The organism is Peribacillus sp. NPDC096622 (genome assembly GCF_044762665.1).
GTDB classification, from domain to species: domain Bacteria; phylum Bacillota; class Bacilli; order Bacillales; family DSM-1321; genus Peribacillus; species Peribacillus frigoritolerans_B.
Genome location: NZ_JBIWES010000005.1, coordinates 1 through 53,962, shown reverse-complemented (window position 1 = coordinate 53,962; position 53,962 = coordinate 1). Strand labels below are relative to the sequence as shown.

Here is a 53,962-nt window from a genome sequence, read left to right as displayed (position 1 = left end):
GTAGGCTGGACTCATTCCAAACCATGTTTAAGACAAGGCTTGATGTTTTTTTACTGTAATCCTTAATGGATTGAAGAAATATGCGACACTCCTGCCGAAAACCGGGCTAGCCGAGACACCACAGACGCTTGCTTTGATGAGGCTCGGCAGGCAGTCGGCGGAAAGGGAGCGGATTTCTGAAATCAACTGGAACGTTTGTTAAGAAGAAACTGTAGGCTGGACTCATTCCAAACCATGTTTAAGACAAGGCTTGATGTTTTTTTACTGTAATCCTTAATGGATTGAAGAAATATGCGACACTCCTGCCGAAAAACTGGCTAGCCGAGACACCACAGACGCTTGCGTCGAGGAGGCTCGGCAGGCAGTCGGCGGAAAGGGAGCGGATTTCTGAAATCAGCTGGAACGCTTTTAAAGAAAAAACTGTGCAAACTCGATTTATATGGTTTTTTTATTGTTTTAGGAAACCCTTATTGGTTTTCTGAAATCAACTGGCACTTTTTTAAAACTTCAGGCAAACTGACTTTTCTTCAAGTTTGCCTGAAGTCTGAACCGAAATCCATTTTTGATTTCGGTTTTTTCTTTTGGGGCTGTTATTTAATGCTGTTGTTTTCCATATTCAACAAACAATGAAGTTAGTTGAAGAAGGAGGTATTTTCCGGTTGGTTGCCGAATAAAAATCCTTTAGGTACAACTTAGGGGGAGTGCAAATTGAAAAATGTAATAGATGGAATCAATCATTGGATAGGTTTTATACCTGAAGAGTTCAACCGGATGACAGAAAAAGAATTAAATCATCGACCAATGCCACACAAATGGTCCCCAAAAGAGATTTTAGGACATCTATGCGATTCTGCATTGAACAATATGAGCAGGTTTATCAAGATTCAGTACGAAGAACAGCCATATGTTATACAAACATACAATCAAGACCAATGGGTATTAGCTCAGAATTACCAAGAGCGACCATTGGATGAGATCGTTAACCTTTTTTGTGCTTTAAATAAGCAAATCATTCATATAATAACGAATACACCAAATGATAGATTATCTAATCTTTGTGATATAGGGAATAATCAACTAAAATCATTGGAGTGGCTAATAAAAGATTATCTAGAACATATGGAACATCATATTAACAATCAAATCCTAATTAAAAAATAGTGACCTATATAGGTCACTATTTTTTAATTCAATTTTTCACTTTTCGTAACAGCTTGTCATGAAGTTTGGACAAGGTGAACAATACAAGGATAGAGCCGATTAATGTTAACGCCATATCCCATTGTGCATCCCAAATATCACCCTGTATTCCTAAAAAGTCCTTTGAAGCTTTTCCGCCTTTTGAAATGAGGGGACCTATCCATTCGATGATTTCATATAAGGCTCCAATCGCAAGCGCAAAACTTAATGTGACAGCAAATAACCACGGTCCTTTTGTTAGAGGGGTTTTACGTATTAGTATTTCTCTAATCACAATCGCAAATAAACCTTTTAGGAAATGTCCAAACCGATCATAGTGGTTCCGGTTTAGATCGTAATGATCTTTTAGCCAATCAAATAGAGGAACTTTTGAGTACGTATAATGGGCACCGATGAACATGGTAATGGAAAGAACGGCAATAATGAAATAGGATAATGTAGTGAGGCGGAATTTATTATATACAGCCATTACAAAAATCAGAAATACAACGGCAGGAAGTACTTCCATTGTCCATATCAAGTATCCTTCAGGCTTAATAACTGACCAAATAAAAACTGCAGTAACTAGCAATAGTAATATTAAATGAATCAGTTTACTTTTATCTCTTCCCAATTTTTTCACTCCAATAAATTTATCAGTCGATAGAATCAAACAGTTTGTGTATGGATAAAATGCTTAATGCTTTCATTTAAATCAGTAGCCGCTTTTGTAGGGATCTGATGCTTTACATGATCAATGAACTTTAATTCCGTACATGGCAACTTTTCATGCAATAAATTGGCATAGCGATACAATGGTTTATCTTGTTTGCCATAGATCAGTAAAGTTGGAAGATTGATTTTCTCAAGCTGATGGGTACAGTTATAATGCAAACTATAATGGTAATACTGCTCGATATTTCGGGCATCTCCTTTTAGGGCTTCATTAAACATTTTGTTGAACAGCTTTATGGTATTTGAATTGCTCCATGAGATGGAAAGCGCAAGAATTGGAACTGCGTCTTATTGGCAAGGGATATGCCTAAAGAAATCTTTTGCTTTAAAGGTGTATCCCTCACTTCAGACATTCCGCCTATTACAATGCCACCTAGAGCCCTATTGGCACAACTCAGCAAATATTCCAATACGATAGAGCCGCCGGTCGAGTATCCGCATATGATTGCTTTTTTAATTTTCAAATGATCCAGCAGTTGTTTGATATCTTCTATAATCAGGGGATAAGTTACTGGCTGTCTTGAATACTGACTTCTTCCGTGACCCCTAATATCAAAAGTTATAACTTTGAATTCTTCGGATAATTCCTCCATTTGGTATTCGAAATTCACACTAGTCAGTACAGGGGGATGAATAAAAACAATGGGAACCCCTTTTCCTCTAACAGAATAATACAAACTAGTACCGTCCACATCTAATACTGGCATGAATATTCACCTCATTCGAAGAGTGCTTGCATAATATCCTCCTAAAGAATTTTCCCTATATAACATGTTTTTATTACTAATTGTTTTGGTAACAAACTAATTGAATTTTTAGGTTTTTTTTGAACAAGATATAAGAGTTCAGGAAATGAACAAAAATATATAATATAAGGTGATGTAAATGAGAGCAAACATGGATAAAATTTTACCAGTGGTCGCTTCGGTCGGAGTAGGTATTGCCACTTATCAAATGTTGAGTGGAAATGGCGGGAAAATGAAGAATATGGTGCCGCTTGCCACTAACTTGATGGGAATGGGATCAGGGATGCAAGGGCAGAATCAACAGCCAGAAAATCAATAAAAACAAAATCATCCCCTTTAGGGGATGATTTTGTTTTTATTCAAGTGTTATATGTAATTCTAAAGTATTTGGGGTACGCCAACATTACGAAATCATGACGTTATCCAATCTGATTGAACTTTAACTCTGATTCAAATGTACACTTATGAATTTCTGCTATTTATTTTTCATCTAGTTAGGCTGGGAGAATGATTCGAACGGTTGTACCTTTTTGCGGTGAACTTTTTACATTGATGGATCCTCCATGAAGGTGAACCAATTGTTTCGTTATGGCCAGCCCAAGACCAGTTCCACGCCCGGAATCACTTGTATTGGTACCACGGTAATAGCGCTGGAAGAGCCTATCTAGAGTTTCATTATCCATACCTATGCCGTCATCTTCAATCGTAATAATCAGAAGGTGCTGCTCAATAGGTGAAATAGATACTGTGATCGTAGTGCCAGCAGGATTATAATGGATAGCATTCGCAATTAGGTTATCAATAATCCGTTGAAACCATTTGGTATCGATGGATGCTATTGCTGTTTCGTTTTTCGGCTGGAAGACGAATTTCATATGGTTGTTAGCCGGATCATTTATGAAATGGATCATGGTTCTGCGTATGAATTCAATGATATCCACTTCTTCTTTCACAATGGGCAGAGCATGATTTCTTAAACGGTACGTTAATGTTAGGTCTTCAAGTAATTCCATCATATATCCTGACTTTTCGGCAATGATTAAGGCGAATTCTCTTGTCTCTCTTTCTGTCCACGAGTAATTTTCAGATTCAAGCATTTGAGCATAACCTGATATGGAAGCAAGAGGCGTTTTTAAATCATGCGAAAGACCGCTTATCCATTCATCCCTGGTTTGAGTCATTTTCCTTCGTTGGGTTTCGTTTTGATGTAGGGTCTCGGTTAACTGTAAAAGTGTTGTAATCAGATCCTTATATAACCGATATTTCCTTTTTAACTTTCCTTTTTTATTTAACAAGATAGGGCGTTGATGAAGATCGAGTGGCTGTTCATATAAACCACTTCCAAGATTTTGAATCCATTTCATCATCGTAATCAAAGGAACCCCGAATTTACGTGCATACCAGAAAGTACCCGTTAACAATAGAAGAAATAACACTATAAAAATGATTAAAATACTTTTACTGATCTTTTTGAACAAGTTTTCTTCTAGAGAGGTCGAACTTGAATGGTTTATGCCCACAATTATTGTCTGTTCTGTCTCTGCATCAAAGAAAGCATCAACTGAATCGTGTGCACTCTCTGATAAGGTTTGAAGATCGTGATTCGTGTATGAGATCCCTTCCTTTTCACTTCCATATCCATCCAATACCTTGCCGCTCGAATTGATTAATTGAACCCAGCCCTCATCCTCATCTATTTGCTTAAGAGTAGCAGCGGAAAGATTAAGATGATGATTTTTCCAATCGACACTTGTCTTAACCTCGTTTAACAGACCAGTCTCAGAACTTTTTCTACCGAATATAAGCAATTGGGGCTGCGGATACGTTTCATCTAATTTCCAATGGAAGTAATCCACAGGGTCAGAACTATTTTGTAGCATTAAAGCGGCAAGTTCGCTCTCATTAAAATGTGAAGGTACATTTTCCGGAGTATTATAAGCTCCAATGACATCGCCGTTTGTTGTCAGGACTAGGAGCCAGCCATTCTGTTTCTTTGCCAGCTGTTTTAATTCGTCATCGAATGTCACTTTTTTACCTTGTATCGAAATCTTATCAGAAAAGAAAGTGCTATCTGCCTTTGATAAGTCTTGTGTAACCTCGTCATTCATGATGGAAAAGCCAATAATCGCCCAAATGGACAATAGAATAAAGAAAAATATGATGAAAACAAGAATTAATTGGATAAAAAACTGTACAATAAAGCGTTTATGAATGTTCATGTTTACTACCATCAGAAATGAATTTATAGCCAAGTCCTCTTACAGTAATAAGATGACGTGGTTTACTTGGATTGTCTTCGATCTTTTCCCGAAGTTTACTAATATGGACCATAACGGTATTATCCTCACCTAAAAATTCTTCGCCCCACACTTTTTCATAAAGCTGGCTTTTACTAAAAAGCTGATTTGGATATTTACAGAAGAATAGCAGTAGCAGGTAAACCTGCGCAGGCAATTCTACTTTCCTGCCATTCACGGTCACTTCTCCAGATAGAGTGTTTACTTGGATTTGTCCGTATTGGTAAAACGTTTGCGAAGTGTGTGAAATCTTTCCTGAATGACGCCGTAAATGTGCTTTTACCCTTGCAACAACTTCTAGTGGATTAAAAGGTTTGGTAATATAATCGTCTGCGCCTAATGCAAATCCAGAAAGTTTATCCAAATCTGTTGAACGCGCCGTAAGAAAGAAAATGGGGGCATCGGTCGTTTCTCTAATGAGCGGACAAATCTCAAAACCACTGCGATCCGGGAGCATAACATCCAAAAGGATTAAGTCATATCGTTTTGTTTGACATAAGGTCAAAGCATCCGCAGCCGTAGATGCTGTATCTATATAGTTGAATTCTTCTCTTTTTAGAATCGTTGTTAACATATGTAATATTGCTTTTTCATCATCTACAATTAATATTTGTGTCTCTTGCATTTGGATACTCCCATTCTATTATGTTATATAAATTATCATATCATTCGTTTACCAATTATTTAATAATTAAGGAAAAATTAAGGTGGAGTTTCTGGTAGGTTAAGAAAGAACACCTATAATAGTCCTTAAGTGATGAAAAGGAAGGAAGAGACTTAGTATGTATATTATTGGAAAAAGGGAATTTATCAATCTATTTAAAGGAATTAAATCAGTTATTATTGTAATGATGTTATTGGTTACCTCCTATTATTCAGCCAAGTTTTCTAATGTATTAGAATCTGGGATGGAACTTACAGCGAAGGAAGCTGAAAATATTCACACTGTTGGTCTTTTGACTCTTATCGTATTATTTGGTCAATTATTTGTAATGGGCCTTTCACACGATAGCCTAAACAGGGAAACACACGAACGGACTATACGATTTTTAGTGACAAGAACGTCAAGAACCTCCATTATTCTGGGGAAGTTTTTAGGTATTTGGCTATTTTGGCTTATTTGCCTAATGATCTCCTTCTTGCTTATTAGCATCTTTTCGCAGAAGATTGATGTGTTTATCTTTTCTCAGATAATGAGTTTATTAACCTACCAAATAGGCTTAACAATCTTACTTTCCGTTCTCATTCCTAAGCCTGGAATTACCATGTTCCTTGGAATCATGGTTGGGTTAGCTTTTCCTATTATTGGATTTTGGGTTTCTTTTACGTCTAATGTATGGGTGAGTTGGATGAAATTCATAAACCCCTATTATTATTTGATTAGGGAAGACTATACCTTTTTGGTGATTGTTTTATTTGCAGGTATCATGCTCGTTATCGCCAATCTGATTTTCAAAAGGAGGGAATGCTGATGAACGCCATAGAAACAACTCAGTTAAAGAAATCGTATGGAGCGGTACCGATCGTAAAAGGAATTGATCTTATCGTGGAAAAAGGAGAAATCTTTGGTTTTCTAGGCCGTAACGGAGCTGGTAAATCAACCTTCATCAATATGTTAACCGGCATTATTCAACCCAACTCTGGAACCTACTCGCTTCTAGGTGTAAAAGGTTCAAATGATCAAGTAAAGAAGAGGATTGGGGTAATGCCTGATTACTCCACATTATATGGCTCGTTAACGGCAGTGGAGCATTTGAAATTTTTATCGGCTCTTTCAGGAAATCCAGCAGGAAAAGAACGGTGTATGGAAGTCCTGCAGTTAGTTGGTCTTGAATCTCATGCTCATAAAAAAGCCGCTAAATTTTCATTCGGTATGAAAAAGAAGCTTGGAATTGCACAAGCAATCATCCATGAACCTGAGCTAATCTTTCTTGATGAACCAACTTCCGGTATGGATGCGGAATCCGCAATCCATATCCACAAGCTGATCAAGGATCTGCAAAAGAGAGGGGCGACTATTTTCATGACATCCCACAATCTTTATGAAGTAGAGAAAATATGCACCAGAATAGCGATTATGAAAGAAGGTCAGATTGTTAATATTGGCACAATGGAAGAACTCAGGAAAATATATAGGTCGACGATAACGGTCAAGCTTAAGCATTCTTCGGTGCCGAAATCAGAACAAGTGAAATTACATCAGTGGCTGGAGTCAGTAGGTACAGGACTGGAAATGAAAGATCCTTACATGACTATCAATATTGATGATGAGAAAAAGATTGCTGATATGATCAGAGCTTTCAATCAGTGTAAGGTTGATGTCTTGCGTGTAAATGTAAAAGAACCATCACTAGAAGAAATCTTTTTGGCCGAATAGGTTAAATGAATATAAGTTTATAAGGCACATTGATTTAAAAATTCAGGCGGTGATTTTATTAATTCTATAATGAGCTTACCTCAAAACAGATTATCCAAGGATGCGATAAAAGTGTGGATGTTAAGTGAAACGATTACGAATCTAATCGCGTTCATCATTCTGGGAGTCTTACTATACCTAGATTATCGTTTTTCTTGGAAAGAGTGGATAGGTTGGATTCTGATTGGGATTACAGCTATCTCTGTGCTAGGTGCAGTCTGGTCATTGATCAGCCCTTTTCTAATTTATAAAAACTGGCGCTTTGATGTAGATGAAGAGTTTTTACAATTGAAATCAGGTGTACTGAATGAAGTGCATGAACTTGTCCCAATGACAAAAATTCAATCGGTTGCAACCAAACAAGGACCGTTACTTAAAAAGTATGGACTCTGTTCAGTTTCAATTGAAACGATGGGTTCCTCTCACTCGATACCAGCTCTACCAAAAGAGGTTGCTATCAAGTTAAGGAATCAGATTGCTCAATATGCAAAAATTAAGGAAGTGGGGCAATGACGACAGCAAAACAATACAATCCACTTCTTATGCTATTTAATTTCTGTAAATTAGTCAGGAATTCCATTTTCTTTGTCATTTATTTCTTTGTGATCAAAGCTGGTTCTGAATCCAGCTTCATCACATATGGCAGGGTTGTTTTTTTGATAGCTTTCGGATTAACACTTATTTCAATTATTTTAAAATGGTTCACCCATAAATACGAACTTGATTATCGTTCCTTTCATCTATACAAAGGAATTTTCAGAAAATCCGAACGAACCATTCCTTTTTCTAAAATTCAAAACGTCAACCGTCATACGTCTTTATTCCATCGGATTTTTAAAGTGACTTCCGTCAATTTTGAAACAGGAATAGCAGGTGAGGATGCTGCTGTTAGATTCGAAGTCATTTCCCAAAAGGAAGCAGATCGAATGGAATCGCGTATGAAAAGTACTGTCCAGGAAGAATTGGCGACAATTCATGCTAGCGAATATAAAGATATTCTTTCTGTTGAAGATGGAGTTAAAAAAGAAATCTCAAATCGGACCAATCATTATAAGCCGGCAAAAAAGGATATTATAAAAGCTTCCTTTACATCTCTTAGTTTTCTGGTCCTTATTCCTTTTTTTAGTTCTTTATATTTCAAAATCAATGAAATCTTTCATGTGGAAAATAAAGCAGAGGGAATTTTTGAAAAGCTAATAGGCTCTTGGTGGATGATGACGATCATCATCATTGTTTTCGTCATTGCTTCTATCACTTTCGGAATATTGAGGACATTTTTAAAATATGGCAATTATCAAATTTCCTCAGACCATGATCGAATTTACATTACGAAAGGTCTAATCGATGAAACTGCCTTTTCTATAGCCAAAGAAAAAGTGCAGGCAATTGAAATTAAACAGTCCTTCATGAAACGGTTGCTCGGACTTGCCGAAGTGAAACTGACAAGTGCAGGTGGTTTGAGTACGGACGAAGATACGCTTGAAATTAACTCACTCTATCCCTATCTACCTGTTAAACGGGCATATGAAATAGTCTCGGAAATTTTGCCATTTTATGAAATATCACATAAGATGACTCCCCTTCCGATAAAATCCTTTTGGGTGCGCATACTGTGGCCAAGCTGGCTTTGGATCATAGCAACAATTTTCTTATTTTATTTCAAGCCAACTGTTCTGGAAGTGGAGGAAGCTTGGTGGATTCTATCTGCTATCCTGTTAATTATTATTGTTGTTTTAAGGTTATTAGATTTCTTCAATACCTTCTGCATTTTAAATAATGACTTCATTCAATTCAAAACAGGGAGTTTCAACACTTCTTTATTCGTGTCAAAACGGGATAAGATCATTGAAGTGAACGTAACCCGAAATATCATTCAAAAAATGCTCGGCCTTGCCTCCATTGGGACAATCAACCGGGCTAAACCGGTGCATCATGCTGGTATTGACCATGTATCTTTCGAGATGGCTGATTCTTTTTACAAATGGTATATGGAACGTAGAAATGAAATCAAAGTTGACTGAAAGGGTATAACATAAACATAGGACCAACATCAGGATAAGTGTTCGATCAGATCATGATTACTGTCAATATATATAAATAAATCCTGTATGAGGACGCTGCATTGTCAATAATGGGATTCCTTTTCGGCGATATACTTCCTGTGGATAATATTTACCATTTTTTATAATTAAAGTAATAAAACACCAATAAAATAACTCCTTGCGTTATAATGAATGGGCTCCAAGGAAAGTGTCAGAAACCTGCAGGAGTGATCATATGAATGGAGGTTATATGTGTTGAAGAAAAAATTATTGGTCATGATTCCAACAGTTGCCTTGATGTTGGCCCCTTTAGGAACGGGTACTTCAATTACCCACGCAGCATCAAAGGGCAGTCAAACCCAGAAAATCGAAACGAAGGCGGAAACACGCCCGACCCTCAAGAAAGGCTCACGTTCGAGTTATGTAAGAGATTTACAGCAAAGCCTTAAAGATGTTAAATATCATGTAGGCGTTGATGGGATTTTCGGTACCCAAACACAAAATGTGGTAAGGGAGTTTCAAGTGGACCATAACTTAGCTTCGGATGGTATCGTCGGACCGCTGACATGGGCTGCTTTAGATGAAAATAAGGTGGAAAGAAGACAGTTCACGGAGAAAGACGCAATCGCGATAGGGAAGAAGAAGCTGGGTAACAACATCGTATTCAGCGGAGATGGCAGATTGGTGAAAGATGGCAAAGGAAAATCATATTACAACTATAAAGCAGCTAATAAAGATTGGATGGACGAAGGCGGCACAGGAACGATTGGGTGGTTCCACATTTATAAAGATGGCCGTGTAGTGGAACAATAAAGGGATATACATGCAAGAATGTTCTCACTTTAATTGGGATTTTTTTTTGTAAAGCATGGATATAATAAAAAGACTAAATACATCCGTTTTTGGCTATAAATAACAAGTAAATATAGATATAATAGTAAATGGACAGCAATTTGGTATAGTGGGCAGCGGTCACTCCTTTTCAGAAAGGGGGTGTCGCTGGTGATTTCTATTATGGACGGACTGATGCTAATGATTTCATTCGCCTCTTTAATCGTCGCAGTAATCGCGGTTACATTAAAAAAGTAACCCCCTCCATACCATCCGGCCAGATGTATGTAGGAAAAGGGTTACTTTCATGATCGAGTAGCAACTGACTTACCACAGAAAGCCGCTGCTCTTTATGCAGTTTGCTGTTCATTGAGACGCTGGTTTAACCAGTGTCTTTTTTTTATATTTATTATTATATCCTCATTTTACCTATACATTCAACTAAAAGAACTGGTTGGAATCTTGAATTAACGAAGCATTTAGTAAATCAATTAGATTTTCGTTAAATTCCTGCCGGTTTCCAGTTTGAATAATTTCATTCCTTTATAAGAAATAATCGAAGGAATCATGCAAAGCAAGGCCATCGGTAAACAATATAGAAGATAGAAATGCCCTCCGTTATCCAGCAAGGGAATGAAGGCTAAAGCAACAAAAAGTAAAGTGAAAAAAATGATCGTGAAAATCCCGAAAGATTGATGATAAAATGCATGAATTTCCCTTCTTCGTTCATCTTGGTTGGGTAAGGTCTTTGCGGCTTTGTGCGTTCGAAGGAATAGGTACAAGGAGAACATTAGAAATACAGCGGAAAATGGTAAAGCGACAGCAAATAATGAAACGTCAAGAATGGAAAGATAAAAGCTGGATAAAAAGAAAACCTCTGATACCCCTAATGCAAAACAATAATTGAAGATACTAATTCTATCAGGTTGTTTAAGCATGAAATCCCTCCTTCTATATCATATTATGCAACTGCTTTCATGTTCACCACTTTGTCACATTTAAAAGGAAAATAAATCCTCCGAGTTCCGCTCGGGATCAAGCAGATTGGCAAATGGCACCGCTCACTACCCATTCGGATGTATCAAGACTGCAGATGTTGAATAGAGTCTTTGCATATTACGAATAGTAATAAAATATCGCTTAATGGGGGGAGTGCTCATGACTGTAAAAACGGCAATTAAAGGATTTTTGCTTGTTCTTCTATTATATTTTCTTTATGTAGTCGTGACGGCGGTTGTTCTTTTCCCAAAAGCAGAAAAAGAAGAAAATAGGCCGATTAAACAGGTAAGTGAATATATGGGAGAGAAGGAAGCCACCGTGGATCGTGTCCTGCTTTTCGAAGACGGTTATGAGTCGGGACTCGCCAGAATGCGAATGATCCAGGAAGCCCAGCATTCAATCGATATCGCCTACTATGCTTTTGGAAAAGGTGAATCAACCGAGCTTTTTCTTGGAGCCTTGATCGATGCGGCTGACCGAGGTGTCAAAGTCCGAATCCTTCTGGATGGAATATCTCATGGACTCAGAGGTCAATTAAGCAGTGCCCGTTATGCATTGGCTTCGCATGAAAACATTGAATTAAGATATTACGAAACCTTTAAGCCATTTAAGCCGTGGACCTGGCATAATCGCCTTCATGACAAGATCATCACTGTAGATGGAAAGTTAGGCATCATCGGAGGGAGAAATATTGCCGATAAGTACCTAGCAAGCAAGCCGCCGAGGAATTTTGTCTATGACAGGGATGTACTCATTTTCAATGCTAAAGAGGAGAAAGATAGTGTAATCGTTGAAATGAAGGACTATTTGAATGAATTATGGACCCATCCGTATACGAGCGATGTATTTTCCGACCTGTCGAAAAGGCAAATGGAAAAAGGAAAACGTGAAAGAGAGACATTAGCGAAAAAATACAGCAAAGCTTTGCGCACTGAAACCGATTTCGTGAACCCAGTCGTCGATTGGAATAAGGCTACAACACCTACTAAAAAAGTGTCCTTCATACATAATCCACTCGAACGGTTCAACAAATACCCTATTGTGTGGAGATCTTTATTGGATATTGCCGCGAACGCCAATCAATCGGTATACATCCAAAGCCCCTATATTGTCCCTGCGGATGCCTTGAAGGAATATGTACCGAAGCAATTGGATTCAAAGGCTGATTGGACCATACTTACCAACTCGGCGGCATCAACCCCGAATATGATCGCTTTTTCCGGTTACTTGGCTCTTAGGGATAGCGTCGTTGAGACAGGGGCAAGGCTTTATGAATATTCAAAGCCTTATTCCTTGCATGGTAAATCGGTTGTCTATGATCAACGATTAAGTGCAGTGGGTTCCTACAATTTGGATTCTCGATCTGCCTTTTTAAATACAGAATCGATGGTGGTCATCGATAGTGAAAGATTTGCAGCGCAGTTGATAGGTGCCATCGATTCAAAAATCACAAATAGTACACTCATTGCGGACAATAAAAAATATATACAACCGCCTGAAGATCGGAAAAGGGAAGAGTCTTTTTTTAAAGCCACCTTTTTAAATGCCCTCTCGAAAATTACGGTATATTGGAATAGGTTCATTTGAAACATGACTAAAAAGACAGCAATCTCAGTGATTGTTGTCTTTTTAGCCTTTTGCGGAGATTACCTTATGAATACATGTGTAATTTGCTATACTTGAACAAAGGAGACAGAAACATGCAAACATTACAGCACCTATCGAAACATATTGTCTACCTGCCGCCAGTTCAGGAAACGGATCGCCCGGTTCTTGCCGCCGTGACGGGAAACAAGAAAACGCTCATCATCGATGCCGGTAACTCTGTCAGGCATGCACAGCTCTTTAAGGACGAATTGCTTCGGAATGATATAAGCGGGAATTTCCTCGTTCTTACCCATTCGCACTGGGACCATGTATTCGGACTGGAGAATATCGGGATTCCGGTGATTTGTCAGGAAAAAACATACACGAACATTAAAGATATGCAGCAGCTTTCATGGGAAGATCAGGAACTTGATCAACGGGTCGAAGAAGGGACGGAGATTGCCTTTTGTGCCGATGCAATCAAATTGGAACATGGGACGAATAGAGAGATTTCCTTCCCCCTGCCCGATATCATCTTTGAAAAAACGATGACGATCGATCTTGGCAATATAACATGTGTCATCGAACATGTTGGCGGCGACCATGCCAAAGATTCCTGCATCATTTATATACAGGAGGAAAAGACCTTATTTCTGGGAGACTGCCTTTATGCCAATCTTTATGCTGAAAAATGGAATTATACGGCTGACCAGGCTTTGCTGCTTCTTAAGAAAATTGAAGCCTATGATGCCGAAACATATATACTCTCCCATCATGATCAGCCTCGCACGAGACTGGAGATGGAGGCGGAGCTTAAGCTAATGAAAGAATGTGCCAGAGCGGTGGTCGAATATCGGGGAGACCGAGCTTTAATGGAGCAGGAATTGGCTAAAGAATTAAAGCGGGATTTAACTGAGGAAGAACTCGAAACGATTGGATTTTTCGTGAATGGGTATGTTGAGTGATCTTGAACTCTAATGAGCACAAATATAAAAGTTTGGGTGGGGTATGAGTTTGGTATTATAGGGCTCATCCCCAGTCCTATACAAAATCGATAATAAGCGTTAATGGTGCTGAAACTATAAGAACGTTATCGGGATATTTATGACCAATAATAAAGGAGGGGATGAAAAATATTTTCTCCTTGTATAAAAATCCAAATTATGGTTTTTTATTATAACGTACTTAAATCACTATAGCTGTACCAAAACCCCTATATACTACATAAAAACTGCACCTCCAATTGTTAGGAGTTTTTTAACAATCTGGGTGCATTTCAAATTAATTATGAGCTTTTTCCAAAGCTAGCTTTATCCCGAAACCAATCAAGACCGTCCCGGTTATCCCCTCGAATATCGCTTGGGTTCTAGGCTTTTTCATAAAAGCACTGATCTGGTTCAGCAGATAGATATAAAATACAAACCACAACGCAGTTAAAACGGTATACGTCATGCCCATGATCAGGAACGGTAAAAACGTATCATTTCCCGGATTCACGAACTGTGGCAGAAACGTTAAAAAGAAGACGGCCACTTTAGGGTTCAGCAGATTGGTAAGGAATCCTTGCTTAAAGCATGACTGGTTTTCATACTTACTTTTGACTGACGTTTCCGCCGCTGCGGCCACTTGCTTATTCCTTAATCCCCATAGGGTCTTGAAGCCTAGGTATACCAAGTAAACGGCACCGACATATTTGAAGATGGAAAATAATAAAGCGGATTTCACAATGATTGCTGAAAGTCCGAACACGGCAGCTGATGTATGAATAAGCAGGGCACAGCACGTGCCGAACATCGTTTTAAAACCTCCCGAAGTCCCCACGGTAACGGTGTTCCTTGTGGCTATTGCTGTATCTGGACCAGGTAAGATGATGAGAAGGATGCACATGATGATGAACACGTAAAAGTTTTCCATATTCGGACCTCCACTCTTAATGATGAATTCTGAAAATTATAACATAGATGCACTTGGATTAGGGAGATAAATTTGATAGTTAATGTTTCAACAAAAAAACAAGCCAAATCAGTTTTTGATCTGGCTCGTTTTTTTGAAAAAATTTCGTTAGGGCAACTTTTTCAACACAGCACGTACCGGACTTCCATCTGCTTCAACTAAAGGAAGAGGGAGGGCTGCCAACTCATAATTACCCGGTACGATGCCGTCTAATACAAGTCCTTCCAAAATGTGAATGCCATGATCGGCAAGTTCATGGTGGGCGGACAGCTCTTTACTATCCAGTGGATCTACTGAAGGTAAATCAAGTCCAATAAGACGGACGCCGTGTTCTGTAAGATATGCCGCTAATTCTGGCTGGATATGAGGAATGGTTTGTGGAAACACACTTCGATCCTTCCATGCATCCGTGCGAATTAACAGACGGGTAACGCCTTGTAGATCTATATTGGAAAATTCATCAACTCCGATGCTTGTCTTGTTTGGTAAATGGATAACCCGGGCATTTCCCATATATAAATTGAGATCCAAATCAATCACTCTTTTTCCATCATCATCAAAATGAAAAGGTGCATCAATATGGGTACCGGTATGGATACTCATATTGATTTGACCTACATTGACAGATCCGCTTTCTTCTTTACTCCAATTGACTTTATAAGAGAAAGGTGTATCTCCAGGCCAGACTGCAACGTTATCATCCAGACGTTGTGAAATATCAATCCATGTCCCCATACATTTTACCTCCGTCTCTACTGGCTATTTCTTGAATATCTTAAAGCTTCGTTCTTAGACTCCATAGTTCTGGGAAAAAGTGTTGATCCAGTGCCCTTTTTAAATACGTTACACCTGATGATCCGCCAGTACCTTGCTTATTACCAATAATCCTTTCCACTGTGGTCATATGATTAAAACGCCATAATTGCTGTTGGTGGCCAATGTCCACTAACTTTTCGCCCAGCTCATATAAGTCCCAATATTGCTCAACATCGCGGTAAACTGTCAGCCATGCTTCTTCTACACTGGCATTTGGTTCATATCTTTGTGACCAATCCCTGCTGATGGCTTCTTGATCAATAGGTAATCCGCGCGCCACAAGAGCTTTGATCGCCGCGTCATAAATACTTGGCTCATGAAGGGCCTGCTGCATTTGCTCGTATAAATCCGTTTGGTGCTGATAGACCGAGAGCGTATGGACATTTTTGTTTCCTAATGCAAATTCAATCAAACGATTCTGATAAGATTGGAATCCGGAAGATTGTCCCAGTTTATCCCTGAACTCCATGTATTCAGCCGGCGTTAAAGTTGAAAGGACATTCCATGACTGGATCAATTGCTGCTGGATCCTCGAAACGCGAGACAGCATTTTAAACGAAGGTTCCAACTTGTTTTGGCGGATGGACTCAGTTGCTGCTGTCAACTCATGTAAAATGAGCTTCATCCATAGCTCACTTGCTTGATGGATAATGATAAATAGCATTTCATCATGATGATCGGAACATCTATGCTGACTGGTTAAAATCTTATCAAGGTGGAGGTAATCTCCGTAGGACATCGATTTTTGAAAGTCGGTTTGAATTTCTTTCTCTAGACCCGTTATCGTTTGTTCATTGTTATCCATATTCTTCATTCCGCAATCTCCTCACTTTTCGCAAAAAACTATTTATTCCGTCATTCTATTCTATCTTTTTTTCCAGAGATTCTTCCATTACATTATGGTTAATATTTCTTCTTTTCGAAACAAAATAAGTAACAGCTAAAAATAGTAACCAAGGAATCCCGAATTGAAGCATGATTTTGAAATCCGTAAACCATGACGTAATCATCAAACTGAATAGAAGAACGGCTCCTAGTATCGTTAAATAGGGGAAACCGATCATTCTTACCGGTAACTTGCGTCCGCCTGTTTTATCCCATTTCACCCTGAAGAACAAATGGGAAATGAAGATCATGAGCCATGTGAACATAGCACCGAACATGGAAATCCCCATCATGAATGCATAGGATGAACCGGGAAGTAACGCATGAACGCCTGCAGCGATGAAAATCCCCGTTGAAGAGACAGCAAGTGCTTTTGTAGGAACACCCCTTTTGTTTAACTTTCCTAAAAAGGTGGGTGCATGTTTTCCGCGTGCCAATGAAAACATCATCCGTGTTGAAGCATAGAGCTGAGCATTCATGGCAGATATGGCAGCCGTTAAAATAATAAAGTTCATGATCCCGGATGCACCTGGAATGTTCAAGATTTCCATCACTTTTACGAATGGACTTACCTCGATCCCAGCCGTTTTCCAAGGAACGATCATCAGCATGATGCCGATTGTCAGCACATAGAAAGTGGATAAACGGAACACGGTCGCTTTTAATGCTTTTGGGACAGCTGCATCCGGATCTTTTGCTTCCCCAGATGTAACCGCTATCAATTCAGTTCCAAGAAAGCTGAATAAAGAAATGAATACGGCTATCCACATCCCCTTCAAACCGAATGGGAAAAAACCGCCTTCATTCACGAAGTTTTCCGGTCCTATATGCGGCTGTTCGGATGAACCGAATAGTACATAGGCTCCAAGAAGGATAAAACCAACAATGGCACTTATTTTAATAAAGGAGAACCAATACTCAAATGTCGCGAATGTATTCACGCTGGTAGCATTTACATAAATCAGGACACCTGCAAACAACAAAATCCATACGATTCCCGGCACGGTCGGAAACCAATAATTCATATATACGCTGACTGCACTTACTTCAACCCCAACTGCCAAAACATTGCCAATCCAATAAGAATAGCGGACAAGATAGCCTGCCATAGGAGTCATGTACTTTTCCGCAATGGCCCCAAAAGATCCGGAAGTAGGGTGGGCAACCGTCATTTCGGCTAAACAGCCCATCAACAGTAAGACAATGAACGCCCCAAGAGCATAACTGAGCAATACACTTGGTCCTGCCGCTTGAATCGCAAGTCCGCTGCCAAGGAATAGCCCCGTCCCGATGGCACAGCCCATCGCGATCATGGAAAGCTGACTTGTTTTCAGCTCACGTTTTAATCCTTTTTCTGGCTCATCTTTAAAGTTCAATTGAGTATTGTTTTTCTCCATAGTTCATCTCCTTTTTATCAAATAAGATTTTATCCTGCCCTAAATAACTAACCATTCGAGGGGTGAACCCCATCTGGCGGAATTCCAGGTTATGCCACCACTTCACGCTCATTCTTGTATTTTTCATATTGTTTTTCTGACATGATCTTCTTGAGTATTTGTACAACTTCCCAAACTTCTGCGTAGGAAGTATATAGTGCAACCGGGGCGAGACGAATGATGTTAGGTGCTCGGAAATCTGGAATGACACCGTTCTCTTTCAATGCCTTGCATATCCGTGCAGCTTCTTTATGCTCGAGGCTTACATGACCTCCGCGGCGGATGTCTTCTCTAGGAGTTCCAATGAAAAATCCCATGTCTTTCAATTCGAATTCGACTAAATCCATTAAATATTGATTGATTTTCAGGGATTTTTCGCGAATATTCTCAATTCCAGCTTCTATAAAAATGTCCAAAGACCCAATCAAAGGTGCACAACTTAATACATGCGGAGTGCCAATTTGATACGCACCTGCTGATTCAGCTGGTGTTAAGGTATGTTCCATATCGAATTGTTTATCTTTTTTGGAGCCGAACCATCCAGCCAATCCAGGCATCGTTCCAAATTGTTTTCGATTTACATATAAACCGCCAACACCGCCAGGGCCGCCATTTAAATGTTTATAATTGCACCAATACGCAAAATCCACATCCCATTCGCTGAATGAATGCGGGATGGCACCGATGGAATGGCATCCGTCAAATCCGATTACAATTCCTCTTTTATGAGCTTCATCAGTCAATCGTTTCATATCCAGTATTTGACCGCTGCGATACAGGACCGTTGGCAAGATGATCAAAGCGATGTCATCGGTCATTGCTTCGATGATGTCATCCTCTTCAAGAAATCTGCCATCCCGGCTTTTCACGCGGATGAGATCGGTTTCCGGATCGTATCCATGTGTACGCAGCTGACTTTGAAGAGCATAAATATCAGTCGGAAAGGTTAATTCATCAGCCAAAATTTTTGTGCGCATTCCTTCAGGCTTATAAAAAGTGGCCACAAGCTGATGCAGATTTACAGTAGTGGAGCCGGTTACAATAACTTCCTCGGCAGAAGCTCCGACCAATTGGGACATCTTCGCGCCCAATTTCTCAGCCATGAAAAACCATGGGTGATTCCCTTGCGTCCACCCATCAATCCCATGCTCTTTCCAATCTTCCAAAGACTCCAGAAGAGTGCGTTCAGCCCTTTTCGAAAGAAGCCCCAATGAGTTTCCATCCATATAGATGGAATCCTGCTTTAAATAAAACTCTTCTCGAAAACCTTTAAGCGTATCATTCTCATCCATTTGTTTGGCGTGATCCAATGTATATTCAGAAACCATAATCATCCTCCTATATTAATTTATTAAATAATTTTCTAGGAGAATCGTACCAAAGAATATGACATGGTGTCAATAAGTTAATTCAGAAAATTATAAACATTGGATCGAACATTCCAACAAATGTTTTTTATTTTATGGAAATCCTTTATCCTAGAAGATAAGGGGAGGAATAAGCATGGAGAATGGCAAAGTAGGGGATAAACGGCATTTACGCTCGATCATGACACGACAAAAGTTGTTGGAAGCTGCAAAGGAAATATTTCTTGAAGAAGGTTATCAAGCTGCGCTTATTTCCCAAATGATCAAAAGGGCAAACATCGGCTACGGAACGGCCTATGTTCATTTTAAAGGGAAAGAGGATCTGTTAATTGTATTAATGGAGAATGTAATGGAGCAATTCTATGAAATTGCCGAGACTTCTTTCTTTCCAAAATCAAAAGATGAAGCAAAACATATCATCAACAGACAAGCTAATGCTTTTTTGAAAATGGCAGAAGCTGAACGCAATATGATGCAAGTTTTCGAACAGGCCATTGGGATATCAACCATTATTTCAGATAAATGGAAAGCGATCCGCATGAAGTTCATTCAGCGAATTTCAAAGGACGTCGCCTATGCACAGCAAAATGGGCTGGCAAGAGCTGAACTAAACCATGAGCTTGTGGCGAGAGGATGGTTTTTCACAAATGAAATGTATCTGTGGGAAATCGTCCGAAACGAACATCAAAGTTCAGTCGAAGAAATTGCTCAAACCATCACTTCAGTTTACGTCGAAGGCTTATATGTGTAATGAGAATGGCAGCTCATAAATCTTCCGATTATATACAATCGGAAGATTTTTTTTATTTCAAAACTCACGAGTAAAGCATCGGAATTCACGAGTAAACTGCCAAAACTCACGAGTAAAGCATCGGAATTCACGAGTAAACTGCCAAAACTCACGAGTAAAGCATCGGAATTCACGGGTAAACTGCCAAAACTCACGAGTAAAGCATCGGAATTCACGAGTAAACTGCTCAAACACTAATAAAACACCCTCACTAGCATCGGACTTACGGTGTCTACGCCTTAAGTCTTACTAGAAAATATAGCTAAGGCTCATTATACGAACTTGTAAAAGTAGATAAGATATAAACATAGAAAGGAGGACGAAAACAATGAAGAAATTTGGTTTATTTATTGTAGGGCTGATCGCGCTTTTCCTGTTACTGGCGAACGTTGGTCCACTGATCAGCCTGGCGATTTGCTTGGCGATCCTATACTTTGGATTCAAGCAGTTCATGAAGTCCGAATCGACAGGGGCGAAGATTGCGTGGGGATCAGTCTCCATTATCGTGCTGATCGTTTCTATTTCCCATATCCCGGCAATATTGGGACTGGTGGCAGCTTATGTTCTTTACCTGGTTTATAAAAAATGGAATGAAAATGATGAAAGTGCATCATCTAAAGAAAATGACCCATTCTCAAATTTTGAAAGAGAGTGGAAAGAGTTGAATAAGAACTAATAGAAGGGATGTAATTGGAATGGGTAATTTATTTTCAAGAATGAAACAAACGATTTCAGCTGATTTTCACGACTTGTTGGATAAAAAGGAGCAAAAAAATCCAATTGGGATGTTAAATCAATATTTGCGTCAATGTGAGCAGGAGACAGAAAAGGTAGGTAAGCTGCTTGAACGTCAATATCTTTTGAAAGAAGAGTTTACGCGTGAATATAATCAAGCGCAAAATCTAGCTGAAAAACGTAAGCATCAGGCTGAGATTGCCAAGCAGTCGGGAGAAACCGATTTAATGGAATTTGCTGTCAAGGAAAGCCTGCACTATGAAGAGCGGGCGCAAAGTTTGAAAGAGGCGCATAAAAGTGCAGAGGTTCAGTTGGCTGAACTTGAGCGGAAATATGAAGAAATGAAACATAAGCTGAAGGATATGCATCTAAAGCGGTTGGAACTGATGGGCAGGGAAAATATTGCCCGGGCAAACAACCGGATCAACCGGGTTTTGGACGGAGGCAGTTCCGAAGCCAAACCGGTAGCGATGTTTGAAGAAATGGAGCATTATATCGATCGCATCGAGCACCAGGTCCATACAGATTATAATCGGCATACGATCGATGCCAGGATTGTCCAGCTTGAAAAAGAATTGGAACAGAAAGAAGCGTAAAGGTTTTGTAAGGCATCGCTGTCATCCCCTGGCCTTTTGGAATGGAGGGCGGGGGAAAACAGGCTGTCGGAACGAGATAATTTCATGGTATTCTTAAAAGGCACGGGTTTCTGTGCCTTTTAAGAATATCATGATCATATACAGGGGAGGCGAACCGATGTTGAACAAGATGAAGACGGACTATATGGGATGGATACTTCTCATCGGAGTCGTCCTGCTTTTTTTAGAGATTTCATTTACGGGTGGAGGTCTCCTTTTTTCCATCGCTTTTTCAATAGGATGCATCTATTTAGGCAGGAAATTCACAAAACGGACAATCGGGAAAATCCTATTTTTTATAGGGCTGATTTCCCTTATCATCACCGTCTTGAATATGTTCGTCTTTAGATTTTTCCTAATGGCGATCCTCATTTATCTATTGCTTTTATATTATCAGTCAAAAAAGAATCCTGATTGGGTCAGTCCCATTATAACCAATGATGATTCGGACGAAGAACGGATCAATAAGGAGCCACTGCTGAAAACCGATTATCTATTTAAAAATAAGTTATTCGGTCATCAACAAACGGCCGAACATGTATATGAATGGAATTCCGTGAATGTTCAGGGCGGGGTCGGTGATACGGTTATCGATTTAAGCAAAACGATTCTACCGAAAGGCGACGCTGTCATTTCCATCAGGAATATCATTGGCAATATCACTGTGCTTGTACCGTATGGCATCGAAATCAGGGTCCATCATTCTGTCATCGCAGGCAGAGCGCGGATTTTTGAAAATAAGCTTGAATCCAGGGTCTTTAATCAAATTTATTCCTACCAAACGGAAGGGTTCAATGAAACGGATCACAAGGTTCATATCATCACTTCAATCTTAGTTGGCGATTTAGAGGTGAAGCGGATATGAGCATACTGACACGGCAGATATTGACTGCCCTTGGTGTTGCTTTCGTTCTTTCCCTTGCCTTGCCGGCGGCGGTTTTCTTCATCTTTCCTTTATCCGACTGGAGTTTATTGTGGGAGAAAGTGGTCATGGGATTACCCTTCATCATATTCCTGCCAAGCCTGGTCATGACGGCAGGGCTGATTTATGGAGTCGTTTCGGGAATGTTTTGGAAGAGGCAGCTCGAAAGGGTGGATGAAGGACTGCATTTACTTGAACAGGGCCGCTTACCTTGGCAACAGGAAACGTATCCAGTCCAAGAGATGGCTAAAATGGCGGAACGGATGCAACTGATCCATAAGCAAATCAATGAGCAGACAAAACTATCGCAAAAAATGGCGAATGAAAAGGCCATTGATCAGGAGAAACAGATCCAGGAAATCGTTTCCCAGGAACGAAACCGTTTGGCGCGTGAGCTGCATGATTCGGTGAGCCAGCAATTGTTTGCAGCTTCGATGTTCATGTCGGCCATCACCGAATCACAATCCGATATGGAAAAAACGGAAATGAAACAATTCAAGGTAGTGGAAGAAATGATCCATCAATCCCAACTTGAGATGAGGGCGCTATTGCTTCACTTGAGGCCTGTTGCATTAAAGGGAAAATCTTTACATGAAGGAATGAAGGAGCTTCTTTTGGAATTGGCCCAAAAAGTGACGATGGATATAAATTGGAAGATGGAGCCTGTCACTCTGGATAAGGGGATTGAGGACCATCTGTTTCGGATTTTACAAGAATCGATTTCCAATACACTGAGACATGCAAAAGCGAATTCTCTTGAAGTGCTATTGATCGTTCGTGAGGGCATGATCATTCTACGAATAACGGATGACGGCATCGGTTTTAACGTCGAGGAGTCGAAAACGGGATCATATGGTCTGCAAAACATGCATGAACGGGCTGTTGAATTAGGCGGGACGATGCAAATTGTAAGCGTTCCGAATAAAGGAACGAAACTTGAAGTGAAAATCCCATTATTAAATGCTGGAGGTGATCATGATGATTAAAGTATTATTTGTCGATGACCATGAAATGGTAAGGATAGGGGTATCGGCTTATTTATCCGCACAGTCGGATATCGAAGTGATCGGGGAAGCGGACAATGGCTTGAAAGCTGTCGAACTGGCAATGGAATTGCGTCCGGATATCATTTTGATGGATTTGGTGATGCCGGAAATGGATGGCATAGAAGCGACGAAACGAATTATTGAAAAATGGCCAGAAGCAAAAATCATCATTGTGACAAGCTTCCTGGATGATGAAAAAGTGTACCCGGCATTGGAAGCGGGAGCGACGAGCTATATGTTGAAAACATCAAAGGCCAGCGAGATTGCGAGAGCCGTCCGTTCCACTTTCCAGGGGCAAAGCGTACTTGAACCTGAAGTGACGGGAAAAATGATGGAAAAGCTGCGTCGCCCGAAAATCACCCAGCTTCATGATCAATTGACAAACCGTGAAATGGAAATTTTGCTGCTGATGACACAAGGGAAAACGAATCAGGAAATTGCCGATGAACTATACATAGCCCTGAAAACAGCCAAAGTGCATGTCAGCAATATATTAAGTAAGCTTGCCGTGCAGGACCGCACGCAAGCAGTGATTTACGCATTTAAGCATTCGCTCGTTCAAGAAGAAGAGTAAAGAGTGTCCATTTAACAAAAGGTGAAAGTTCGTTATATTTGGGTAATTATTCCGTTTTCAGTGGGAAATAAACCAGCTGAAAAGCAGAAAGCGGGTGAATGGTGTTCAGAGTCCTTTTAGAATTACTGCGTATCGTCACCATTATTTTCGTTATTGGAATGATAATGGGGTTCATCATTAATTCAATCTATGCGATTTTTGGAATAACCGTAGAGAATACCACGGGCGGATGGATTGTTGGTATGGCAATTTTTCCATTACTTTATGTACTCTATAAAAACCGGCTTCAATTTTCAGGGTTCTATAAAAATGGCAAACAAGTAAAACTCTCAAACAGGACAACGACAATCTTGGTTTGCTTCTCCGTGCTAATGTTGACGGTTGCCCCTTTATTTCGCTAACAGAATGCAAAAAGAGCATGTTTTAATCAAAACATGCTCTTTTCTATACCGTTTTTTAGATTATACAGCTTCCTCTGCGGTATCGAGCCTCTTTCCGTATATCCGATAAAGAACCATAGCGAATACCATTCCTATAAAGGAGATGGAGGAAATGAACAAGTAAAGGGCCTTCCCGCCATATGCTCCATATATGGCCCCGCCTATATAAGAAGCAATGATTCCCGAAACCCCGAAGAATAGCAGCGCCAGTACGGTCTGGCCTGTGGCACGCCATTCCACCGGAACAATCCGATACAGATATTGGATGGCCGCCGAGTAGAAAATCGGGAAAGTCAATAGCTGCATGACTTGCAAATAAGCCAATAGCTGAGGATCGGTAATCCACGCAGAGACGAAATAACGGATAAAGAAAAACGCTGCTGCAAACGAAATGATGATGATTTCCTTGCCTTTGCGCAGCCACCAGAAGCATAGGGCGAATACAACGATTTCACTTCCCGCAGCTAAGAACCAGGTCAAGCCTACAAGCTTGGCACTCCCTCCAAGTTCCCGGATATACACTCCAAGGAAGGTATCGTTCATCCTTGCTGGAACGGCACAGATAAAGACCAATAACAGAAAGAGAAGCGTCTCTTTATTGCTGAAAAAATGCTTAAGACTGCTTAAGGTGACAGGTTTCCCTGAAACGGGTGCATCAGGCATCATCCAGCTGACAATGAAACTGATCAAACCTATGCCTGCAAAAAGGAACGCAAGGCTGTTCGCTCCGAAATATGACATAACATAGCCGGTGATCAGCGATATGACCGCATAACCCAATGCACCATATGTCCGGATGGAGCCGTAGCTGATCCCGGATTTCTCTGCCATCGTAAAATTGAGGCTTTCCGTCAGGGGATCGATCGGCATCAAAAAGAAATATAGCAGCATGGCAAACAGGATAAGCTGAAGATAACTGCTTGAATCATAGAGGAAATAACCGATTACGCTCGAGAAAAAGATGAGTAACAACAGGACTTTTCGTATAGTCCTTGTTTTGTCGCTGATCATTCCCCATAAAGGCTGGGTGATGAGGGTGACAAAACCGCCTGTACCGACGATGAATCCGATTTGGGCTGGACGCAAACCTTGATCAGCCAGATAGACTGGTAGGAACGGAATGAAAATGGCAAGCAGTCCAAAATATAAAAAGTTAAAACTCTTTAATAATCGTATTGCTTTCATGAAAAATATGATACCTCACGTGTTCTATGGATTGGTTTGATTTCAGACCTTGTTATTGTATCACTGATGACAGAATTTGAAAAAATAGTTTTAAAATAGATTTAGTTTCAAGGTTAAATCTCACTTTTTTAAAATGGATTTAAATGATAGAATTAACACTTATTGCTAATTGTAGAGGGTGGTATTTAATGGATCAAGACACAAAAGTGATTCAAGAGTTGCAGGAATTGAAGCAAAAAGTCGGTCATCTTGAAGACTTATTAACGCAGCAGCAAAAGGGAAAAGCAGGACCATTTCGAATCTTCCTGGACGCAGTAGTTTCATTGCTATTTGGATTAATTGTTGTAGGACCGGTTATAGTGATTGTCGTTGGGGTTCTGATGGTGGCCGCTTCATGGTTAGGGATGGAGTTTTAAACGTTTAGGGGAGTCTGGGCTTTTATGAATCTATTGATTTGATTAGGTAAACGGGAGGTAATGTTCCGGTTATTATAAAACGGAAGGGCTGGATGAATTTGTGACCCAGAGAAATTTGTGCTAATTAGAACGGTGTCATTAGTTGTTATTGCGGGAAGCCTTTTCGTCATTGCCTATACGTTGGCTACTTATTTCAGATGTTAGCTGCGCTTGTAAACAAAGGAAATTAATTGGCCTAGAGGGGCGAATGCGCCCTCCTCTTTATTTACTTTGCTCTAAAGTAAAGCTTTCTTCATTACCATCCCAATTAATTGTTATATGTATAGGGAAACTTTCATTAGTTACTGAACAGCCGCTGCATGCAGTTGGAATTTCAATGGTTGGTCCTTCAAGGTTTGTTTCATTCTGCTTAGTTTCTCCATCATTAATTGAAATCTCCAAAGTCTTGAAAAATACATCCCTATCAACATTTTTATATTTAAAAGTATAGGTTCCATTTTCCGAATCTTCGGTAGCGGTTGCAACATACTCTCCTTTCCAATGATCGCTCTCCCCAGAAAGTTTCATGTATTTATCACCGTTACTACACCCAACCAAAACAGATAATAAAAAAATCATAATCATTAACGTTTTTTTCATCATGTCCTCCAAACAGATAGTAAGTTATTCGTTCGGTTTATTTTCTTCATATAAATACTATAACAGTAAATATATGGTTAAATAAAGGGGCGACTGAGGATAGAGTGGAAGGTCACGGTTTTGCCTTTCCATCCAGTGAGGCACATTGGGGTGGCAGAATTAAACGGAAGAAAATAATTACTAAGGTAGAAATGATATATATAGTATTTTACAATTTTCGTTATGTTGGCTCAACAAGATTTCCCATGATTTGTTGCTTGGAAAATATTATCCTAAGAAAGTTATTGACAAATTTACTTTGAGTCCGTATAGTATGGGATATTATTAGAAATATTCAGATATAATTTTCGAAACGCAATGAACAGGAGTAGTAAAAGCTCATTATTCGGTGAAGAGAGCTGCGGGTTGGTGCAACGCAGTCCAATGATACTTTGAACTTGCCTGGGAGTGGTGAAACGAAAGATAGGAATGATTCCATTCTTTTGTTTTAACGATTGACCTTCGTTACAAGGTTTTTAAAGCAGGGTTCTAAAAAAGAGCCAATAAGAGTGGTACCGCGGTAAGCTTAAGGCATATCGTCTCTTTCTTCATTTGATTATGAAGGAAGAGACGATATGCTTTTTTTGATTTTTGGGAGGTAAGGATATGGAAACAGACAAACGGAATTTACAGAGGACAATGACTTCAAGGCATATTACGATGATGGCATTAGGCGGTGCCATCGGGGCAGGTTTATTTAAAGGAAGCAGTTCAGCCATTGATATGGCAGGCCCTTCCGTAATCATTGCGTACTTGATAGGAGGCATCATCCTATTATTCATCATGCAAGGTTTAGCTGAAATGGCGGTCCGCAATAGCGGTGCACGAACATTCAGGGATTTGGTCCAATCGATCTTAGGAAAGTATCCTGCCTATTTCCTGGATTGGATTTATTGGAAAATGTGGGTATTGAATATTGCGGCCGAATCAGTGGTTGCGGCGATTTTCATTCAATATTGGCTGCCCGGATATCCAATCTGGATCCTGGCATTAGCTGTTTCGGTTTTAGTTACTGCGGTTAACTTGCTGTCGGTAAAGGTCTTTGCTGAAACGGAGTACTGGCTTGCTTTAATTAAAATTACGGTCATCATTGTGTTCATCATGGCTGGATTATTGTTGCTGCTCGTTACTTTTGGTGATCATGCAGCCGTCGGTTTTTCTAACTTGACCGAGCATGGCGGTTTCTTTCCGAATGGATCGACAGGTTTGATCACGGCGATGCTGGTGGTAATCTATTCATATGGCGGTACGGAAATCATCGGGGTCACATTAGCTGAAACGAAAAATCCTGAAAAAGTGGTTCCAAAAGCCGTTCGCAGTACATTGGTCAGGATCATTTCTTTCTATATCATCCCTTTTTTCATCATCGTTAGCTTAATTCCTTGGAACGAAGTAAACGGGGTGAAGGAAAGTCCGTTTGTAATGGTCTTTCAAATGATCGGGATTCCAGGTGCCGACCATATTATGAACGCCGTTGTTCTATTAGCGATCATTTCATCGATGAACTCCGGGTTGTATGGTTCATCGCGTGTTCTGTATACTCAAGCCGTGGATGGCCGCATCCCGAAAATCTTTTCCCGTTTATCCAAGAAGAAAGTACCTGTTCCCGCAATATTAATGTGTACATCCGCTTTATATGGCGGTGTACTGATTTCCTTATTTGCTGGAAGCAAGACCTTCGATTTCCTAATGGGTTCGCTGGGATATACCGTATTATTCATCTGGTTGATCATTGCTTTCGCCCATTTGAAATCACGTAAACAACAGTCCGGAAAAACAAGTGCCTATTCGGTAAAATGGTTCCCGTACACGACTTGGGCTGCGATCATCGCTTTAATAACGATCCTGATCGGAATCATTTTCACGACATCCATAATCGTTACGATCATTACACTTTGCATCTACATCTTCATTTCCTTAACGTTTATATGGAAAAAACGCCATAACAAAATCTAGAGAAGAGTTATCACTTTTGCCTTCTCGTATATAAGTTTCAATACAAGCCGTGGTATATGCCATGGCTTTCGTTATGTATTCTTAGTCTGATGAAAAGTAAGAGATATCCATTTTACTAGTTCATGGGAATCGTTAACTTTAACAATTAAAGAGTTAATCTAGTGAAAAATGGTGTATAATAATCTTTGGAAAAAAACCAATATATTGAAAGCCGGAGCGAGCCATGAAAAACAATTCCATACTATCCTTTCACCCGTTATATTATTTATTACTATTGGTGATTACTAGTTCCATCTATTCAATCATCAATCAATCTTCAGGTCATGCTGTCGATGTTACGACTATAATAGATGGGGAGATTCCCTTTATTAAGGAATTTGCCGTTCCTTATTTACTTTGGTATCCGTATATTTATGGATTGCTGATTTACTATTGTTATGTTGACCGAAAGCACTATTTCGTAGGATTAGGCAGTTTGATATCAGGGAAACTTCTCTGTTTTCTTGTATATTGCCTTTGGCAAACGACAGTTCCTCGTCCAGAAGTGGTGGGTCACGATATCTTTGCCCAGTTAATGCGATTCATCTATAGTCATGATCAACCAGTCAACTGTCTTCCCAGCATTCATGTACTGACCACATTCATCATGATGATCGTCGCCCATAAGCGGAAAGAAGAGCACAAATGGGAGTATGCCAGTGTCACTGCATTCGGAACACTGATCATCCTCTCCACGCTATTTACAAAGCAGCATGCTGTATTGGATGTACTTGCAGGAATACTCCTTGCATGTGGGGTATATGCAGCCGTCCAGTATACGTTCCATGCGCTATCGGGTTTTCAGGCCAATCATTACGCAGCAAGGCAAATTAAAAAGTGACCACATGTAAAAAAGCCACCGTAAGAATATTCGCTCCAATGAGCTGATATGTTACTGTGGCTTTTGTTTTTCTATTAAAAATTGGATATTTATGTTAAATGATTATATGGTATTATGTTTTTAATCGAATTGAAACAGTGGAGGGGAGGAAAAGAATGCTTCATCATCTTGATCGAATTGCTGAAGACTTGGTTAAAGCAAAGTTGGAAAATTATTGGCCGGGTTTTGAACTTGTTGCATATGCATTATATGATAAGAGCAATGTTTATCTATTCAATCATCCTAAATTCAGTAACAATCCACCATGTACATATCATATTTTAAAGTGGGATGTCCAGTTTACTGCTGACACAATCATTATGTATGAAGAATATCCCACTGCAATTGTTAATATGGATTGCTATGAGGAATACGAAGATTTGTATTCAATGCTCGTTCATGAATTATTTCACGGCTATCAATTTATAAAGGAGGAAAAACGGTTTCCCGATGAAATGATGGGAATCACATATCCTTTGTCAAAAGAAAATGTGGAATTTCGAAATCAGGAACGAACAAACCTTTATCGTGCGTTGTTGGAAAATAACCTAATAAAGAAGAAACAATACCTTAATGCTTTCATTTGCCTAAGGGAAAAAAGAGCAGGTAAGATTGAAGAGTACCTAACATATGAAAAATTGATTGAAACCATTGAGGGACCTGCGTGGTATGTCGAATTGAGGGCTTACTCGGAAAAAAGCCCGCTTGATTACCATTCAGTTTTAAAAAAGTATGCACAACACCTAATAAACAAATATGAATCCACTTCCAGTATTAGAAGAAGTTGTTATAGTTCCGGTTTGTTTATGTGTTTGTTACTGGAGGAGCTTTCACCAGGCTGGATGGAAAGTTTTTTTGATAAAGAAGATACATTATATGACCTATTAAAACAGCAGTCCTGTGACTATATGGAATATTCAATAGCGGATGTGGAAATAAGTCCTGAAACAGAGGAAGTCATTAATTTTGCTAAAGAAAAGAGAATTAAAGCATTTGAAGAGTTTAATAAAAAAGCAGGAATTCATCTATATATTGAAGGGGAAATAACTGCTGTATCCTTTGACCCGATGAATATCATCCCTTTAGAAGATAGACTTTTACATAAGAGCTTTATAAAAGTAAGAATGAACAATCAAGATTTTCTTATTCAACAACAGGTTATTGCCCATGTAGATGATGGAATTCAAAAGATAAATAAAATACACCTTATATTAGAGAATGAACCCATTGAAAACATTGATTCGCTTACAATTAATGGTGTTGGAGAAATAAAGGGAAGATATAAGAAACAAGAAAATATCTTGCATGTACTTATATAAAATGAATTTTATCTTAACTTGGGTTACAATCATCATTCCCATATAACTTTTTGTACCAAGAATTTTGCCAGAATTGAATGTACAGCCTATGTAAAAAAGCATCGAACCTCCCATGACAGGAAGTCTGATGCTTTTTTCTTTTACATTTCAGCTTCAATTTTCAAAGATGATTCTTCGCTGAACTGTTCTTTATCAAGGTCACCCGTTATTTTACTAGTTAGAATACCGGAAGTCATGCTTCCGCTGACATTTACAGCCGTTCTTCCCATATCGATCAATGGCTCAACGGAAATCAACAGTCCTGCCAAGGCGATTGGCAAGTTCATTGCAGATAATACGAGGATGGCAGCGAATGTTGCTCCTCCACCTACACCCGCAACCCCGAAAGAGCTAATGGCCACGATGGCAATCAACATGGCGATAAAGGAAGGATCTAGTGGGTTGATTCCAACCGTTGGAGCGATCATGACCGCTAACATGGCCGGATAGATTCCGGCACAGCCATTTTGACCGATCGACAAGCCGAAGGATCCGGCAAAGTTGGCAATACCCTCGGACACGCCTAGTTGTTTCTGAGTTTGGATGTTCAATGGCAGAGCTCCTGCACTTGTTCTTGAAGTGAAGGCAAACGATAATACCGGGAAAGCTTTTCTCAAATACACGATTGGATTCAATCCTGCAAGCGTCAGCAACAATAAATGGATGAGGAACATGACAATCAGGGCGACATAAGAGGCACCTACGAATTTCCCCAATTTCAGGATGGCATCCAAATCACTCGTTGCTACAGTCTTCGTCATGATCGCCAAGATCCCGTATGGTGTTAAACGCAGGATCAATGTTACTACGCGCATGATGATGCTGTGCAATGTATCTACTATTTTAGCAAAAAACTCAGCATGTTCAGGCTGTTTCCTTTTGACCCCTAAATAGGCAATCCCAAGAAATGCAGCAAAAATTACAACGGAAATGGTTGATGTCGGACGTGCTCCCGTTAAATCAAGGAACGGATTGGACGGAATCAACTCAAGGATTTGCTGCGGCATCGTTTTATCCTGAATCGTACCGTATGTTTCCGATATTTGATCCCCGCGGCTTAACTCCGCTTCCCCTTGCTCAATTTGAACGGCTTCCAAATTGAATACAGTTGCCGAAGTGATCCCGACAGCTGCCGCAATCGCAGTCGTTCCAAGCAGGATTCCGATGATCAGGACACTGATCTTTCCAATATTGCTAGTCAGTTTCAATCTAGTGAATGCCGATAAGATTGAAATGAAGACAAGCGGCATGACGATCATTTGCAGGAACTTGACATAGCCGGAACCTACAATGTTAAACCAATCGACCGATTTAACGATCGCTTCTGACTGAGGTTCATAGAAATACTGCAAAAGAAGTCCGAATACAATCCCTAAACCAAGTCCAGTAAAGACCCTTTTTGTAAAGGAAATATGCTTCTTATTCATGTAAAATAAAACGCCTAAAAGAACGAGCATTATGGCAAGATTTAAAAACACATAACCAATCATATATATTCCTCCTAATTCCGATTAACCAAATAAGAATAATGAATATCTGATGACTATGATACATCATCCGTTGATTTTTTACCAGAAAAAAATAATTTATTTTTGACTTTTCAAGTAATTCATGTATGTATCCATATTCATGGACTGAATAAGAAGTCACAAAAAAGAGGTATACATGAACCTTTCTCCACTCTGGGATCTAGGGTTCAGTATACCTCTTGTAGGTAAAATTGCTATTTCTTCAAATCAATCACGATATCATCCAATACCAACTCTTTTGGAGCACTTCTTGGTTTTGTTGGGAAGGATGACACCTTTTCCTCACCATCTTCCGTTATGGTTACTCCTCCGTGGTTCTCTGAAGTGAAATTACGTAATGTTACATGTGGTGTCGCAATCAGTTGCGTAGCATCTGGATCGATTTTTTGAAATGTTTTGCTGAAGTTCAAATTATAAGAATCAATACCGCTTCCTCCGTTTTCTTGACCATCGTATACATTCCCTAAGTCATCTTTAATGGTCAACTTCACATAGGCTTCATCCCATTTGTTTTTGACTGAGTCGGACACTTCTTGATGATAATCAACCACAAAGGACATTGGCGAGATCGATAGTTTTTCGACGGATACTTTTACACCATGTTGATTCACACTTTTATTGACGAACCTCTCGTTACTTTCAGTTGCTTTTAGAGAGAAAGCAAAGTTCCAATTTCCTTTTATCTCTTTATCCATGTCGGTAATGCTAATCTTGTTTATATCCCAGTCTATATTTACCTTATCTACTTTAAGATCTTCTAAGTTACTAACCGTTAATAAGCCTACATATTTTTTATCAGCTACTTTTGAAATTCCATCCGATCCTCCTTGGGCTTTCATTTCTTTTATATTCGGGCTGGGAATAAGAAATGATCCGTCACCCAAATCTTCTTCGCTTTCAATAGTATAAGTGATGGTTACCGTTTTTCCGTCATAAATGGCGTCATTTATCGTGAAAGTAAGGCCATTGCTTTCTTCGGTAAAGCCAATTTCGTTAGAGTAGGCCTTATAATCACTATAAAGACCCTTTCCATCATTCTTGATATCATCGGAGAAACCTGAGTTTTCATTACTAAAATAGCTGAAAATATCCCCTATCAAAGGAATGCTTTTAGCAGAAGCGGTAAACGAGAATCCAATCGTTGCGGTGGATAACCCGAATATAATAGAAGCAGCCATAACATTCTTTTGCCAGCGTTTCATTTTTTTCTTTGTACTTAATGATTTTTTTAGGGTCCTTTTGACTTTAGCTTTTTCTAGTTCGGTGACTTCCATTTCCTTAAATTCAGTTTCGTCTATGTCTATATCATTTAACAATTCATAAATATCCTTCATACGACACTGCCTCCTAACTTAAGATTCGTAGCTTTTTGACTTAGCTTCTTTTTTCCCCTATAAATTCGATTGTCTATTGATGCTTTGGTCAACCCGAGTTTTATCGAGATATCCTCATTTTTTAAACCAAGAAAGTACTTCATGATAAAAATATCCCGATCTACAGGTTCTAAAAGGTCAATTAACTGAAGCAGTTCTTTTCTGTCTTCCAGAATAATTAGTTCGTCTTCTGCAGATTTTTCTGGAACTACTTCTGTGTAACCTGATGTAAGCTCCATTTTCTTCATGGCTTTTCGGTAATAATCAATCGCTTTAAACTTAGCGATCGCACAAATCCATTTTCTGAAATCTGTTGTATCCCCATGGAACTTTTTTGAATGGTTCCATATTGAAAGAAAAATATCATTAATGCATTCTTCCATGACACCGTCGTTCTTAAGAGGAGAGAGAACCTTATATGTGACCCCCTTGATTAGTGGCAAATAGGTATCCACTATGAATTCCAATGCGTCTTCTTCTTGGCGTTGCAATCGCTTTATAAAATTTTTATCAGTAGACTTCATGACATGATTCCCCTTGTTTTTTTGTAAAAGCTTTTACACTTAATACAACGTGTGTAAAAAGATTTATTCTCAACAATCCTTGGATTTTTATAGAAGTTAGTCGGTATGATGATTCCAATCGCACTTGGAATGATATGGTATTGAGGGTATCAAATTTTGTCAGTATGCGACAGTGTTATCGATATAGACGGTATGTTGGTAAAATCGAACGATTAAAAATAGATTCTTTAACAAAAACACTTGATTGCTACTAAAGACTGTTGAATGAAAAATTATTCTAAATATATTCATCAGGAAGGATAAGCCCTTGGTTTTCTTGAATGATATATCAGGCCGCTTATGCTTAGCGTTTTTTTGAAAGGATGAAAGAATGATGGATATATACATTGACAGACTTAATGAACGGGATGCACAAGCGTTATTTGCATTTGAATGCAATAATAGAAGGTTTTTCGAGCAAATGGTCCCAGGCCGGGGAGATGATTATTATAGCTTTGGAACGTTTGGAATCAGGCATAAGGAATTATTAAAAGAACAGGAAGATTCCATCTCCTCTTTTTATTTGATTAAGGATGGTTCAGGCATAATCGTCGGCAGGATTAATCTTGTGGATATCGACCCGATTAATGGTACAGCTCATGTCGGTTATAGAATCGGTGAAGCGTTTACGCAAAAAGGAATTGCGAACGAAGCTTTAAAGCTTTTGGTGAAGCTGGCGCCGGAATTGAATGTGACTCAAATACATGCCAAAACGACAAGCGACAATATCGCCTCCCAAAAGGTTTTGGTGAAAAACGGTTTTGATCGGATTTCGATTAATGAGGAAATTAGTGCGGATACGGGTCAAAAGCTAACATTCTACCATTATAGTTGGAACCTTTAAATCCATTTTCTTCTATATAATAGACTTTTTTAATTGTGGAAAGAGGGGGAGGTAGCGGCTGTCACAGAAAGGAGCTTCACTGTAAGTTAGACCGCTTGACGGTCGCAAAGGACTTAAGAGTAAATAATCGCGAGATATTTTCCCGGCAAAAGAGTTCGTTTACGTAAAAGGAGAAAGGAGAATGTAATATGATAGAAGGTTTATATGAAGCCCATTTGCCAGTCAAGAACCTGGCCATCTCTATGGATTTTTATAAGAAAATAGGCTTGAAACTAGCTTGGAGGGATGAGGATACTGCCTTCTTTTGGATCGAGGAAAACAAAAGCTGGGTCGGCTTATGGGAAGGAAAGGAATATCAAACTCCATACCACCCTTCACTAAGGCATATCGCCTTTCGGGTAACTTATGATAATATGAAAAATGCATTAACTTGGCTTCAATCCTTGCAAATTGAAGTCGTCCCTTTTGGAAAAAGGACAACGATTGAACCTTTTGTGCGTCCGAACCAAGGAAACGCTTCCGTCTATTTCAATGATCCCGATGGCAATAGTCTCGAACTTATGTGTTCGATAAAAGTCCCTGATGCATATAAGCATATGACCGAAAAACTTTCACTTGCAGAATGGGAAGAACTATTAACTAGGTGAACTTTGTAAAGAAAAAGTTTCTCCCGCCCAGTCTCAATCATTAATTTACTATACGAGTATGAGCAATCAATACGGAAAGGCTAAGGGCATTAATGTAGATGTTTAAAATTAGAGTGAACTTATTAACTCAAATGACATTACTAATCATATTCGTTGTTTTTATCAGTACCTTACTTGTGAGCATTCTATTCTCTACACTGCTGGAAGACATCGTCGAAAACCATATGGGGAAGCAAGCAATGACGGTGGCCAAATTAGCGGCTCAAAATCCAACGATCATCCAGGGATTTAACGATGAAGAGCCCTCAAAGGTGATTCAACCCGCATCAGAAATGATTCGTCAAACAACAGGTGCCGATTATGTAACCATTGCGAACGATAAAGGACTACGATACTCCCATCCCAATCCAGAATATATCGGGAAGCCTACGGCTACTAGTAATGATGCAGTTCTCAATGAACACAAAGCAATTATTTATCAAGGAAATGGGATATCGGGACCAGCGATTAAAGCTAAGGCGCCTATCTGGAATGATAAAGGGGAAGTTATCGGTGTTTCATCTGTAGGGTTTTTGGTAGAGAATGTGCAAGATCAACTATCCAATTATAAAATGAAGATTATTCAATTGTCACTTATCCCAATCAGTGTAGGAATCGTTTGGGCAATATTTATAGCGCGACGCTTAAAAAAGCTTATTTTAGGTTTAGAGCCTGAGGAAATTTCTTTTCTTTTTCAAGAAAGGGAAGCGACACTTGATGCCATCCGATATGCTACCATTACGATTAATATTGAAAAACAGGTTACTTCCATGAATAAGAGAGCACGTGAATTGTTTCATGATCATCAGCTTATGGTGGGAAAGCGGATTGTAAATGGACATTTAGAAAAACTCATCAAAATAGTGATCAGCACAAAAGAGGGACAGTTCAATCGTAAGTTACTCTTAGGCCAACAGCTATACATTTTGGATTTATCCCCTATCTTAAATCATAATGACGTCAGGGGCATTGTTTTAACAATAAGAACAGTATCCGAAATTGAACAATTAACAGATGAATTTTCAGAAATCAAGGCCTTTTCAGAAAATATGCGGGCACAAAATCATGAGTTTTTAAATAAATTAAATACCATTTATGGATTACTTAGTTTAAAACAGTATGATAGGGCAATGAACATAATCTCCTCTGAAGTGAGAGAGAGGCAAGATATCATTTCGTTTCTTATGTCATCGGTAAAGGACCCTTTAATCGCCGCCTGTTTACTTGGAAAGATAAACCGTTCAAAAGAATTGCAGGTTATCTTAGAAATAGAGCAGGAAAGCAATTTAAACAGTTCATTAAAACCTGAGGATTCCCATCACTTGGTTTCCGTTATTGGTAATGTCATCGATAATGCGATGGAGGCAGCACGGCAAAAGAACAAAAATAAGGGACAGGTCAAAGTTTCGTTTACGGATTTAGGAAACGAAATTATATTTGATATCGAGGATAACGGCCCTGGTATCCCTCATGCAATGGAGGATATTATTTTTACAGATGGTTATACGACTAAAAATGGGGAAAATCATGGGATCGGTTTGGCCATTGTAAAAAACTCCCTTGGTCTTTTAAGCGGTGAAATTTATATTGATCGTAGTTATTTGGGCGGAGCAAGATTTACAGTCGTCTTCCCGAAGGATATTAAAGCAGAGAAGGAGGCGTGAGAATGTCCGAAGGACCGATTACAGTTGTCATTGTTGAAGATGACGAGAATGCAGTGAATATATATAAACAATTTACAAATCAACTAGATCAATTTACTGTCATTGCTACAGCTAGCACAGGCAAGCAAGCACTGAATATATTGCATGCCGCACAACCGGACTTAATTTTATTGGATATCTTTTTACCTGATATGAATGGAATTGACCTTCTTCGGGAAATTAGGAAGGAATACCGGGGGATTGATGTAATTCTGATCACCGCCGCGAACGATACCGAAACAGTCAGTGAAGCGATTAGGGGAGGGGCTTTTGGATACCTTATAAAACCGATCATTATCGATAAGCTTCTTGCGACGCTCAACCAATACGACCTGACGAGACGGCAGTTGCATAATAGCGACTTGGTAAATCAAGATAAAGTGGATACTCTTTTTCGGACCATAAGTAATTCAAATACAGCAAATGATGTCCAAATAAATTCTCTTCCCAAGGGGATAGACAAACATACCCTGAAAATGGTCAGAAGTAAGATTCAAAACGTCAATGGCAGTTTAAACGCTGATGAACTAGGCCGGCTCGTTGGAATTAGTTATTCAACCATGCGCAGATACCTGGAGTATTTAGTTTCCTGTGATGAAATGGAAGTTGAGGTTTTGTATGGAAGCATCGGAAGGCCGGAAAGAAAATATAAAATAAAACACATTTAAATCCCAGTTGATGAAATTCGTTTTCATCAATGGGATTTTTTTCGTTTTCAGGCGTGAAAAAAATGAATAAAACTATTATTACTTTCTTTATATGTGAATAACGCTTAATGGATGATAGTCTCTAAAGAAAGCGCTATCAAAACAAGATGGTTATAAACAGAAGGGAGCTTGAAGATGTTATCCATTTTAGGATTTTCGATGATTGCAGTATTCATGTATTTAATTATGTCGAAGCGACTATCGGCACTAGTGGCCATTATGCTCGTTCCAATCATATTTGGAGTGATTGGAGGATTTTTTACAGAGCTGGGACCCATGATGCAGGATGGTGTTGAAGGTATAGCTTCAACAGCCATAATGATTTTGTTTGCGATTTTATATTTTGGAATAATGATAGATTCCGGTTTATTCGATCCTCTTATTTCTAAAATATTGAAAATAGTAAAAGGAGATCCTTTAAAAATAGTTTTAGGTACCGCTATTCTCTCAATGACCGTCGCATTAGATGGGGACGGGACAACTACTTACATCATTACTGTCTCAGCGCTTTTACCCCTTTATAAGCGCCTGGGCATGAACAAAATAATATTAGCCACTGTAGCCATGCTATCCATGGGTGTAATGAATATGACACCGTGGGGGGGAGCTTCCGCTATGGCGATGGCATCGTTGAACCTTGACGCATCGGAATTGTTCTTGCCAATGATTCCTGTCATGGGATTTGGCCTTATTTGGGTTCTTGTCGTGGCTTTTATATTGGGAAAAGGGGAACGAAAGAGATTGGGCGTAGTCGAGATCCAGCATAATCACACAAATGATTTGAACTCGAAGGCCAATTCCGAGTTAGCGGCAACAACGGTTTCCCGTGATTATCGCAGGCCGAAATTGGTCTGGTTCAACTTCATTTTAACGATTGTGCTGATGGCATCATTAATCATTGATTTTATGTCTTTGACCATTTTATTCATGATTGCTTTCGCCGTCGCGTTATTGGTCAATTATCCTGATTTGAAAGATCAGCAGGATAGAATCGCTGTTCATTCGAAAAATGCATTGGCCGTTGTTTCAATTGTCATTGCAGCCGGGATTTTTACAGGCATCATGTCTGGAACGAAAATGATTGATGCAATGGCCATTACGTTGGTCTCTTTAATCCCGGAATCTTTTGGACCATTTTTACCGGTTATAGTTGCGTATGCCAGTGCCCCTTTTACTTTCTTTATGTCCAATAATGCATTCTATTTTGGCGTACTTCCCATTATCGCACAAGCCGCTGATGCTTATGGAATTAGCGCGGCAGAAATAGGGCGCGCCTCATTAATAGGGCAGCCGATACACGTATTGAGTCCTTTGGTGGCTGCAGCACATTTGCTAATAGGTTTAGTTGGCACTGACTTCGGGGATTTACAGCGGTTTGCCGTAAAATGGGCATTAGGGACTGTCACTGTCATGACAATAGCAGCGATACTCTTGGGAGTCATTTAGTAAAACGGCTGGTTACTCTATCTTGCAGATCGTGCAAATCGATATTTTAAAAATGGAGGGTTTTCAATGTGGATCATCACACTCTATAAAAGTAGAGGCATTGTAATGTATGAATTTGAAACAGAACAAGCAGCAAGGGATGTTTTCTGTAATATTCAGGGCAATAAGATTCTTTCAGAAGTTATTTACTTTAATGACCCAGGTTTAGGATGATAAATCAATGAATAGTAGGGTTAATTCAAAAAAAGGTTATTGTGAAAGAAAAAAGTGGAACTTACAAAAATATGTATGATTAAAACGCAAATCATGGGAGTGTCCTTCAAGAATATGCATTTCATCGTTTACCCCGAAAAGCTGAAGCTTTATTGGGGTTTTCCTATTATTTTAGACTTTTAACAATGATTCTTGTGGTAATCTTCGCCAGGTTCATGACAGTATCCAGTCTTGTATCATTTAGAGATTGTTTGGGCAAAAGGGGATCTAAATAATTTACGACGGCTTTTAGGTGATAATCACCCAATTCAGGTAAGGTTTTATTCATCGCTTCACCAGGGCTAAAAGGACCTTTTGTCAGAATAATAGAACCGATTTGATGATAACCACCTAAGCAAGCATCGATACCAAAAATAAAGGGATTGTTAAATTGCTTTTTTATTTCTTTCAAAACACTTTTCAAATTAAGGGCGTGAAGGTTCTGCGAGTGTTCCGAAGACATGGTAAGGGACTTGGTTTTCTCTTAGCATCGTCCCTGCTAAAGGCCCGAATGAATCTCCTATGGATCGATCTGAGCCAATACATAAAAAGATAATCTCTTTGGACGTTGGCCGAAGAACTCTTGCGATTCGAACAGACATTTCGTCCATTTCTCCTTCTGCATTTGTATCCAACGTAAAGTTGCAATACTGCATTTCTTTTATTGTCTCCCCTTTTTTCCTGCCATCATAAGGATACATGCCTACACCCCCTAGAGTACCGTGATCTTGAATAAATTATAACATGATTATGGAAATCACTTGCTTCCCGCTATTGATTAATTTCAGCCGCCATTTCAAGTGGATATCATTTCTTGTTTATATGTATTTTGTTAATATATAGATTAATTGGTTTTTTTGATAAAATGAAAACAAAAAAATATACTGTATGAAACTTTTGATTTTAGAAAGGCAGAGCCAGTGTTTTATAGAAGGAAGTGTAAGAATGTTTAATCAATTAACGAATAACGATAGTATCCTTAATCAATTACGTGCAGACTGTGAGAATTGTTTCGGTTTGTGCTGTGTAGCTTTGCCTTATGCAAAATCTGCTGATTTTGCATTTGATAAAGATGGAGGTACACCATGTTCAAACCTGCAATCCGATTATCGTTGCGGCATCCATGAAAATCTCAGAGCAAAAGGGTATAAAGGCTGCACGGTATATGAATGTTTCGGTGCCGGTCAAAAGGTATCCCAACTAACCTATGATGGAAAAGATTGGAGGAACAATCCAGCGTCAGCAAAGGAAATGTTCGAAGTTTTTCCTATTATGCAACAACTCCATGAAATGCTTTGCTACTTAAATGAAGCACTGAATTTAGAAGATGCGCAACCCCTTCACCGAGAATTGCAGGCCGCATTTGATGACACGGAATATCTCACTAAGCAAAGTCCAAAGTCTATCATGGACCTGAATGTACCAGCCCATAGAGCGATCATTAATGATTTACTTCTGCGCACAAGTGAACTGGTACGTGCCAAGGTTTCAGTTAAGAAAAATAAAAATTCAAAAAAACAGAACAAAATAGGCAGGGGAAGTGAACTGATCGGTGCAAAATTGAGAGGTGCTGACCTTAGGGGAGCGAACTTAAGAGGAGCTTTGCTTATTGCATCCGACCTCAGGGAAGCCGACATGAGAGTGACGGACCTTATCGGTGCAGACTTTAGGGACGCTGATTTAAGCGGTGCCGACCTCACCGGAAGTTTCTTCATCACACAAGCACAGATTAACTCGGCTAAAGGCGACACGAAGACAAAATTACCGCTCTCATTAAGCATTCCCAATCATTGGAGAAAGAAAGATAGCTAAGATCGAAGCGAACTTTCAAGCAGAGCAAACGCTTTATGAGGAAATTGTTTAATTCACGAGTAAAAGGCGGAAACTCACGAGTAAAAGTGTAAAACTCACGAGTAAAAGGCGGAAACTCACGAGTAAAAGCGTAAAACTCACGAGTAATGGGGAATAACATCAACAGCGGCCAAGTAATTAGATTTGGCTTTAATCCGAAGCTTTTACAAAGAGTGAACTCTACTAACATGCGATTCTTCATTAGGAAGGATCGTCTTTTAAATTTGGGCGGAAAATTTTCATTTTTCCATTTGACTCTGACGTTGCGTAATACCTTAATGTAAATGATATCGAAAGGAGGTAAGAAGCAGTGGCAATGAAAGTGAAAGAGCTAGCCGATTTGGTTGGCATTAGTGTGCGGACACTGCATTATTATGATGAAATCGGGTTATTATCGCCAGAGGAAATAACCGAGGCAGGTTATCGCCTTTATTCGAATGATAATCTTGAGATGTTGCAGCAAATCCTGTTTTTCAGGGAACTTGGCATGCCATTAAAGGAAATAAAACAAATGATAAGCAGCTCTTCGTTTGATAAACAAGATGCGTTGAAGCAACATCAAAAAAAGTTACTGGAGAAACGCAGTCAGCTCGATAAATTAATTAAGACGGTCGAAAAATCGATTAAGCATATGAAAGGGGAAATTCAGATGACGAATAAAGAAAAATTTGAAGGATTTGACTTCAGTCAGAATCCATATGAAGAAGAAGCTCGCAAGCTTTGGGGGGATAATGCTGTCGATGAGTCGAAGGCTAAAGTGGCGGGCATGTCCAAAGATGCACAGAAAGTTGTATCGGAGATCTATTTAAAACTTGCGTCAATCCGAAATGCTTCGCCCAAGTCGGAGGAGGCACAAGAGGCCATTAAAGAATGGTATGATTGTTTGAACAATAACTTCGGCACATACTCGCTGGATGCTTTCAAAGGATTAGGTCAAATGTACGTGGATGATCAACGCTTCACCAAAAATATCGACCAATATGGTGAAGGATTGGCAAAATTCATGTGTGATGCGATGGGGCACTTTGCGGATTCTAACAAAAATTAAATCTCAAGATTGAGAAATTCCATGATGGAAGGTTGCTCCGGCAACCTTCTTATTTTGGAGTAGCGGCACTGTTTTTTTGGTTTGGGACTCGGTCTTTTTACAAAAAAAGAGCGCTGCATCATAAAAAGGGACCTTCAGACTGTAGACAAATCCGAACGGTGCCCCAGGCAATCGCTTTCCGCGGGCGGTCCGCCCTCGGCGCCTTTGCGCCTGCGTGGGCTCTCCTGGACGCGTTTACCCGCAGGAGTCTCGCACCTTCCGTTTCATCAACTTTGATTTGAAATTAGTTAGAACCCTTCTGTCTACAAACAGAAGGGACCAGTTAAATGGTCCCTTCCGGCATTATTTCTTTAACAGGTTTACGATTTCTTTAGCTTTTTCTAATGTAACTCCTTCAATGATACTGTTATTTTTCCGAACAGCCGTACCGAAATGATAGTGACCGGTATGCAGTTCGGAATGGATAGAAAGGATATTATCCTTATTTAAGCCGCTTCCAACCAATATTGCTATGTCGCCGCAGACTCTTTTCATTTGTTGAATCGTTTTCATGCGGCTGGGGAAATCCCCATGCCCGCCTGACGTCAATATCGTTGTGATTTCTGGATATTGTGCTAGCATTTCAGCTGAAATGACTGGGTCGTGCGTATCATCGATGGCCCGGTGGAATGTAATCTCCAAACCTTCACATACTGACAATAGTTCTTCGAGGTATGGTCGACTGATTTCATTTTTTTCATTTAATGCACCCAATACGACCCCGTTCGCTCCCAGTGATCGAATGATTTGTATATCTTTTTTCATGATTTCTAAATCCTTTTGCGTATAACAAAACGACTGGCTATGGGGCCTTACCATCACGTTGACTGGTATCTTCACTGAATTGACGGCAGCTTCTATCAGGGCGTGGCTTGGAGTTAATCCCCCCTCGGCTAAAGAACTGACAAGCTCGATTCGGTCTGCGCCCGATTCTTCGATTAAAAGTGCATCTTCTATCGTTGTGGCAATGAATTCAATGTACATTGGATTTTCCTTTCCTGCATGCAAGTGTTATATGAATATTAATCCATTAAAAATCGTAAAGTCAATTCATTAATCGTTTTCCTCAAATGGAATATCTTTATTTCTCAAATTTATGAAACGAAATGGACATTCAAACGTATAAAAAAAGAATAGATTCAATGGTATATTTGAAAGTGGAATGTTCGGCGGGGTAATTATATGAAAATCATCATGACGGAGGTTATTTAATTGGATAAAGAAAGTAAGGAAATAAAGAAATCGAGGTTTTACAAAGTAGGGATGGGGTTCCTTATCATTTCCCTTCTCACTTGGATCATTCCTGTCGTAGCTCCTTTTACGCCATTTTCTACTGCGGTTAAAGCGGGGGTCATAACAGGTGCGATCGTCTTTGCGGAAGTCATGTTTTGGGCAGGAGCACTTTTGGTCGGGAAAGAAGTGGCCGCTAAATATAAGGGTTATTTGAACCCGAAAAATTGGAGAAAAGAAAAAGGATGAAGGAGCTTTGGACCGAAGCGAAGGACAAAGTGAATAGTAGGGATTTGAAATGAATCACGAAGGCCGGAGGATGATGATCGATCGATTTGCTGGACGGGATGAGTTCGTTCCGGATGATCGTTCCTTTTATGATAGCATCATTAGAGTGATCAGAGAAAGCCTCGCTAAATGAAAATAAAGCCCTGACAAAACGATTCGAGTTTTGTCGGGGCTTTTTTTTTCTTGAAAAAAACATTAAGTACATCGTCCTGTATCTTTCCCGATCAACGGCAGCCAATTGGCTCGTTTTATTTCAGCTTGATACGCATAAGTCCTTAGTTGTTACCTTATTTGTCCTGAATGGCTCATAGGGATAATGACTTGTATCGGTGATGTTCAGTTGATAAAGCGAGAAATAACGGACTGTAATGGTAATGGCAGGCTGCGACGTAAAGGCGGGGATGCAGTTTTTCGTGAACTAGGGAATTTATCACTTGTAAGAATATTACAAAATTGTAAGATGAACAGTGTATAAATTTTGTTAAGGGGATGAGTGAAATAATGAAAAAAATGGTTTTATGCATTTCATTTTTTGTTGCTTCTTTAGTCGTTTTTGGCTCCCTTGATTCTTTTATGAGCAAAGCATCAGCCGAAACACACACCTATGATGGAAAAAGTCCTTACTATAATAATTGTGCGAATAGCGCAGTAACGAAGAAGGCCGTGAAAATTTATGCCAACGGTGCTTCTGCCAATTTGGAGTTGAAATTCAGCACAACTTGTAAAACGGCTTGGGCAAAGCTCACTCTTAGCAGACCGGCTAAAACAGATGGGGAGGCAACGGCTTTGGTTGTCCGAAATACTGATAATAAACAATTTAGCTGTGCATCTCCAGGAGGAAATGGTGAAATAAATAAAGGTCAAACGTCATGCTATACACCAATGGTATATGATTTAGATCCGCGAAAAGCAAAAGCGGTAGCTTTTTGGCCATATACGGCAGGCGAAACCGACTGGTATTAATGAAAAAGGAAAAAACTTCATCTATATTTTTTAAGAAAGGATGAATGAATTGAATAAAAAGCTAAAAATGATAGGTTTATCCATGGTGATGACACTGTCGATGTTTCTAGTCGACTTTGGATTTGGAAAAAATCAAGCTCTGGCCGAAACGCACACCTATGACGGAAAAAGTCCATACTATAATAGTTGTGCAAGTTCGGCGGTAACGAAGGATAAAAAATGGATCGATTCCAATTCGTACGTAGAATTGAAATTCAGCACTGTGTGTAAAACCGCCTGGGCAAAAGTGACCGTAACACGCCCCGCCGTATACAACCATGAAGCGGATGCCAGAATCGTCCGAAGTACGGATGGTAAGGCCTATACATGCTCCAGTTCCGGGGGCAATGGTGTGGTGAATATCGGTCAAACGTCATGCTATACACCGATGGTATATGACTATGACCCGCGCAAAGCACAGGCCCAAGGGATACATGCGATCCCTAATAGTGATGCATATAATAAAGCGGTGACCATTTGGTACTAAAAAACAAAAATGAAAAGAAAGCATCCTTATAGCCGGATGCTTTTTTTTGCGGTCAGATTGTCCTTACGCTTTCATTTGTGCTTCCAATCGAAGTAGATATTGTTTCATCTCCGTACCTCCCCGGTAGCCGGTAATGGCCCCGTTTTTTCCGATAACCCGGTGACATGGCACTGTGATCAGAATAGGATTGGCACCAATGGCCGTACCAACCGCCCGAACAGCTGCAGGTCTTTGGATGATTTGGGCAATATCGGAATAGGAACAGGTTTTTCCATAGGGAATTTGATTCAGCGCTGCCCAAATTTCTTGTTGAAAGGGCGTGCCTTTTACATCTGTGGGAAGAGTGAAAGTCTGCCTGGTTCCTTCGAAATATTCTTGTAGTTCTTTTAGATAGGGATTTAATGCTTTTTCATTTTCAACAAGGTTCGCCATTGGAAAGCGTTTTTGTATCAAGGACTTCAATTCTTCATACGTTTGACCGGGAGAGCCTACATAGCAAAGCCCTTTTTCCGTCTTGGCCACATATAATTGCCACTTATCATAATGCAATATGGCCCAGTCAATGGTTTGTTCTTTAACATTCTTCATTTTCTTCACGCTCCAAAGCTTGGGTTTTGAGATATGCATTCCTATATCCTGAAGGGGTATTCCCCATTTTCCTTTTGAATAGCGTCATGAAATAGGATGTACTAGAGAACCCGGCAGCGAAGCCTATTTCCGTTATCGGCAGCTCGGAGTTTTCCAGCAGCCTCGCCGCTTTTTCAAGGCGAAGCCGCTGAATGTATTCAGTGGGCGATATCCCTTTCATTCGCTTGAATGATCGTTGTAAATGATACGGGCTGCCGTGGGAGATATCCGCCAATTTGTTCAAAGTGAGGGGTTCGCTGTAATGGGTGTCGATCCATTCGGCTATTTGTTCAACCCATTCTTCTGTCGGCAAATTCAGTCCTTCCGGTTTACATCGTTTGCAGGGCCGGAAACCTTCTTCCAAAGCCATCATGGCATTTTTGAAAATCTTCACGTTTTCCTTATTAGGCACCCTGGATTTACAGGAGGGCCTGCAAAAGATGCCCGTCGTAATCACTCCGTATAAAAAATGATCATCATATGCTGCATCACAATCTATAATGGCTTTCCAATATTCATTAGGGAAATCTGCTTTTTTCGGATTCACTACATTCACCTCTCCATTAAGTATACAAGAAAGGGCTGATATACAAACATTTTGAGAATATAAAAGCAAGATAACGTAATTGTTCGAGTTAGGGGAGATGACTATTTGTCTGTTAAAATAAGGGGGTTGAAGGAAAAGCAAGATAGCGTATCGATTTGTCATTAGAATAAAGCTAAAGGAGGGAGCAGGATGATAAAGACATTATCAAATGATGAAGGCATGATTGAATTGAGGATTCATGCACCAAAGGAGTTTAGTTTTTCGGAAAATCTTAAATACTTATCAAGATCCTCCAATGAATGTCTGTTCGATATTGTTGATCAAAAAATTTATCGAGCACTTGATGCCGAAAACGAGACATTTTTAATAGAAATCAGTGCGATGAATGAAACGGAGCTGGCCGTTCGGTTTCCAGGACGAACAGCACCTATGGATAATCAGGTAAAGGCTGCTGTATCCCAATACGTTCGTCACTGGTTCGATCTTGAAACAAATCTGCTTCCTTTTTATGAATTGGCCCAAAGTGACCCTTTATTGCAAAAGCCGGTAAGCCAATTCTTCGGTTTGAGAAATATGGGCATCCCTGATTTATTTGAAGCGATTGCCTGGGGAATACTTGGTCAGCAGATTAACTTGACTTATGCCTATACCTTGAAACGGAGGCTTGTGGAGGGATTTGGTGAATATGTTGAATTCGAAGGAAAGCAATACTGGCTGTTTCCGACGCCTGATGCAATCGCGAAATTGACCGTCGAAGATTTTGCCGATTTGAGGATGACGGTGAAGAAGTGTGAATATTTAATAGGTGTTGCTCAACTGATTGCAGAAGGGGAACTCACTAAAGAAAAGCTATTGAATGCAAAGGATGTAAAAGAGGCTGAAAAAATGCTGACCAAAATACGGGGAATCGGTCCGTGGACAGCGAACTATGTCTTGATGCGCTGTTTGCGTTTTCCAGCAGCCTTTCCCATCGATGACGTCGGGCTGCATAATTCCATGAAACTGGTCATGCAAACGGAAGCAAAACCAACGAAAGCGGAAATCCTGAAACGATCGGAAGCATGGGCCGGTTGGGAATCCTATGCGACCTTCTATTTATGGAGATTACTATATTGAATCCTACTTCCGAGAAAAACAGCAAGATTCCTCGATATATTTCCATTTTCGGAGAAAAACCTGCAAGTACCGTCGATATATACCTATTTTCTAAGATAAGTTGCATTTCCAACCCAAAAACGTTGGGTCCATATATCATAACTTATTACATTCCATCTTATAGAGGTGAATGACCATGTATATGTACCCAACGTACATTATGAAGATCAAGCTTTTCTTGAACGGCAGTTTCCCGGTCTATCCGGCTTTCCGGGCATCCTCCCTCGTTTACCTCAATTTCCAGGTCGACCGGGACCACCGCCGAGTTCGCAAGCACCAACAGCTCCCCGCCAGCGTTTATCCCCCAAAAACAATCGGCGTCAACATTTGCCGTAGATCCAGATGTGATTTCGTTTTGCCTGCTCAGGAATACTTTTATATGGCTAAACAATGTTGCGCGTTTCTGGTATTATTCCATTTTCGTCGGCTGTTGCCGGCTTCAGGTGGAATCCAAAGAAAAACATCATTAAGAGAAATGCCTATTGTTGATTGTCCCCCAAAGCGGTCAACAATCTGACTAAGGAAAGGAGATACAAGGTGGAAAATTCGCACGCGTGGACACTGAGAAATAAACGCCAACAATGTTCAATATTTAATAGAAATGGTAAAATCATTATGCTCCTATAAAATTTAGTGAATGAAAATGAAAATAGAGGATGCTGTTGAATATGAGGAAAGTATCGCTGGAAACTAAGATTCTGGGGTTAGTTCTATCGTTGAGCCTGTTTTTGATTCTGTTATTGACGACTACTTTTTCCTATATGGAAGGAAGGCAAATAGCGAAGGATAAAGGTCAATTGGCGTTGGAACTTTCAAAGACGATAAGCTTCATGCCTACCGTTACAGAGGCCTTTGAAACGGATGATCCCGCTGGCATAATCCAGCCGATTGCCGAAAAGATCCGCAGGGAAACAGGTGCTGAGTTCATCGTTGTAGGGAATGCAGAGGGAATTCGCTATTCCCATCCGCTGGCTTCCGAAATTGGGAAGCGGATGGAAGGCGGGGACAATAGCAGGGCCATTCGGGAAGGCGAATATTATGTCTCCGAAGCGGCAGGATCACTAGGTCTTTCCATTCGGGGGAAGTCACCGGTATTCAATGAGGATGGAAAAATAATTGGAATCGTCTCCGTCGGTTTTTTGGTGGACGATGTCCGGGCCCAAATTTTCAAGGATTTGTCCAAGGAGATGGTTGTATCTTTAGTGGCCATCATGATATCGATCATCGGCAGTTATATGCTGGCAAGGAGCATACGTAAAGATACACTGGGGCTGGAACCATTTGAAATCGCCAATTTATATAAAGAAAAAAATGCAGTGCTTCAATCGGTGAAAGAGGGGATTCTGGCCATTGACCAAAATGGGTTGATTACCTCTATGAATCAGCCGGCGAAAAAATTACTGGATATTAAAGAGTCCGTTCGCCATTTGAACGTCGATGGCCTATTTCCTTCGAAATATTTGTTCGAGGTGCTGAAGTCCGGAGAACCGCAAGCGGATAAGGAGATTTCATGGGAAGACAAATCCGTTATCGTCAATTGTACGCCAATTTTCGATAGTGAAGGGGTAAGCGGTGTTGTCGCTTCGTTCCGTGATCGAACGGAAATTGAGGAAATGGTCAATACATTATCGGAAGTGAAGATGCATTCAGAGGATTTAAGGGCACAAACCCATGAATTTACCAATAAACTATATGTCCTTTCAGGTTTGATACAATTAGGGGAGTACGATGAAGCAATCGATATGATTCAAAGCGAAACTTCCGAATTGCATACCTTGAACCGTGTCGTGTTCGAACAGATAAAGGATACAAAAGTGCAAGCCCTGTTACTTGGCAAGATAGGGAAAGCATCGGAGAAGAAGATCATCTTTGAAATAGACGCACAAAGTTACCTAGAGAAACTGCCGGATCATATTAAATTGTCACAACTAACCTTGATTCTAGGCAACATTATCGATAATGCACTTGAAGCGGTTTCAAGCATGGAGGAGCCGCTCGTGAAATTTTTCGCCACTGATATAGGAAATGATATGGTATTTGAAGTGAGTGATAACGGAAAAGGAATACCTGAGGATGCCATCGCCCATATTTTCGATCGGGGTTTCACTTCGAAAAACAGCGGAAGTCCGAGTGGTTATGGACTTTCGAATGCTGATCATGTCGTAAAAGAGCTGGGCGGCATCATCGAAGTTCACAGCGAGGATGGAAACACCATATTCACCGTGTATCTTCCTAAAGAACAGAGAGGAGGGAAAGAATGCTGAAGATAAGAGCAGTCATCGCAGAAGATGATTTTCGTGTAGCGGATATCCATGAAAAATTCTTGAAAAACTTTGATGAAATAGAAGTGGTCGGAAAAGCTGTCAATGCCAAAAGAACGCTTCGGATTTTGGAACAAAAAAGCCCGGATTTGCTTTTGCTTGATGTTTATATGCCAGATCAGCTTGGTACAGACCTCCTTCCGGAAATAAGGAAAAAATTCCCGAATGTGGATATCATCATGATTACCGCGGCAACGGATAAGGAACAACTTGAAAAGGCGCTTCACTATGGTGTAGAGAATTATTTAATTAAACCAGTGGAGATGCAGCGTTTCAACCAAGTTATCGAAGAGTATCTGAAGAAAGTCCATCTGATGAAATCGAAACAAGAAATAGATCAGGATTTTGTTGATCTCATTTTGAAAAAGGGTTCTTCCGTTTCGGAATCGAACGATGGGCCATCCTTGCCGAAAGGGGTCGACGAAATCACTTTGGCGAAAGTGATCGAGGTACTCGAAGCAAGCGATATCGGATTGTCGGCTGAGCAAGTGAGCGGACAGATCGGAGCTTCCAGGACAACCGCGAGACGCTATCTGGAATACTTGATATCCGTAAAGAAATGTAAAGCGGAAGTCGTATACGGGGTAGTGGGGAGACCTGAGCGAAGATATTATAAAATTCAATAGAATTAAGTGTGAAACACCTTCAAGATTGGAGGTGTTTTTTTATGCATGCATGGTTTGAAAGATTATAAAAAAAGCAATATATGTCAAAAAAACGATGTTTTAATCTGTTATCTTATTCTTAAGGAGGTTCGGAAATGAGATACAGTCCCATCATCCAAAAAACGATTGAATATATAGAGAATAGCTTACAAGATGAATTGTCCTTGGAGAACATCGCTCGTTTCGCAGGTTTTTCGAAGTTTCATTATCATCGTATTTTTCACAAGGAGGTTGGCGTGACCGTATCAGAATATATTCGATATCGAAGGATCGCCAATGCAGCGAACATGCTGCTTTATACGGATGAAAAAATAATCGACATTGCTTTATATTACCGCTTTGAAACACAGGAATCCTTTACTCGTTCATTCAAGAAATATTATGACCTGCCGCCAGGGCAATATCGGAAACTCGTAAGTAAATTAACCTTGCAAAAGGAGGAAATGACGATGAAAAACGAACAATTATTAAAAGGCTGGAATTTAAGCGGGAGTCATCCATTCAATTATAAAATGGGAATTGACCGGGAGACTTTCCATAAAGGCCAGGCATCAGGATTCCTGAAATCCGTCACTGCGGAATCCAAGGAGGAATTTGCAACGATGATGCAGCAATTCAAGGCGGAAAATTACCTTGGTAAAAGAATGAAACTGTCGGGTTTTTTAAAATCAAAAGATGTTGATGGATTTTGTGGTTTATGGATGAGGGTGGATAATGCCCTTCATGATGTTTTGCAATTCGACAATATGGGGAATCGGCCCATCGTCAACGATACGGAATGGAACCATTATTATATTGTCCTGGATGTTCCCGAAAACAGTGCCATCATTTCATTCGGGGTCCTTCTTTCAGGGCGTGGCCAAGTATGGATCGATGAACTGGAATTCGAGGAAGTCAGTAACGATACACCAACGACCAATATAGATTACGGCTGTGACCTTTTGGATGGACCGGCAAATCTATCTTTTGAAGAATAAATGCGCAGCAGCATGCCTTTGCCAGCATTGAAAATATAGTCAAAGTTTTCTTAATAATCATAACCATTTCCTTAAGGAACCCGCCATTCAACCCGGGGAGTGGCGTTCGGTTCTGCCTCGAAGAATCGCTTCCGTAAACACAATGAACACAATTAACAAAATAGTTTTAAAACACAATAAATTGAGAACGCTTACAAATGAAGCGGTTTCATATACACTTTATCTTATTAGAAGATAAGGAGTGATAGATATGCTCGCTTTATTAGGATACTTGATGATACTAGTGTTTATGATTTTAATTATGACAGGGCGACTTTCAGCCATGATAGCTTTGATTGCAGTACCAAGTGCTTTTGCACTTATTGGCGGGTTTGGAGGTAAAATGGGTGAGATGGCGCTGGAAGGGATCAAAGACGTTGCGCCAACGGGAATCATGATTTTATTTGCAATCCTTTTCTTTGGAATTTTGATTGATGCTGGGGTTTTTGACCCGATCATCAATACGATACTTAAGGTTGTAAAAGGAGATCCAGTGAAAATTGCCATCGGCACGGCAGTCCTGGCTTTGCTGATTTCCTTGGATGGAGATGGTACAACCACATATATGATTACGATTTCAGCCATGCTTCCGCTATATAAACGGATTGGAATGAGACCGCTTGTATTGGCCGGTATTGCCGTTTCGTCATCTGGAGTCATGAACCTTCTTCCTTGGGGAGGTCCTACAGCACGGGTGATGACCGCTTTAAAACTTGAAATGTCCGATGTTTTCACACCCGTCATTCCAGCGATGATCGGCGGAGTCCTATTCGTCCTTTTCATGGCATATTGCCTGGGCAAAAAAGAAAGAAAAAGAATCGGGATCATAGAAGTCGATTATCGTGTTATGGCACAGCAGGCGGCTGCAACGGAAGATGCTTATCTTAAGCGCCCTAAATTGATCATATTCAATTATGCATTGACTCTTACACTGCTCGTTGCGCTGATTATGGAACTTATGCCTTCAGCAGTTCTGTTCATGGTAGGTTTCGCGATTGCGATTACGGTTAATTATCCGAAACTCAGTGATCAAAAAGAGCGTGTGGCAAACTATGCGGACAATGCTTTATCAGTAATTTCGATGATTTTTGCAGCGGGTGTCTTCACTGGCATCCTTGCCGGTACGGAAATGGTCGATGCCATGGCAAACTCTTTGATTCAGCATATTCCAGATCAAATGGGCGCACATTTTGCTGTCATCACAGCCGTCATCTCAGCACCTTTTACGTTCTTCATGTCTAATGATGCATTTTATTATGGTGTTCTCCCATTACTTGCTAAAGCGGGAGCTGCTTATGGAATCGATCCTGCCATGATCGGCAGAGCTTCACTATTAGGGCTTCCTGTCCATCTATTAAGCCCGCTTGTTCCATCTACCTATCTATTGGTTGGAATGGTAGGGGAAGATTTCGGTGCATTGCAGCGCACTTTCCTGAAATGGGCATGCGGATCGACGCTTGTCATGATAGTGGTATGTGTCCTATTAGGAATCATCCCACTATAAAGCTCTTAAGAGTCCCGTTCGTCATGATGCGAACGGGACTCTTTTCGTGCGCCCGGCATGGGTGCAATCTATAGGGTGAAAGTCCCGAACCATGAAGGCAGTAGTAGTGGTTAGCTTAATGCAAGGGTGTCTACGG

General features: G+C 40.0%; 55 protein-coding genes, 2 pseudogenes and 1 other annotated feature. Of the genes and pseudogenes, 37 read left to right on the top strand and 20 right to left on the bottom strand.

Annotated elements, in window-relative coordinates:
* Positions 1-708: 708 nt before the first annotated feature.
* Entirely contained in the window at positions 709-1,161 is a 453-nt protein-coding gene (locus ACIQYG_RS11315) for a DinB family protein (protein WP_402838033.1), read from the top strand.
* A gap of 28 nt (positions 1,162-1,189) precedes the next feature.
* Here ACIQYG_RS11315 and ACIQYG_RS11310 read toward each other — a convergent pair whose 3' ends face one another.
* Both ACIQYG_RS11310 and ACIQYG_RS11305 read right to left on the bottom strand, forming a co-directional pair.
* Positions 1,190-1,822, bottom strand: a complete 633-nt coding sequence (locus ACIQYG_RS11310; protein ID WP_402838032.1) for a DUF2238 domain-containing protein — start codon at positions 1,820-1,822, stop codon at positions 1,190-1,192.
* A gap of 26 nt (positions 1,823-1,848) precedes the next feature.
* Positions 1,849-2,621: pseudogene (locus tag ACIQYG_RS11305) on the bottom strand (alpha/beta fold hydrolase).
* 178 nt (positions 2,622-2,799) lie between these two features.
* Here ACIQYG_RS11305 and ACIQYG_RS11300 point away from each other — a divergent pair.
* The gene (locus tag ACIQYG_RS11300; RefSeq protein ID WP_402838030.1) at positions 2,800-2,979 is read left to right on the top strand and encodes a hypothetical protein; all 180 of its coding nucleotides are present in this window, start codon (positions 2,800-2,802) and stop codon (positions 2,977-2,979) included.
* A gap of 175 nt (positions 2,980-3,154) precedes the next feature.
* On the opposite strand, the gene ACIQYG_RS11295 is transcribed toward ACIQYG_RS11300, so the two are convergent.
* Together ACIQYG_RS11295 and ACIQYG_RS11290 are read right to left on the bottom strand one after the other, a co-directional pair.
* Positions 3,155-4,879: a sensor histidine kinase gene (locus ACIQYG_RS11295; protein WP_402838028.1), complete on the bottom strand. Its 1,725-nt coding sequence runs from the start codon at positions 4,877-4,879 to the stop codon at positions 3,155-3,157.
* Positions 4,866-5,582, bottom strand: a complete 717-nt coding sequence (locus ACIQYG_RS11290) for a response regulator transcription factor (protein ID WP_402838027.1) — start codon at positions 5,580-5,582, stop codon at positions 4,866-4,868. Before ACIQYG_RS11290 ends, ACIQYG_RS11295 begins: the two co-directional genes overlap by 14 nt.
* A gap of 157 nt (positions 5,583-5,739) precedes the next feature.
* On the opposite strand from ACIQYG_RS11290, the gene ACIQYG_RS11285 reads away from it, so the two are divergent.
* The 5 genes from ACIQYG_RS11285 (at position 5,740) to ACIQYG_RS11265 (ending at position 10,228) form a co-directional block, all read left to right on the top strand.
* Complete coding sequence (locus ACIQYG_RS11285; RefSeq protein WP_402838026.1) at positions 5,740-6,429, top strand: ABC transporter permease; 690 nt, start codon at positions 5,740-5,742, stop codon at positions 6,427-6,429.
* On the top strand, positions 6,429-7,334 hold the full coding sequence (locus tag ACIQYG_RS11280) for an ABC transporter ATP-binding protein (protein ID WP_402838024.1): 906 nt from the start codon (positions 6,429-6,431) through the stop codon (positions 7,332-7,334). Before ACIQYG_RS11285 ends, ACIQYG_RS11280 begins: the two co-directional genes overlap by 1 nt.
* A gap of 117 nt (positions 7,335-7,451) precedes the next feature.
* A complete protein-coding gene (locus tag ACIQYG_RS11275; RefSeq protein WP_402838470.1) occupies positions 7,452-7,886 on the top strand; it encodes a PH domain-containing protein in 435 nt (144 codons plus the stop codon).
* The gene (locus ACIQYG_RS11270) at positions 7,883-9,394 is read left to right on the top strand and encodes a PH domain-containing protein (RefSeq protein ID WP_402838022.1); all 1,512 of its coding nucleotides are present in this window, start codon (positions 7,883-7,885) and stop codon (positions 9,392-9,394) included. Before ACIQYG_RS11275 ends, ACIQYG_RS11270 begins: the two co-directional genes overlap by 4 nt.
* A gap of 273 nt (positions 9,395-9,667) precedes the next feature.
* Entirely contained in the window at positions 9,668-10,228 is a 561-nt protein-coding gene (locus ACIQYG_RS11265; protein WP_402838020.1) for a peptidoglycan-binding domain-containing protein, read from the top strand.
* 509 nt (positions 10,229-10,737) lie between these two features.
* On the opposite strand, the gene ACIQYG_RS11260 is transcribed toward ACIQYG_RS11265, so the two are convergent.
* Positions 10,738-11,184 carry a hypothetical protein gene (locus ACIQYG_RS11260; protein ID WP_402838018.1) on the bottom strand — a complete coding sequence of 149 codons (447 nt, stop codon included), beginning with the start codon at positions 11,182-11,184 and terminating at the stop codon, positions 10,738-10,740.
* A gap of 220 nt (positions 11,185-11,404) precedes the next feature.
* On the opposite strand from ACIQYG_RS11260, the gene ACIQYG_RS11255 reads away from it, so the two are divergent.
* Together ACIQYG_RS11255 and ACIQYG_RS11250 are read left to right on the top strand one after the other, a co-directional pair.
* Positions 11,405-12,832, top strand: a complete 1,428-nt coding sequence (locus ACIQYG_RS11255) for a phospholipase D-like domain-containing protein (protein ID WP_402838016.1) — start codon at positions 11,405-11,407, stop codon at positions 12,830-12,832.
* A gap of 113 nt (positions 12,833-12,945) precedes the next feature.
* Positions 12,946-13,797, top strand: a complete 852-nt coding sequence (locus ACIQYG_RS11250; protein ID WP_402838014.1) for an MBL fold metallo-hydrolase — start codon at positions 12,946-12,948, stop codon at positions 13,795-13,797.
* Positions 13,798-14,113: 316 nt separating this feature from the next.
* On the opposite strand, the gene ACIQYG_RS11245 is transcribed toward ACIQYG_RS11250, so the two are convergent.
* The 5 genes from ACIQYG_RS11245 to kynU form a co-directional block, all read right to left on the bottom strand.
* A complete protein-coding gene (locus ACIQYG_RS11245; RefSeq protein WP_402838012.1) occupies positions 14,114-14,746 on the bottom strand; it encodes a LysE family translocator in 633 nt (210 codons plus the stop codon).
* A 147-nt stretch (positions 14,747-14,893) separates the two neighbouring features.
* A complete protein-coding gene (gene kynB, locus ACIQYG_RS11240) occupies positions 14,894-15,520 on the bottom strand; it encodes an arylformamidase (RefSeq protein ID WP_402838010.1) in 627 nt (208 codons plus the stop codon).
* 40 nt (positions 15,521-15,560) lie between these two features.
* The gene (gene kynA / locus ACIQYG_RS11235) at positions 15,561-16,406 is read right to left on the bottom strand and encodes a tryptophan 2,3-dioxygenase (RefSeq protein WP_402838468.1); all 846 of its coding nucleotides are present in this window, start codon (positions 16,404-16,406) and stop codon (positions 15,561-15,563) included.
* A 55-nt stretch (positions 16,407-16,461) separates the two neighbouring features.
* The gene (locus ACIQYG_RS11230; protein ID WP_402838008.1) at positions 16,462-17,883 is read right to left on the bottom strand and encodes an amino acid permease; all 1,422 of its coding nucleotides are present in this window, start codon (positions 17,881-17,883) and stop codon (positions 16,462-16,464) included.
* An 89-nt stretch (positions 17,884-17,972) separates the two neighbouring features.
* Positions 17,973-19,250: a kynureninase gene (gene kynU / locus ACIQYG_RS11225; RefSeq protein ID WP_402838006.1), complete on the bottom strand. Its 1,278-nt coding sequence runs from the start codon at positions 19,248-19,250 to the stop codon at positions 17,973-17,975.
* A 175-nt stretch (positions 19,251-19,425) separates the two neighbouring features.
* Between kynU and ACIQYG_RS11220 the strand changes: the two genes are divergently transcribed.
* The 7 genes from ACIQYG_RS11220 (at position 19,426) to ACIQYG_RS11190 (ending at position 24,392) form a co-directional block, all read left to right on the top strand.
* Complete coding sequence (locus tag ACIQYG_RS11220) at positions 19,426-20,040, top strand: TetR/AcrR family transcriptional regulator (protein ID WP_402838004.1); 615 nt, start codon at positions 19,426-19,428, stop codon at positions 20,038-20,040.
* Positions 20,041-20,407: 367 nt separating this feature from the next.
* Positions 20,408-20,755: a lmo0954 family membrane protein gene (locus ACIQYG_RS11215; protein ID WP_063232490.1), complete on the top strand. Its 348-nt coding sequence runs from the start codon at positions 20,408-20,410 to the stop codon at positions 20,753-20,755.
* Positions 20,756-20,774: 19 nt separating this feature from the next.
* Positions 20,775-21,410 carry a PspA/IM30 family protein gene (locus ACIQYG_RS11210; RefSeq protein WP_034309579.1) on the top strand — a complete coding sequence of 212 codons (636 nt, stop codon included), beginning with the start codon at positions 20,775-20,777 and terminating at the stop codon, positions 21,408-21,410.
* A gap of 157 nt (positions 21,411-21,567) precedes the next feature.
* A complete protein-coding gene (gene liaF, locus ACIQYG_RS11205) occupies positions 21,568-22,314 on the top strand; it encodes a cell wall-active antibiotics response protein LiaF (protein WP_402838001.1) in 747 nt (248 codons plus the stop codon).
* Positions 22,311-23,357 (top strand): sensor histidine kinase, encoded by a 1,047-nt coding sequence (locus ACIQYG_RS11200; RefSeq protein WP_402837999.1) that lies wholly within the window; start codon positions 22,311-22,313, stop codon positions 23,355-23,357. The genes liaF and ACIQYG_RS11200 overlap by 4 nt, the downstream gene beginning before the upstream one ends.
* Positions 23,350-23,991: a response regulator transcription factor gene (locus ACIQYG_RS11195; RefSeq protein WP_053536075.1), complete on the top strand. Its 642-nt coding sequence runs from the start codon at positions 23,350-23,352 to the stop codon at positions 23,989-23,991. The genes ACIQYG_RS11200 and ACIQYG_RS11195 overlap by 8 nt, the downstream gene beginning before the upstream one ends.
* Positions 23,992-24,089: 98 nt before the next feature.
* Positions 24,090-24,392, top strand: coding sequence for a hypothetical protein (locus ACIQYG_RS11190; RefSeq protein ID WP_402837997.1), 303 nt, complete (start codon positions 24,090-24,092; stop codon positions 24,390-24,392).
* A 60-nt stretch (positions 24,393-24,452) separates the two neighbouring features.
* Here the strand turns inward: ACIQYG_RS11190 and ACIQYG_RS11185 are convergent, their stop codons facing one another.
* Positions 24,453-25,616: an MFS transporter gene (locus ACIQYG_RS11185; RefSeq protein WP_402837996.1), complete on the bottom strand. Its 1,164-nt coding sequence runs from the start codon at positions 25,614-25,616 to the stop codon at positions 24,453-24,455.
* A gap of 188 nt (positions 25,617-25,804) precedes the next feature.
* Here ACIQYG_RS11185 and ACIQYG_RS11180 point away from each other — a divergent pair, with 188 nt between their 5' ends.
* Positions 25,805-26,032 (top strand): hypothetical protein, encoded by a 228-nt coding sequence (locus ACIQYG_RS11180; RefSeq protein ID WP_402837994.1) that lies wholly within the window; start codon positions 25,805-25,807, stop codon positions 26,030-26,032.
* A 261-nt stretch (positions 26,033-26,293) separates the two neighbouring features.
* On the opposite strand, the gene ACIQYG_RS11175 is transcribed toward ACIQYG_RS11180, so the two are convergent.
* Positions 26,294-26,674 (bottom strand): hypothetical protein, encoded by a 381-nt coding sequence (locus tag ACIQYG_RS11175; RefSeq protein ID WP_402837992.1) that lies wholly within the window; start codon positions 26,672-26,674, stop codon positions 26,294-26,296.
* 345 nt (positions 26,675-27,019) lie between these two features.
* Positions 27,020-27,257, top strand: a binding site (T-box leader).
* Between the two features lie 59 nt (positions 27,258-27,316).
* Here ACIQYG_RS11175 and ACIQYG_RS11170 point away from each other — a divergent pair.
* From ACIQYG_RS11170 to ACIQYG_RS11160, 3 genes are all read left to right on the top strand, one after another.
* Entirely contained in the window at positions 27,317-28,666 is a 1,350-nt protein-coding gene (locus ACIQYG_RS11170) for an amino acid permease (RefSeq protein ID WP_402837990.1), read from the top strand.
* A gap of 223 nt (positions 28,667-28,889) precedes the next feature.
* A complete protein-coding gene (locus tag ACIQYG_RS11165; protein ID WP_402837988.1) occupies positions 28,890-29,546 on the top strand; it encodes a phosphatase PAP2 family protein in 657 nt (218 codons plus the stop codon).
* Between the two features lie 155 nt (positions 29,547-29,701).
* A complete protein-coding gene (locus tag ACIQYG_RS11160) occupies positions 29,702-30,904 on the top strand; it encodes a hypothetical protein (protein ID WP_402837986.1) in 1,203 nt (400 codons plus the stop codon).
* Positions 30,905-31,044: 140 nt separating this feature from the next.
* Here ACIQYG_RS11160 and ACIQYG_RS11155 read toward each other — a convergent pair whose 3' ends face one another.
* The 3 genes from ACIQYG_RS11155 to ACIQYG_RS11145 all read right to left on the bottom strand — a co-directional run bounded on the left by ACIQYG_RS11155 (position 31,045) and on the right by ACIQYG_RS11145 (position 34,369).
* Positions 31,045-32,433 (bottom strand): L-cystine transporter, encoded by a 1,389-nt coding sequence (locus tag ACIQYG_RS11155; protein ID WP_402837984.1) that lies wholly within the window; start codon positions 32,431-32,433, stop codon positions 31,045-31,047.
* Between the two features lie 233 nt (positions 32,434-32,666).
* Complete coding sequence (locus ACIQYG_RS11150) at positions 32,667-33,806, bottom strand: DUF4179 domain-containing protein (protein ID WP_402837982.1); 1,140 nt, start codon at positions 33,804-33,806, stop codon at positions 32,667-32,669.
* Positions 33,803-34,369, bottom strand: a complete 567-nt coding sequence (locus ACIQYG_RS11145; RefSeq protein ID WP_402837980.1) for a sigma-70 family RNA polymerase sigma factor — start codon at positions 34,367-34,369, stop codon at positions 33,803-33,805. Before ACIQYG_RS11145 ends, ACIQYG_RS11150 begins: the two co-directional genes overlap by 4 nt.
* A gap of 373 nt (positions 34,370-34,742) precedes the next feature.
* Here ACIQYG_RS11145 and ACIQYG_RS11140 point away from each other — a divergent pair, with 373 nt between their 5' ends.
* From ACIQYG_RS11140 to ACIQYG_RS11115, 6 genes are all read left to right on the top strand, one after another.
* Positions 34,743-35,252 carry a GNAT family N-acetyltransferase gene (locus ACIQYG_RS11140; protein ID WP_402838465.1) on the top strand — a complete coding sequence of 170 codons (510 nt, stop codon included), beginning with the start codon at positions 34,743-34,745 and terminating at the stop codon, positions 35,250-35,252.
* 188 nt (positions 35,253-35,440) lie between these two features.
* Positions 35,441-35,899 (top strand): VOC family protein, encoded by a 459-nt coding sequence (locus ACIQYG_RS11135; protein WP_402837978.1) that lies wholly within the window; start codon positions 35,441-35,443, stop codon positions 35,897-35,899.
* Between the two features lie 98 nt (positions 35,900-35,997).
* Positions 35,998-37,602 (top strand): ATP-binding protein, encoded by a 1,605-nt coding sequence (locus ACIQYG_RS11130; RefSeq protein WP_402837976.1) that lies wholly within the window; start codon positions 35,998-36,000, stop codon positions 37,600-37,602.
* Positions 37,603-37,604: 2 nt separating this feature from the next.
* The gene (locus ACIQYG_RS11125; protein ID WP_402837974.1) at positions 37,605-38,309 is read left to right on the top strand and encodes a response regulator; all 705 of its coding nucleotides are present in this window, start codon (positions 37,605-37,607) and stop codon (positions 38,307-38,309) included.
* A 174-nt stretch (positions 38,310-38,483) separates the two neighbouring features.
* Positions 38,484-39,794 carry a CitMHS family transporter gene (locus tag ACIQYG_RS11120; protein WP_402837972.1) on the top strand — a complete coding sequence of 437 codons (1,311 nt, stop codon included), beginning with the start codon at positions 38,484-38,486 and terminating at the stop codon, positions 39,792-39,794.
* Between the two features lie 66 nt (positions 39,795-39,860).
* A complete protein-coding gene (locus tag ACIQYG_RS11115) occupies positions 39,861-40,007 on the top strand; it encodes a hypothetical protein (protein WP_402837970.1) in 147 nt (48 codons plus the stop codon).
* Between the two features lie 166 nt (positions 40,008-40,173).
* Here ACIQYG_RS11115 and yyaC read toward each other — a convergent pair.
* Positions 40,174-40,648, bottom strand: a pseudogene (gene yyaC / locus ACIQYG_RS11110) (spore protease YyaC).
* Between the two features lie 343 nt (positions 40,649-40,991).
* Between yyaC and ACIQYG_RS11105 the strand changes: the two are divergent.
* A complete protein-coding gene (locus tag ACIQYG_RS11105) occupies positions 40,992-41,858 on the top strand; it encodes a pentapeptide repeat-containing protein (protein ID WP_402837968.1) in 867 nt (288 codons plus the stop codon).
* 349 nt (positions 41,859-42,207) lie between these two features.
* On the top strand, positions 42,208-42,945 hold the full coding sequence (locus tag ACIQYG_RS11100; RefSeq protein ID WP_402837966.1) for a MerR family transcriptional regulator: 738 nt from the start codon (positions 42,208-42,210) through the stop codon (positions 42,943-42,945).
* 342 nt (positions 42,946-43,287) lie between these two features.
* Here ACIQYG_RS11100 and ACIQYG_RS11095 read toward each other — a convergent pair whose 3' ends face one another.
* Positions 43,288-43,968: a copper homeostasis protein CutC gene (locus tag ACIQYG_RS11095; RefSeq protein WP_402837964.1), complete on the bottom strand. Its 681-nt coding sequence runs from the start codon at positions 43,966-43,968 to the stop codon at positions 43,288-43,290.
* 228 nt (positions 43,969-44,196) lie between these two features.
* Here ACIQYG_RS11095 and ACIQYG_RS11090 point away from each other — a divergent pair, with 228 nt between their 5' ends.
* From ACIQYG_RS11090 to ACIQYG_RS11075, 4 genes are all read left to right on the top strand, one after another.
* Positions 44,197-44,463: a transporter suffix domain-containing protein gene (locus tag ACIQYG_RS11090; protein WP_230176643.1), complete on the top strand. Its 267-nt coding sequence runs from the start codon at positions 44,197-44,199 to the stop codon at positions 44,461-44,463.
* Positions 44,464-44,512: 49 nt separating this feature from the next.
* On the top strand, positions 44,513-44,635 hold the full coding sequence (locus ACIQYG_RS11085) for a hypothetical protein (RefSeq protein WP_402837961.1): 123 nt from the start codon (positions 44,513-44,515) through the stop codon (positions 44,633-44,635).
* Between the two features lie 368 nt (positions 44,636-45,003).
* Positions 45,004-45,465: a DUF2690 domain-containing protein gene (locus ACIQYG_RS11080; RefSeq protein ID WP_402837959.1), complete on the top strand. Its 462-nt coding sequence runs from the start codon at positions 45,004-45,006 to the stop codon at positions 45,463-45,465.
* An 82-nt stretch (positions 45,466-45,547) separates the two neighbouring features.
* Positions 45,548-45,991, top strand: a complete 444-nt coding sequence (locus ACIQYG_RS11075) for a DUF2690 domain-containing protein (protein WP_402838463.1) — start codon at positions 45,548-45,550, stop codon at positions 45,989-45,991.
* 63 nt (positions 45,992-46,054) lie between these two features.
* Here ACIQYG_RS11075 and ACIQYG_RS11070 read toward each other — a convergent pair whose 3' ends face one another.
* On the bottom strand, positions 46,055-46,579 hold the full coding sequence (locus ACIQYG_RS11070; protein WP_402837957.1) for a methylated-DNA--[protein]-cysteine S-methyltransferase: 525 nt from the start codon (positions 46,577-46,579) through the stop codon (positions 46,055-46,057).
* Positions 46,566-47,165: a bifunctional transcriptional activator/DNA repair enzyme AdaA gene (locus ACIQYG_RS11065; protein ID WP_402837955.1), complete on the bottom strand. Its 600-nt coding sequence runs from the start codon at positions 47,163-47,165 to the stop codon at positions 46,566-46,568. The genes ACIQYG_RS11070 and ACIQYG_RS11065 overlap by 14 nt, the downstream gene beginning before the upstream one ends.
* 189 nt (positions 47,166-47,354) lie before the next feature.
* Between ACIQYG_RS11065 and ACIQYG_RS11060 the strand changes: the two genes are divergently transcribed.
* Positions 47,355-48,281: a DNA-3-methyladenine glycosylase family protein gene (locus ACIQYG_RS11060; RefSeq protein ID WP_402837953.1), complete on the top strand. Its 927-nt coding sequence runs from the start codon at positions 47,355-47,357 to the stop codon at positions 48,279-48,281.
* A gap of 157 nt (positions 48,282-48,438) precedes the next feature.
* On the opposite strand, the gene ACIQYG_RS11055 is transcribed toward ACIQYG_RS11060, so the two are convergent.
* A complete protein-coding gene (locus ACIQYG_RS11055) occupies positions 48,439-48,711 on the bottom strand; it encodes a hypothetical protein (RefSeq protein ID WP_402837951.1) in 273 nt (90 codons plus the stop codon).
* Between the two features lie 277 nt (positions 48,712-48,988).
* Here ACIQYG_RS11055 and ACIQYG_RS11050 point away from each other — a divergent pair, with 277 nt between their 5' ends.
* The 4 genes from ACIQYG_RS11050 to ACIQYG_RS11035 all read left to right on the top strand — a co-directional run bounded on the left by ACIQYG_RS11050 (position 48,989) and on the right by ACIQYG_RS11035 (position 53,826).
* Positions 48,989-50,584, top strand: coding sequence for an ATP-binding protein (locus ACIQYG_RS11050; protein ID WP_402837949.1), 1,596 nt, complete (start codon positions 48,989-48,991; stop codon positions 50,582-50,584).
* Positions 50,578-51,267: a response regulator gene (locus ACIQYG_RS11045; RefSeq protein ID WP_402837947.1), complete on the top strand. Its 690-nt coding sequence runs from the start codon at positions 50,578-50,580 to the stop codon at positions 51,265-51,267. The genes ACIQYG_RS11050 and ACIQYG_RS11045 overlap by 7 nt, the downstream gene beginning before the upstream one ends.
* Before the next feature lie 134 nt (positions 51,268-51,401).
* Positions 51,402-52,283 carry a helix-turn-helix transcriptional regulator gene (locus ACIQYG_RS11040; protein WP_402837945.1) on the top strand — a complete coding sequence of 294 codons (882 nt, stop codon included), beginning with the start codon at positions 51,402-51,404 and terminating at the stop codon, positions 52,281-52,283.
* A gap of 250 nt (positions 52,284-52,533) precedes the next feature.
* On the top strand, positions 52,534-53,826 hold the full coding sequence (locus ACIQYG_RS11035; RefSeq protein ID WP_402837943.1) for a CitMHS family transporter: 1,293 nt from the start codon (positions 52,534-52,536) through the stop codon (positions 53,824-53,826).
* Positions 53,827-53,962 lie beyond the last annotated feature (136 nt).

What these genes read in the sequence shown, in the direction of transcription:
- ACIQYG_RS11300 (WP_402838030.1), top strand. Translation starts at nt 2,800, where the DNA reads ATGAGAGCAAACATGGATAAAATTTTACCAGTGGTCGCTTCGGTCGGA.
- ACIQYG_RS11295 (WP_402838028.1), bottom strand. Translation starts at nt 4,879, where the DNA reads ATGAACATTCATAAACGCTTTATTGTACAGTTTTTTATCCAATTAATT.
- ACIQYG_RS11290 (WP_402838027.1), bottom strand. Translation starts at nt 5,582, where the DNA reads ATGCAAGAGACACAAATATTAATTGTAGATGATGAAAAAGCAATATTA.
- ACIQYG_RS11285 (WP_402838026.1), top strand. Translation starts at nt 5,740, where the DNA reads ATGTATATTATTGGAAAAAGGGAATTTATCAATCTATTTAAAGGAATT.
- ACIQYG_RS11280 (WP_402838024.1), top strand. Translation starts at nt 6,429, where the DNA reads ATGAACGCCATAGAAACAACTCAGTTAAAGAAATCGTATGGAGCGGTA.
- ACIQYG_RS11275 (WP_402838470.1), top strand. Translation starts at nt 7,452, where the DNA reads ATGTTAAGTGAAACGATTACGAATCTAATCGCGTTCATCATTCTGGGA.
- ACIQYG_RS11270 (WP_402838022.1), top strand. Translation starts at nt 7,883, where the DNA reads ATGACGACAGCAAAACAATACAATCCACTTCTTATGCTATTTAATTTC.
- ACIQYG_RS11260 (WP_402838018.1), bottom strand. Translation starts at nt 11,184, where the DNA reads ATGCTTAAACAACCTGATAGAATTAGTATCTTCAATTATTGTTTTGCA.
- ACIQYG_RS11255 (WP_402838016.1), top strand. Translation starts at nt 11,405, where the DNA reads ATGACTGTAAAAACGGCAATTAAAGGATTTTTGCTTGTTCTTCTATTA.
- ACIQYG_RS11250 (WP_402838014.1), top strand. Translation starts at nt 12,946, where the DNA reads ATGCAAACATTACAGCACCTATCGAAACATATTGTCTACCTGCCGCCA.
- ACIQYG_RS11245 (WP_402838012.1), bottom strand. Translation starts at nt 14,746, where the DNA reads ATGGAAAACTTTTACGTGTTCATCATCATGTGCATCCTTCTCATCATC.
- kynB (WP_402838010.1), bottom strand. Translation starts at nt 15,520, where the DNA reads ATGGGGACATGGATTGATATTTCACAACGTCTGGATGATAACGTTGCA.
- kynA (WP_402838468.1), bottom strand. Translation starts at nt 16,406, where the DNA reads ATGGATAACAATGAACAAACGATAACGGGTCTAGAGAAAGAAATTCAA.
- ACIQYG_RS11230 (WP_402838008.1), bottom strand. Translation starts at nt 17,883, where the DNA reads ATGGAGAAAAACAATACTCAATTGAACTTTAAAGATGAGCCAGAAAAA.
- kynU (WP_402838006.1), bottom strand. Translation starts at nt 19,250, where the DNA reads ATGGTTTCTGAATATACATTGGATCACGCCAAACAAATGGATGAGAAT.
- ACIQYG_RS11220 (WP_402838004.1), top strand. Translation starts at nt 19,426, where the DNA reads ATGGAGAATGGCAAAGTAGGGGATAAACGGCATTTACGCTCGATCATG.
- ACIQYG_RS11215 (WP_063232490.1), top strand. Translation starts at nt 20,408, where the DNA reads ATGAAGAAATTTGGTTTATTTATTGTAGGGCTGATCGCGCTTTTCCTG.
- ACIQYG_RS11210 (WP_034309579.1), top strand. Translation starts at nt 20,775, where the DNA reads ATGGGTAATTTATTTTCAAGAATGAAACAAACGATTTCAGCTGATTTT.
- liaF (WP_402838001.1), top strand. Translation starts at nt 21,568, where the DNA reads ATGTTGAACAAGATGAAGACGGACTATATGGGATGGATACTTCTCATC.
- ACIQYG_RS11200 (WP_402837999.1), top strand. Translation starts at nt 22,311, where the DNA reads ATGAGCATACTGACACGGCAGATATTGACTGCCCTTGGTGTTGCTTTC.
- ACIQYG_RS11195 (WP_053536075.1), top strand. Translation starts at nt 23,350, where the DNA reads ATGATTAAAGTATTATTTGTCGATGACCATGAAATGGTAAGGATAGGG.
- ACIQYG_RS11190 (WP_402837997.1), top strand. Translation starts at nt 24,090, where the DNA reads ATGGTGTTCAGAGTCCTTTTAGAATTACTGCGTATCGTCACCATTATT.
- ACIQYG_RS11185 (WP_402837996.1), bottom strand. Translation starts at nt 25,616, where the DNA reads ATGAAAGCAATACGATTATTAAAGAGTTTTAACTTTTTATATTTTGGA.
- ACIQYG_RS11180 (WP_402837994.1), top strand. Translation starts at nt 25,805, where the DNA reads ATGGATCAAGACACAAAAGTGATTCAAGAGTTGCAGGAATTGAAGCAA.
- ACIQYG_RS11175 (WP_402837992.1), bottom strand. Translation starts at nt 26,674, where the DNA reads ATGATGAAAAAAACGTTAATGATTATGATTTTTTTATTATCTGTTTTG.
- ACIQYG_RS11170 (WP_402837990.1), top strand. Translation starts at nt 27,317, where the DNA reads ATGGAAACAGACAAACGGAATTTACAGAGGACAATGACTTCAAGGCAT.
- ACIQYG_RS11165 (WP_402837988.1), top strand. Translation starts at nt 28,890, where the DNA reads ATGAAAAACAATTCCATACTATCCTTTCACCCGTTATATTATTTATTA.
- ACIQYG_RS11160 (WP_402837986.1), top strand. Translation starts at nt 29,702, where the DNA reads ATGCTTCATCATCTTGATCGAATTGCTGAAGACTTGGTTAAAGCAAAG.
- ACIQYG_RS11155 (WP_402837984.1), bottom strand. Translation starts at nt 32,433, where the DNA reads ATGATTGGTTATGTGTTTTTAAATCTTGCCATAATGCTCGTTCTTTTA.
- ACIQYG_RS11150 (WP_402837982.1), bottom strand. Translation starts at nt 33,806, where the DNA reads ATGAAGGATATTTATGAATTGTTAAATGATATAGACATAGACGAAACT.
- ACIQYG_RS11145 (WP_402837980.1), bottom strand. Translation starts at nt 34,369, where the DNA reads ATGAAGTCTACTGATAAAAATTTTATAAAGCGATTGCAACGCCAAGAA.
- ACIQYG_RS11140 (WP_402838465.1), top strand. Translation starts at nt 34,743, where the DNA reads ATGGATATATACATTGACAGACTTAATGAACGGGATGCACAAGCGTTA.
- ACIQYG_RS11135 (WP_402837978.1), top strand. Translation starts at nt 35,441, where the DNA reads ATGATAGAAGGTTTATATGAAGCCCATTTGCCAGTCAAGAACCTGGCC.
- ACIQYG_RS11130 (WP_402837976.1), top strand. Translation starts at nt 35,998, where the DNA reads ATGTTTAAAATTAGAGTGAACTTATTAACTCAAATGACATTACTAATC.
- ACIQYG_RS11125 (WP_402837974.1), top strand. Translation starts at nt 37,605, where the DNA reads ATGTCCGAAGGACCGATTACAGTTGTCATTGTTGAAGATGACGAGAAT.
- ACIQYG_RS11120 (WP_402837972.1), top strand. Translation starts at nt 38,484, where the DNA reads ATGTTATCCATTTTAGGATTTTCGATGATTGCAGTATTCATGTATTTA.
- ACIQYG_RS11115 (WP_402837970.1), top strand. Translation starts at nt 39,861, where the DNA reads ATGTGGATCATCACACTCTATAAAAGTAGAGGCATTGTAATGTATGAA.
- ACIQYG_RS11105 (WP_402837968.1), top strand. Translation starts at nt 40,992, where the DNA reads ATGTTTAATCAATTAACGAATAACGATAGTATCCTTAATCAATTACGT.
- ACIQYG_RS11095 (WP_402837964.1), bottom strand. Translation starts at nt 43,968, where the DNA reads ATGTACATTGAATTCATTGCCACAACGATAGAAGATGCACTTTTAATC.
- ACIQYG_RS11085 (WP_402837961.1), top strand. Translation starts at nt 44,513, where the DNA reads ATGAATCACGAAGGCCGGAGGATGATGATCGATCGATTTGCTGGACGG.
- ACIQYG_RS11080 (WP_402837959.1), top strand. Translation starts at nt 45,004, where the DNA reads ATGAAAAAAATGGTTTTATGCATTTCATTTTTTGTTGCTTCTTTAGTC.
- ACIQYG_RS11075 (WP_402838463.1), top strand. Translation starts at nt 45,548, where the DNA reads ATGGTGATGACACTGTCGATGTTTCTAGTCGACTTTGGATTTGGAAAA.
- ACIQYG_RS11070 (WP_402837957.1), bottom strand. Translation starts at nt 46,579, where the DNA reads ATGAAGAATGTTAAAGAACAAACCATTGACTGGGCCATATTGCATTAT.
- ACIQYG_RS11060 (WP_402837953.1), top strand. Translation starts at nt 47,355, where the DNA reads ATGATAAAGACATTATCAAATGATGAAGGCATGATTGAATTGAGGATT.
- ACIQYG_RS11050 (WP_402837949.1), top strand. Translation starts at nt 48,989, where the DNA reads ATGAGGAAAGTATCGCTGGAAACTAAGATTCTGGGGTTAGTTCTATCG.
- ACIQYG_RS11045 (WP_402837947.1), top strand. Translation starts at nt 50,578, where the DNA reads ATGCTGAAGATAAGAGCAGTCATCGCAGAAGATGATTTTCGTGTAGCG.
- ACIQYG_RS11040 (WP_402837945.1), top strand. Translation starts at nt 51,402, where the DNA reads ATGAGATACAGTCCCATCATCCAAAAAACGATTGAATATATAGAGAAT.
- ACIQYG_RS11035 (WP_402837943.1), top strand. Translation starts at nt 52,534, where the DNA reads ATGCTCGCTTTATTAGGATACTTGATGATACTAGTGTTTATGATTTTA.